This window comes from Pelosinus propionicus DSM 13327 (assembly GCF_900114615.1).
Classification (GTDB): Bacteria; Bacillota; Negativicutes; order DSM-13327; family DSM-13327; genus Pelosinus; species Pelosinus propionicus.
Window position 1 is genome coordinate 1 of sequence record NZ_FOTS01000019.1, and the last position, 57671, is coordinate 57671.

At 35.4% G+C, this 57671-nt stretch carries 73 protein-coding genes (1 of these 73 running past the window's edge); 2 read left to right on the forward strand and 71 right to left on the reverse strand.

Annotation, left to right across the window (positions count from 1 at the left end):
* Positions 1-90 precede the first annotated feature (90 nt).
* From BMZ99_RS11630 to BMZ99_RS11645, 4 genes are all read right to left on the reverse strand, one after another.
* Complete coding sequence (locus BMZ99_RS11630) at positions 91-1371, reverse strand: FAD-dependent oxidoreductase (RefSeq protein WP_090937050.1); 1281 nt, start codon at positions 1369-1371, stop codon at positions 91-93.
* A 147-nt stretch (positions 1372-1518) separates the two neighbouring features.
* Positions 1519-2055, reverse strand: coding sequence for a spore maturation protein (locus tag BMZ99_RS11635; RefSeq protein WP_090937052.1), 537 nt, complete (start codon positions 2053-2055; stop codon positions 1519-1521).
* 5 nt (positions 2056-2060) lie between these two features.
* Positions 2061-2654 (reverse strand): nucleoside recognition domain-containing protein, encoded by a 594-nt coding sequence (locus BMZ99_RS11640; RefSeq protein ID WP_090937055.1) that lies wholly within the window; start codon positions 2652-2654, stop codon positions 2061-2063.
* A 95-nt stretch (positions 2655-2749) separates the two neighbouring features.
* Positions 2750-3898 carry a D-alanyl-D-alanine carboxypeptidase family protein gene (locus BMZ99_RS11645; RefSeq protein WP_090937057.1) on the reverse strand — a complete coding sequence of 383 codons (1149 nt, stop codon included), beginning with the start codon at positions 3896-3898 and terminating at the stop codon, positions 2750-2752.
* A gap of 197 nt (positions 3899-4095) precedes the next feature.
* Here BMZ99_RS11645 and BMZ99_RS11650 point away from each other — a divergent pair, with 197 nt between their 5' ends.
* On the forward strand, positions 4096-4284 hold the full coding sequence (locus BMZ99_RS11650; RefSeq protein WP_090937059.1) for a rubrerythrin family protein: 189 nt from the start codon (positions 4096-4098) through the stop codon (positions 4282-4284).
* 106 nt (positions 4285-4390) lie between these two features.
* Here the strand turns inward: BMZ99_RS11650 and ytfJ are convergent, their stop codons facing one another.
* From ytfJ to BMZ99_RS11680, 6 genes are all read right to left on the reverse strand, one after another.
* Positions 4391-4837, reverse strand: a complete 447-nt coding sequence (gene ytfJ, locus BMZ99_RS11655; RefSeq protein WP_090937063.1) for a GerW family sporulation protein — start codon at positions 4835-4837, stop codon at positions 4391-4393.
* 17 nt (positions 4838-4854) lie between these two features.
* A complete protein-coding gene (locus tag BMZ99_RS11660) occupies positions 4855-5505 on the reverse strand; it encodes a DUF2953 domain-containing protein (RefSeq protein ID WP_090937066.1) in 651 nt (216 codons plus the stop codon).
* A gap of 99 nt (positions 5506-5604) precedes the next feature.
* The gene (gene scpB / locus BMZ99_RS11665; protein ID WP_090937069.1) at positions 5605-6120 is read right to left on the reverse strand and encodes an SMC-Scp complex subunit ScpB; all 516 of its coding nucleotides are present in this window, start codon (positions 6118-6120) and stop codon (positions 5605-5607) included.
* An 8-nt stretch (positions 6121-6128) separates the two neighbouring features.
* Entirely contained in the window at positions 6129-6836 is a 708-nt protein-coding gene (locus BMZ99_RS11670; protein WP_090937072.1) for a segregation and condensation protein A, read from the reverse strand.
* Between the two features lie 2 nt (positions 6837-6838).
* The gene (gene trpS / locus BMZ99_RS11675; RefSeq protein WP_090937075.1) at positions 6839-7828 is read right to left on the reverse strand and encodes a tryptophan--tRNA ligase; all 990 of its coding nucleotides are present in this window, start codon (positions 7826-7828) and stop codon (positions 6839-6841) included.
* Between the two features lie 18 nt (positions 7829-7846).
* A complete protein-coding gene (locus tag BMZ99_RS11680) occupies positions 7847-8467 on the reverse strand; it encodes a site-2 protease family protein (RefSeq protein ID WP_090937078.1) in 621 nt (206 codons plus the stop codon).
* A gap of 229 nt (positions 8468-8696) precedes the next feature.
* On the opposite strand from BMZ99_RS11680, the gene BMZ99_RS11685 reads away from it, so the two are divergent.
* On the forward strand, positions 8697-9440 hold the full coding sequence (locus BMZ99_RS11685; protein ID WP_090937081.1) for a DUF4363 family protein: 744 nt from the start codon (positions 8697-8699) through the stop codon (positions 9438-9440).
* 26 nt (positions 9441-9466) lie between these two features.
* On the opposite strand, the gene BMZ99_RS11690 is transcribed toward BMZ99_RS11685, so the two are convergent.
* The 61 genes from BMZ99_RS11690 to nifS form a co-directional block, all read right to left on the reverse strand.
* Positions 9467-10960: a spore germination protein gene (locus BMZ99_RS11690; protein WP_090937083.1), complete on the reverse strand. Its 1494-nt coding sequence runs from the start codon at positions 10958-10960 to the stop codon at positions 9467-9469.
* Entirely contained in the window at positions 10938-11534 is a 597-nt protein-coding gene (locus tag BMZ99_RS11695; protein ID WP_090937086.1) for a stage V sporulation protein AE, read from the reverse strand. The genes BMZ99_RS11690 and BMZ99_RS11695 overlap by 23 nt, the downstream gene beginning before the upstream one ends.
* 10 nt (positions 11535-11544) lie before the next feature.
* Positions 11545-12156 (reverse strand): hypothetical protein, encoded by a 612-nt coding sequence (locus BMZ99_RS11700; protein WP_245754938.1) that lies wholly within the window; start codon positions 12154-12156, stop codon positions 11545-11547.
* Positions 12157-12193: 37 nt separating this feature from the next.
* Positions 12194-12586, reverse strand: a complete 393-nt coding sequence (locus BMZ99_RS11705) for a hypothetical protein (RefSeq protein ID WP_090937093.1) — start codon at positions 12584-12586, stop codon at positions 12194-12196.
* Positions 12586-12933, reverse strand: coding sequence for a stage V sporulation protein AE (spoVAE, locus tag BMZ99_RS11710; protein WP_090937096.1), 348 nt, complete (start codon positions 12931-12933; stop codon positions 12586-12588). Before spoVAE ends, BMZ99_RS11705 begins: the two co-directional genes overlap by 1 nt.
* 169 nt (positions 12934-13102) lie before the next feature.
* The gene (gene spoVAD, locus BMZ99_RS11715; protein WP_090937099.1) at positions 13103-14110 is read right to left on the reverse strand and encodes a stage V sporulation protein AD; all 1008 of its coding nucleotides are present in this window, start codon (positions 14108-14110) and stop codon (positions 13103-13105) included.
* Between the two features lie 12 nt (positions 14111-14122).
* On the reverse strand, positions 14123-14641 hold the full coding sequence (gene spoVAC / locus BMZ99_RS11720) for a stage V sporulation protein AC (protein WP_245754939.1): 519 nt from the start codon (positions 14639-14641) through the stop codon (positions 14123-14125).
* Positions 14642-14755: 114 nt separating this feature from the next.
* Entirely contained in the window at positions 14756-14956 is a 201-nt protein-coding gene (locus tag BMZ99_RS11725; RefSeq protein ID WP_007934091.1) for a dodecin family protein, read from the reverse strand.
* Positions 14957-15285: 329 nt separating this feature from the next.
* On the reverse strand, positions 15286-16017 hold the full coding sequence (sigF, locus tag BMZ99_RS11730) for an RNA polymerase sporulation sigma factor SigF (protein WP_090937102.1): 732 nt from the start codon (positions 16015-16017) through the stop codon (positions 15286-15288).
* A 10-nt stretch (positions 16018-16027) separates the two neighbouring features.
* Positions 16028-16459, reverse strand: a complete 432-nt coding sequence (gene spoIIAB / locus BMZ99_RS11735) for an anti-sigma F factor (RefSeq protein ID WP_090937105.1) — start codon at positions 16457-16459, stop codon at positions 16028-16030.
* A 10-nt stretch (positions 16460-16469) separates the two neighbouring features.
* Positions 16470-16805, reverse strand: a complete 336-nt coding sequence (gene spoIIAA / locus BMZ99_RS11740; RefSeq protein ID WP_090937108.1) for an anti-sigma F factor antagonist — start codon at positions 16803-16805, stop codon at positions 16470-16472.
* A gap of 112 nt (positions 16806-16917) precedes the next feature.
* Complete coding sequence (locus tag BMZ99_RS11745) at positions 16918-18090, reverse strand: D-alanyl-D-alanine carboxypeptidase family protein (protein WP_090937111.1); 1173 nt, start codon at positions 18088-18090, stop codon at positions 16918-16920.
* 111 nt (positions 18091-18201) lie between these two features.
* On the reverse strand, positions 18202-19527 hold the full coding sequence (locus BMZ99_RS11750) for a pyrimidine-nucleoside phosphorylase (protein ID WP_090937114.1): 1326 nt from the start codon (positions 19525-19527) through the stop codon (positions 18202-18204).
* Between the two features lie 141 nt (positions 19528-19668).
* On the reverse strand, positions 19669-19794 hold the full coding sequence (locus BMZ99_RS27370; protein WP_281246789.1) for a hypothetical protein: 126 nt from the start codon (positions 19792-19794) through the stop codon (positions 19669-19671).
* 73 nt (positions 19795-19867) lie between these two features.
* Positions 19868-20755 (reverse strand): site-specific tyrosine recombinase XerD, encoded by an 888-nt coding sequence (gene xerD / locus BMZ99_RS11755; protein ID WP_007934077.1) that lies wholly within the window; start codon positions 20753-20755, stop codon positions 19868-19870.
* Between the two features lie 515 nt (positions 20756-21270).
* Positions 21271-21912, reverse strand: a complete 642-nt coding sequence (gene spoIIM, locus BMZ99_RS11765; protein WP_090937119.1) for a stage II sporulation protein M — start codon at positions 21910-21912, stop codon at positions 21271-21273.
* A gap of 203 nt (positions 21913-22115) precedes the next feature.
* Entirely contained in the window at positions 22116-22643 is a 528-nt protein-coding gene (locus tag BMZ99_RS11770) for an NUDIX hydrolase (protein WP_090937122.1), read from the reverse strand.
* Between the two features lie 275 nt (positions 22644-22918).
* Positions 22919-23689, reverse strand: coding sequence for a sporulation transcription factor Spo0A (gene spo0A, locus BMZ99_RS11775; RefSeq protein ID WP_007934073.1), 771 nt, complete (start codon positions 23687-23689; stop codon positions 22919-22921).
* A 304-nt stretch (positions 23690-23993) separates the two neighbouring features.
* Positions 23994-25343 (reverse strand): SpoIVB peptidase, encoded by a 1350-nt coding sequence (spoIVB, locus tag BMZ99_RS11780; RefSeq protein WP_090937125.1) that lies wholly within the window; start codon positions 25341-25343, stop codon positions 23994-23996.
* A gap of 237 nt (positions 25344-25580) precedes the next feature.
* Positions 25581-27296 (reverse strand): DNA repair protein RecN, encoded by a 1716-nt coding sequence (gene recN, locus BMZ99_RS11785; RefSeq protein ID WP_090937128.1) that lies wholly within the window; start codon positions 27294-27296, stop codon positions 25581-25583.
* 18 nt (positions 27297-27314) lie between these two features.
* Entirely contained in the window at positions 27315-27767 is a 453-nt protein-coding gene (argR, locus tag BMZ99_RS11790; RefSeq protein ID WP_090937131.1) for an arginine repressor, read from the reverse strand.
* Positions 27745-28338, reverse strand: a complete 594-nt coding sequence (locus BMZ99_RS11795) for a tRNA (mnm(5)s(2)U34)-methyltransferase (RefSeq protein WP_090937134.1) — start codon at positions 28336-28338, stop codon at positions 27745-27747. Before BMZ99_RS11795 ends, argR begins: the two co-directional genes overlap by 23 nt.
* Positions 28325-29194: an NAD(+)/NADH kinase gene (locus BMZ99_RS11800; RefSeq protein ID WP_090937137.1), complete on the reverse strand. Its 870-nt coding sequence runs from the start codon at positions 29192-29194 to the stop codon at positions 28325-28327. The genes BMZ99_RS11795 and BMZ99_RS11800 overlap by 14 nt, the downstream gene beginning before the upstream one ends.
* Before the next feature lie 118 nt (positions 29195-29312).
* Positions 29313-30125, reverse strand: a complete 813-nt coding sequence (locus BMZ99_RS11805; protein ID WP_090937140.1) for a TlyA family RNA methyltransferase — start codon at positions 30123-30125, stop codon at positions 29313-29315.
* Entirely contained in the window at positions 30118-32013 is a 1896-nt protein-coding gene (gene dxs, locus BMZ99_RS11810) for a 1-deoxy-D-xylulose-5-phosphate synthase (RefSeq protein WP_090937143.1), read from the reverse strand. The genes BMZ99_RS11805 and dxs overlap by 8 nt, the downstream gene beginning before the upstream one ends.
* A 41-nt stretch (positions 32014-32054) precedes the next feature.
* Complete coding sequence (locus BMZ99_RS11815; RefSeq protein ID WP_090937146.1) at positions 32055-32513, reverse strand: divergent PAP2 family protein; 459 nt, start codon at positions 32511-32513, stop codon at positions 32055-32057.
* A gap of 10 nt (positions 32514-32523) precedes the next feature.
* Complete coding sequence (locus tag BMZ99_RS11820; protein WP_090937148.1) at positions 32524-33402, reverse strand: polyprenyl synthetase family protein; 879 nt, start codon at positions 33400-33402, stop codon at positions 32524-32526.
* Entirely contained in the window at positions 33396-33662 is a 267-nt protein-coding gene (xseB, locus tag BMZ99_RS11825; RefSeq protein WP_090937150.1) for an exodeoxyribonuclease VII small subunit, read from the reverse strand. The genes BMZ99_RS11820 and xseB overlap by 7 nt, the downstream gene beginning before the upstream one ends.
* The gene (gene xseA, locus BMZ99_RS11830; protein WP_090937151.1) at positions 33649-34863 is read right to left on the reverse strand and encodes an exodeoxyribonuclease VII large subunit; all 1215 of its coding nucleotides are present in this window, start codon (positions 34861-34863) and stop codon (positions 33649-33651) included. The genes xseB and xseA overlap by 14 nt, the downstream gene beginning before the upstream one ends.
* 102 nt (positions 34864-34965) lie before the next feature.
* Positions 34966-35103, reverse strand: a complete 138-nt coding sequence (locus BMZ99_RS26330; RefSeq protein ID WP_175490537.1) for a hypothetical protein — start codon at positions 35101-35103, stop codon at positions 34966-34968.
* 109 nt (positions 35104-35212) lie between these two features.
* Positions 35213-35617, reverse strand: coding sequence for a transcription antitermination factor NusB (nusB, locus tag BMZ99_RS11835; RefSeq protein ID WP_090937154.1), 405 nt, complete (start codon positions 35615-35617; stop codon positions 35213-35215).
* A gap of 77 nt (positions 35618-35694) precedes the next feature.
* A complete protein-coding gene (locus tag BMZ99_RS11840; protein WP_090937158.1) occupies positions 35695-35925 on the reverse strand; it encodes a DUF2273 domain-containing protein in 231 nt (76 codons plus the stop codon).
* A gap of 36 nt (positions 35926-35961) precedes the next feature.
* Positions 35962-36501, reverse strand: coding sequence for an alkaline shock response membrane anchor protein AmaP (gene amaP, locus BMZ99_RS11845; protein WP_090937161.1), 540 nt, complete (start codon positions 36499-36501; stop codon positions 35962-35964).
* Between the two features lie 38 nt (positions 36502-36539).
* Positions 36540-36938 carry an Asp23/Gls24 family envelope stress response protein gene (locus BMZ99_RS11850; RefSeq protein WP_090937164.1) on the reverse strand — a complete coding sequence of 133 codons (399 nt, stop codon included), beginning with the start codon at positions 36936-36938 and terminating at the stop codon, positions 36540-36542.
* Between the two features lie 127 nt (positions 36939-37065).
* On the reverse strand, positions 37066-37596 hold the full coding sequence (locus tag BMZ99_RS11855) for a SpoIIIAH-like family protein (RefSeq protein ID WP_090937167.1): 531 nt from the start codon (positions 37594-37596) through the stop codon (positions 37066-37068).
* Between the two features lie 10 nt (positions 37597-37606).
* Positions 37607-38203, reverse strand: a complete 597-nt coding sequence (locus tag BMZ99_RS11860) for a hypothetical protein (protein ID WP_245754942.1) — start codon at positions 38201-38203, stop codon at positions 37607-37609.
* Between the two features lie 22 nt (positions 38204-38225).
* Entirely contained in the window at positions 38226-38819 is a 594-nt protein-coding gene (spoIIIAF, locus tag BMZ99_RS11865; RefSeq protein ID WP_245754940.1) for a stage III sporulation protein AF, read from the reverse strand.
* Between the two features lie 19 nt (positions 38820-38838).
* Complete coding sequence (spoIIIAE, locus tag BMZ99_RS11870) at positions 38839-39999, reverse strand: stage III sporulation protein AE (RefSeq protein WP_090937175.1); 1161 nt, start codon at positions 39997-39999, stop codon at positions 38839-38841.
* 12 nt (positions 40000-40011) lie between these two features.
* Positions 40012-40398 carry a stage III sporulation protein AD gene (gene spoIIIAD, locus BMZ99_RS11875; protein WP_090937179.1) on the reverse strand — a complete coding sequence of 129 codons (387 nt, stop codon included), beginning with the start codon at positions 40396-40398 and terminating at the stop codon, positions 40012-40014.
* Positions 40399-40410: 12 nt separating this feature from the next.
* Positions 40411-40608 (reverse strand): stage III sporulation protein AC, encoded by a 198-nt coding sequence (spoIIIAC, locus tag BMZ99_RS11880; RefSeq protein WP_007934040.1) that lies wholly within the window; start codon positions 40606-40608, stop codon positions 40411-40413.
* Positions 40609-40670: 62 nt separating this feature from the next.
* The gene (locus BMZ99_RS11885; RefSeq protein ID WP_090937182.1) at positions 40671-41189 is read right to left on the reverse strand and encodes a stage III sporulation protein AB; all 519 of its coding nucleotides are present in this window, start codon (positions 41187-41189) and stop codon (positions 40671-40673) included.
* On the reverse strand, positions 41170-42183 hold the full coding sequence (spoIIIAA, locus tag BMZ99_RS11890) for a stage III sporulation protein AA (RefSeq protein ID WP_090937185.1): 1014 nt from the start codon (positions 42181-42183) through the stop codon (positions 41170-41172). Before spoIIIAA ends, BMZ99_RS11885 begins: the two co-directional genes overlap by 20 nt.
* A gap of 168 nt (positions 42184-42351) precedes the next feature.
* Positions 42352-42792 (reverse strand): CD1247 N-terminal domain-containing protein, encoded by a 441-nt coding sequence (locus BMZ99_RS11895; protein ID WP_090937187.1) that lies wholly within the window; start codon positions 42790-42792, stop codon positions 42352-42354.
* 204 nt (positions 42793-42996) lie between these two features.
* Entirely contained in the window at positions 42997-43554 is a 558-nt protein-coding gene (gene efp / locus BMZ99_RS11900; protein ID WP_007952820.1) for an elongation factor P, read from the reverse strand.
* 39 nt (positions 43555-43593) lie between these two features.
* Positions 43594-44658 (reverse strand): M24 family metallopeptidase, encoded by a 1065-nt coding sequence (locus BMZ99_RS11905; RefSeq protein ID WP_090937190.1) that lies wholly within the window; start codon positions 44656-44658, stop codon positions 43594-43596.
* Between the two features lies 1 nt (position 44659).
* Positions 44660-44782, reverse strand: coding sequence for a hypothetical protein (locus BMZ99_RS27375; protein ID WP_281246790.1), 123 nt, complete (start codon positions 44780-44782; stop codon positions 44660-44662).
* A gap of 107 nt (positions 44783-44889) precedes the next feature.
* Entirely contained in the window at positions 44890-46545 is a 1656-nt protein-coding gene (locus BMZ99_RS11910) for a peptidoglycan D,D-transpeptidase FtsI family protein (protein WP_090937193.1), read from the reverse strand.
* 53 nt (positions 46546-46598) lie between these two features.
* Positions 46599-46799: a DUF4911 domain-containing protein gene (locus BMZ99_RS11915; RefSeq protein ID WP_090937197.1), complete on the reverse strand. Its 201-nt coding sequence runs from the start codon at positions 46797-46799 to the stop codon at positions 46599-46601.
* The gene (locus BMZ99_RS11920) at positions 46792-48021 is read right to left on the reverse strand and encodes a peptidase U32 family protein (protein ID WP_090937200.1); all 1230 of its coding nucleotides are present in this window, start codon (positions 48019-48021) and stop codon (positions 46792-46794) included. Before BMZ99_RS11920 ends, BMZ99_RS11915 begins: the two co-directional genes overlap by 8 nt.
* Positions 48018-48671, reverse strand: coding sequence for an O-methyltransferase (locus BMZ99_RS11925; protein WP_245754941.1), 654 nt, complete (start codon positions 48669-48671; stop codon positions 48018-48020). Before BMZ99_RS11925 ends, BMZ99_RS11920 begins: the two co-directional genes overlap by 4 nt.
* Entirely contained in the window at positions 48631-49635 is a 1005-nt protein-coding gene (mltG, locus tag BMZ99_RS11930; protein WP_090937209.1) for an endolytic transglycosylase MltG, read from the reverse strand. The genes BMZ99_RS11925 and mltG overlap by 41 nt, the downstream gene beginning before the upstream one ends.
* Before the next feature lie 172 nt (positions 49636-49807).
* Complete coding sequence (locus BMZ99_RS11935; RefSeq protein WP_007952829.1) at positions 49808-50149, reverse strand: DUF1292 domain-containing protein; 342 nt, start codon at positions 50147-50149, stop codon at positions 49808-49810.
* 69 nt (positions 50150-50218) lie between these two features.
* On the reverse strand, positions 50219-50635 hold the full coding sequence (ruvX, locus tag BMZ99_RS11940) for a Holliday junction resolvase RuvX (RefSeq protein WP_090937212.1): 417 nt from the start codon (positions 50633-50635) through the stop codon (positions 50219-50221).
* Between the two features lie 25 nt (positions 50636-50660).
* Positions 50661-50915, reverse strand: a complete 255-nt coding sequence (locus BMZ99_RS11945; protein WP_090937215.1) for an IreB family regulatory phosphoprotein — start codon at positions 50913-50915, stop codon at positions 50661-50663.
* A gap of 185 nt (positions 50916-51100) precedes the next feature.
* The gene (gene alaS, locus BMZ99_RS11950; protein WP_090937219.1) at positions 51101-53719 is read right to left on the reverse strand and encodes an alanine--tRNA ligase; all 2619 of its coding nucleotides are present in this window, start codon (positions 53717-53719) and stop codon (positions 51101-51103) included.
* Between the two features lie 83 nt (positions 53720-53802).
* Positions 53803-54828 (reverse strand): AI-2E family transporter, encoded by a 1026-nt coding sequence (locus BMZ99_RS11955; protein ID WP_090937222.1) that lies wholly within the window; start codon positions 54826-54828, stop codon positions 53803-53805.
* Between the two features lie 102 nt (positions 54829-54930).
* A complete protein-coding gene (locus tag BMZ99_RS11960; RefSeq protein ID WP_090937225.1) occupies positions 54931-55113 on the reverse strand; it encodes a hypothetical protein in 183 nt (60 codons plus the stop codon).
* Between the two features lie 42 nt (positions 55114-55155).
* On the reverse strand, positions 55156-55659 hold the full coding sequence (locus BMZ99_RS11965; protein WP_090937228.1) for a PRC-barrel domain-containing protein: 504 nt from the start codon (positions 55657-55659) through the stop codon (positions 55156-55158).
* A gap of 146 nt (positions 55660-55805) precedes the next feature.
* The gene (gene mnmA, locus BMZ99_RS11970) at positions 55806-56897 is read right to left on the reverse strand and encodes a tRNA 2-thiouridine(34) synthase MnmA (protein ID WP_090937231.1); all 1092 of its coding nucleotides are present in this window, start codon (positions 56895-56897) and stop codon (positions 55806-55808) included.
* Between the two features lie 8 nt (positions 56898-56905).
* A complete protein-coding gene (gene nifU / locus BMZ99_RS11975) occupies positions 56906-57277 on the reverse strand; it encodes a Fe-S cluster assembly scaffold protein NifU (RefSeq protein ID WP_007952835.1) in 372 nt (123 codons plus the stop codon).
* Between the two features lie 26 nt (positions 57278-57303).
* On the reverse strand, positions 57304-57671 hold the end of the coding sequence (nifS, locus tag BMZ99_RS11980; RefSeq protein WP_090937235.1) for a cysteine desulfurase NifS. Its footprint extends 838 nt past the window's final position; only the last 368 of its 1206 coding nucleotides appear in the window; its start codon lies beyond the right edge, outside the window; the stop codon is at positions 57304-57306.

Below are 57671 nucleotides of genomic sequence, written 5' to 3' on the forward strand. Positions count from 1 at the left end.
GCTTGAAGAAGAGGCTTGTTTAGTGCACCCATTTTTTGCGGATTACTTACAAAACTTATTTTTTATGGGCTTGACATATTACCAGATTGCTTATACTAGGCAAACACTATAAATGTCTTTAAAGCCCGCCTGAGTGACTCTTTCATGTATCTCATTTCGATTAGTAGAATATAAACCTAATGTTTTCATTCTCTCAAAATATACAGATCCAGAAAAGGTATAACGTATACTTAATCCTGCCTCTAATTTCATCTGCTCATGTACAAAAGCAATAAAATCACCTGAGGCTATTGAGGTTGGCAATTCTAAATATTTCATATCTAAGCAGTGTCGAACTGCATTATTTCCTGCAAGTAAGCCTGTTACTACTGCTTCTGTATGCCCTACAAGTATTGCTGATTTTTCACCGCAGCAAAATAGATTGTCCAAACCCTCAACCTTCAATGAATTCGTACATGGAGCAATCCCTAAATATCGTACAGAATTTCCCATACTACCAGCATAAGGGTCTTCATAGCGTGCTTTTTCTAAGCCCGGAATACTTCTTAAATCTTCTAATGGAAAGTATGGTGTCATTAACTTGGCATGCCCAGTATCTAAAAGTACTAAATTAACCGCATATTCATTCAAAGCATATTGAGTACAAGCCTTTTTCCCTAATGAACTACTTTTCTGCAATCTTTCTGGTAACGGTAATACTACTACACCATCACGATCTAAAGAGTCTCTGATTTCGATACTAAGGGACTCTTTACATAATTTACATGACCCACTCATTGCACCAAAAGATCCATCTGATTTCCTTCCCATTAGTTCCTTTATTTCTGCCTTAGCCGTAACGCTAACTCGAGGACCAAATGATGGGCAACGCATTACGCACATAGCGCATCCATTGCCATAAGTAAGACAATTTCCCATAGATCCCGCAGTACCAGTTGCATCTACAAATACATCACCCTTTATTTCAATCCCACCATCTATAATTAATGTATGTATTCTTTTTCCATGCTTTAGCACATCAACTACTCGCGTATTTGTTTTAATTTCGATTCCATAATTTTGCAGAATTTTTTTTACTAAAGGTTCCATCGTTGTTACATCGTAAGTGGAAGCATGATTATGGCCAGGAAATGAAATACCTTTATGTCTTGCATTTGCATCCATGGCAACAAAAATATCCCCGCCCCCCATTGCAATAGCTTCTTCTGCTGCAGTATGCCTTCCATTATTGCGAAATATACCTCCTACTAAACCAGTGCCCAGTAGTGAATCAGTGCGCTCTAATAACAGTACTTGTGCCCCAGCTTTCGATGCTGATAGCGCTGCGGCACAACCTGCCCAACCCCCTCCAACCACGACCACTTTTAGCATAAACATCCCTCCATATCATTCTGCTATCACACTACAGTCTATTCTCACTCTTACTAAGTGACACTCGATAGATAAATAAAAATAGGTGATTATAAAATCACCTATCTAATATCACTATATTGGTAGTAAGAATACTTTTTAGAAGAATTAATTAAATAATTTTGTGCAGATGTAGATAGATCCTACAAAACCAATTAAATCACCTAATAAACCAACAAATACCGAATAGCGGGGTTTCGTTATACCAATAGCCCCAAAATATACTGTTAAAATATAAAAAGTTGTATCTGTACTACCTAAGATAGTGGAAGCAATACGTCCAAGCATAGAATCTGGTCCATGAGTGTTTAATATTTCCGTGGTTATCCCTAAAGCTCCTGTACCTGATAAAGGGCGCATAATTCCTAATGGAATCAATTCTGCTGGTATTCCGTAAAGCTCTAATATCGGCTCTAGAACACCTACCCATACATCCATTGCTCCAGATAAGCGGAAGATGTTTATCGCAATCATCATTGCCACCAAAAATGGCATAATACGAATGGCAGTATGAAATCCTTCAGACGCTCCTTCGACAAAAGCTTCGTATACTTTAACACGACGAAAATAGCCAACGATAGGAACCAGAAGTAAAATGATAGGTATTACCCAAAGAGATAATTGTTCAGTAAGTAAGTTAAACACATTGTTTACCTCCTTACACGAAGCTGACAATATATACGACAAAGACGATCTGCGATAATCACACTTATTGTAGCACCTAAACTGACAATTAAGGTTGCGCCAACAATTTCCGCAGGGTTGATTGATCCAGCAGCTGAACGAATTGCAATAATAGTCGCAGGTACTAATGTAAATCCAGCTGTACATAACGCTAGCAGTGTACACATTGCATCAGAGGCTTTTTCTTTCTCTCTATTAATGCTTTGCAACTCTTGCATTGCTTTTATACCAAGGGGAGTTACTGCATTTCCTAATCCTAACATATTTGCGCTAAGGACCATGATGATTGCCCCCATAGCAGGATGCTTTTTAGGTACACTAGGAAATAAGAAACAAATTAGTGGACTTAACATTCTTGAAAAAAATCGTATAATACCTGCTAATTCAGCAATTTTCATTATTCCTAACCATAGGCACATAACTCCGATTAACTTAAAGGACAGGATTACGGCTCCTTCAGCAGCGCTAATCGCTCCTTGGGTTACCACTTCTATGCGACCCTGCCAACCGGCATAGAGTATACCCGTCACCATTAAAAATAACCAGATTAGATTAATCATATACACACCCCCTATGAGGGTATGTTGCATCTATTATCGCTAGAACAAATACATACTGCGTTTTAAAAAGAAAAAGTGAGAACTCAGTCTCACTTTTAAGCAAAATTTTTAAGAAAAAAGTTTACAATATTCCAAGCTGATGCAACCAATGTACCAAAAAAAGATTTTCGTTCAATACTCTCTTCTGCTACTAAATCAACCACAGCAACCTCAGTATTATTATAGAAAACTCTCGCTACGCCCAGTTTCTGTCCTTTGGTTATTGGTGCTTCTAAGATTGTTGGAGCATCAATAATTGTACTGAATTCATCTTTATCATTTTCTGAAACTGGAAGGATGATGCTTGTATTTGCAACTAATTTCAAAAGTTCAGATTTCCCATTTGCTATTCTTGTAGTTTTTAATATGTCACCTTGAGTAAATAGCGTTTTTGGTTTTAGTTGACTAAATGCAAAATCTAACAGAGTTTTGGAATCATCCCACATGGTTTCACTATCTAAAACTACCGCAATAAGTTGTATATTATCGCGTTTTGCACCTGAGACTAAACAACGGCCAGCGGCATCTGTATAACCTGTTTTTACACCATTGCCCCCTTCATAGAACCAGAGCATTTTATTTTCGTTATACAAATCTCGAATATCGCCCTTGACAGTGGGAGGAAGAATTTTATGTTCTGTACTCACAATTTGGGTAAACAATGGATTTTTGTAACCATATGCCGCAATTCTAGCTAAATCATGGGCAGTGGTGTAATGGTTTATATCAGGTAAACCACTAGAGTTAGTAAAATTGGTATCCTTAGCACCAATCGCATGTGCTTTTTCGGTCATTAATTCGGCAAATTTCTTTACACTTCCCGATACATGCTCAGCAACAGCTACAGTAGCATCGTTACCAGAGATAAGCATAATGCCATATAATAGATCGGTCATTGTCATCTGCTCTCCTTGTGTTAACCACAAAGAGGAGCCTTCTGTACTCGAAGCATTCTGACTTACAGTAATAACATCATCAAGGTTACCATGTTCTAGAGCTACAATCAAGCTCATCATTTTAGTTGTGCTCGCAGGATAACGCCGTTCTTCAGCTGCTTTACTGTAGATAACTTTCCCTGTAGCAGCATCCATTACAATCGCTGATTTCGCTGTGACATTTGGATAATTGGTCGCTGCAAAAACCGTATTTGTTGTTATAAAAAGCATTAAAACAACTATTGATATACCAATCTTCTTTTTAATCATGACTAATTATCCCTTTCTTAGGTGTGCTGGTTTTATAACAATACTTTTATATTATAACGATCTTCTGACAACTCGTCAAAATAAAGATACATTATTACAAGCTGTATCGGAAATAATATTACCTAGGGAGCATAGAAAACGTAGCATCAGGCTATGTTTTGCTTCTCATTATATTAAATATTAGGAGGTGAAGATGTATGGAATCACTAGATATAGCAACAACTTTGCGTAATACATTAACACACAAACAAGAGTTAGTACGAGATTATCAAAGTTTTGCGAAACAAATCAACAACGCTAACATCTCTAAAATGTACAGTCATTTTGCTGAAGCAGAAGCATTGCAAGCTACTCAAATAAAAGAACAATTAGACCAATTAAATTAAGTCGATATTACATTATATGTAAAAAGCCGCACAATTATGTGCGGCTTTTTACATATCAAGTAAATAGAGTACTTTCTTTTAGATAGCATCTCTATTATTTTAACAACTAGTGACTCTGAGTTTCAGCTGTTTTTGCCAGCTCATCCATATCATCACTTTGATCTTTTTTACTACCATCTAACATATCTTGAAGTTTACTTAGCACTTTAGGTACTAAATCTATTATTCTATCGTAAATTAAATTTCCCTCTACTGGCATGAAACGAACACCATGGACAGGCGAACATACTAAAAAACCTACGGGTTTGACACTCACACCTGCACCGCTGCCGCCACCAAAAGCATAATTCTTTTTGGACTGATCTTGAAGTATTTCATCAGGTTCGCAATTGCCTCCGCCTGCAGCAAAGCCGAAGGATACTCGAGAAATGGGCAGGATCACAGTACCATCAGGAGTTTCAACTGCATCTCCAACAATTGTATTTACATCTACCATATCTTTAATACTTTCCATAGCAGTTTTCATTAAACCTTGAATTGGATGGTCAGACACTTTCTATTTCCCCTTTACTATTTAATATTATATATACTTCTGAATGCTTTTATAACATTGCCAAGTCTTATACTGAATATACATTGAAACTCTATCTCAAGCTGGTCAGAACCAAAAAATGGATTGACCTCAATATCTAATGTACCAATGGAAAAAATTTTTCTCTTTAAGTGATTCGTTAACAATGTTTTAAAAAACCATAATACTCCGACGAAAGTACCTGTCAAAGCTGCATCTTCTGATCCAAATTTCGTTCTCCAACATAGTTTTTCACAAACTACCAATTTTAATAATTCTTCAATTATTTTACAGTAGTGTTTTGTATAATGATGAAACTTTTGAATAGTATGTCTTATTTTTTGAGGATGCTCCTTAACTAGCTGATCAGTTTTTTTTATCCTTTTTTCATCTCGAAGGGGATCGAGCTTTTCCTGAGAGACTGCAGTCCTTACGGTGGATTCCAACTTATACTCGCCTGATTTTTCTACAACTCTAAGTATAGGAACTTGCATCGTATAGAAGATTAACTTTTTCAATGCATAAACATTTACTGCTACATAATCGTTCTCGTTATTTCGTTTATATTCTACTTCTATATAAATTTTGCTCAAAGAAATTAGAAAAATGATTATTAACGTTGCTACGATAAACGTTAATCCAAATTCCATATTGCTGCCTCTTTTATTATTTATTCCTCTTACTATATTTTATTGTTAGCCTAATGCCCTTAATCTATGCAAAAAAAAAAGCAGCCCTAAGGCTGCATGTCATGGGAGAAGTTCAGCTAAAGGAGGTAAGTCCTGCAGACCATTCAGACCAAAACATTTTAAGAAATTTTCAGTTGTTCCATATAAAATTGGTCGCCCAATCGTCTCTTTTCGTCCAATTTCCTTAATCATTTGTCGTTCATTTAGTGTAGTAAGAACTCGATCAATTTTCACACCACGAATATTTTCAATTTCAATCTTTGTAATTGGCTGCTTAAAAGCAATAATCGATAATGTTTCCATGGCAGCAGCAGACAATTTATTATCCTGAACTTGTCCTAATTTTTCTAAAGTTGTTGATAAGTCAGGTTTAGTACATAACTGATAACCTGCAGCAACTTTTATAACAGTCAGTCCCCTATGCTCTGCAGCCATATCCTCAATCAGTTCCTCCATTAATGATAGAATATGATCTTCAGGTATCTCTAGGATTTGTGCTATTTTATGTATCGTAATTGGGTCACCGCTAACAAAAAGTAAAGCTTCTATGTGTTTCTTATACTTTAAATAAAACATTTTGCTATTCACTCTTTCAATGTAATATAAATCGTCGAAAACCGTTGTTGCTGAGAAACGAGCACTCTTTGCAATTTAACTAATTCTAATAATGCTAAGAAAGCCGCTATTACTTCAGATTTGGTGCCCTTGCGAATTAATGTCTGATGAAACTCAATAGTACCTTTATATTTATATAATAGATGAATAATATCATACATCTTATCTTGAATACTAAATTCTTCACGAGACACCAATTCGTAATCATCAATACTACTTTCCCATACGGCTGCAAAAGCTACTACTAAATCATTAATATTTAATCCCAATGGCAATGGAATTTTTATAGGAAATTCTTCTGGTAAACGAGTAAAAAAATGTTCTCTTTGCTTTAGCATCTCATCCATTACCATCGACATATCTTTAAATCTTCGATACTCTAAGAGCCTGTCAACTAATTCTTGACGAGGATCTTCTTCCTCTAGTAATTCTACAATTTGAGAAGGACGCGGTAACAACATGCGGGATTTTATCTGCAATAAAGTTGCTGCCATAAGTAAGAATTCACTAGCAATATCAATATTAAACTCCTCTAATGCTTTAAGATAGGTTAAATATTGTTCCGTTACCACTGCAATTGGTATATCATAGATATCAATTTGATTTTTTTCGATTAGGTGCATTAACAAATCCATTGGGCCTTCAAAAATTTCTAGTTTAATTTTATAATCTGTCATAACTAAGCAAGATTCATAGCTTGACGAACTTCGTCCATTGTCTTGGCTGCAACGGTTCTTGCTCTTTCACTGCCAAATACCAAAATTTCTTTAACCCGCCCTGGATTTTTCTCTAGTTCCTGACGTCGTATATGTATGTCTGCTAAGTTACTAACCATCTTCTCTGCTAAGCATTTCTTGCAATCGACGCAGCCAATAGTTGCCTGACGACAGGACTGAGAAATTTCACTAGAATGTTCTGCATTAAAGATTTTATGAAATGTATATACTGTACATACATCAGGATTTCCTAAATCTGTACGTTTTACGCGATTTGGATCCGTTATCATAAGACGAATTCTGGCTCGAAGTTCATCTGGACTTGCGGCAAAAGGGATCTCATTTCCATAAGATTTGCTCATTTTTCTGCCATCAATACCAGGTAATATAGCAGATTTACTTAAACTTGGTTTTGGTTCAGGAAATATAGGTTGGTAAAGATTATTAAACCGTCTAACAATTTCCCTTGATAATTCTAAATGTGGAAGTTGATCCTCCCCCACAGGGATAGTATCAGCTTTATATAAAATAATGTCAGCTGTCATTAACTCTGGATATCCTAAAAATCCATAAGTATTAATATCTTTGCCTTGAGTTCCTAATTGCTGCAATTTATCTTTATAGGTTGGTACACGCTCCAGCCAAGATAAAGGGGTCATCATTGACAGTAATAAATGTAACTCTGCATGTTCTTTAACGTGAGACTGTACAAAAATAACGTTCTTTTCAGGATCTAAACCTGCACTTAACCAATCTAATGCCATTTCATGAATACGTTCTGGAATTTTGCTAGTATCTTCATAAGAAGATGTAAGTGCATGCCAATCTACTATACTAAAAAAGCATTCATACTCATGCTGTAGTTTTACCCAATTTTCCAAGGCCCCCATATAATTTCCTAAATGAAATTTACCTGATGGCTGCATGCCGCTAAAAATTCGTCCTTTGGTCATTTTTAAATTTCCTCCTGATTAAAGAATTATCTTCACAATTTGATTAATAAAAAAACTAATAGCATTATAAAAAGGTGTTATAAAAACGTGAATTACATTAAGATAAACTAAAGCCAATAAAATAAAAGGCGCATACGGTTCAATTTTTTCTAACATGTATGCTTGACGTGCTGGCAATATATTCATTAAAACCTTGGAACCATCTAAGGGAGGCAATGGGATCATATTAAATACTGCAAAGATTATATTGTAACTGTATGTGAAATTGAGTACCATAGCTAATCCAGTGGATAATAGCTGCATCTTAGCTAAGATAGCATAAAGAATTGCTGCCATCAAGGCCATAATTACATTTGAAACTGGTCCTGCTATAGCAACTAATAAGGTTCCCTTTCGCCAATTATCAAAATTGTTAGGGTTTATCGGTACAGGCTTAGCCCAACCAAACTTAAATAACCATAACATAATTAAACCAAAAGGATCAAGATGAGAAATTGGATTTAGTGTTAATCGTCCCATCATTTTAGGAGTATTATCTCCCATCCAAACCGCAACTCTGGCATGAGCATATTCATGAATGGTTAATGCAATAAGCAATGCTGGAATTCTAAATATCATATTTTCATCAAAACCAAACACTTGTGTTCCTCCTTAACCTAATATCACTGACTATAAAACTGCAAATTGTAACCTCATTATACTAGAAAATTTTAGCTAAAGCAAAATATTAACCAACTGAAGAAGTTTTAACTAGATTGTATTTAAGTTTCTTGCGTCATTATATTAAAAAGTGAAGTGGTGTTTTATTATATTTCTAGAATAAATAAGATGTTACCAGCAGATGCTATTATCAAAAGGAGGAACTACATTGACATATTCAAAGTATTCAATTTTGAAGTTAGTTAGTATTATTGGTCTCACCTTCTTAGTAAGTGGTTGTAATATGTTTACTCCACTAAAAAAACCTGAAATAGGGCCTGCTGGCAGTCCTGTGGAAACAAAACCCAATCCACCTATCAGTCAACGATTTGAATCACCACCTAAAGAACTCTATGATTTGGAGGCTGCTGCTGGTGTAATTTTCCAAGGAATCAATAAAAAAGACTGGGTACAAGCAGAGCGCGGTATTGCGACATTACAAACCTTATGGCCGAAAATTAGGGATTTAACTGGCAATAAGAAAGGAATTAAAGATGCCGATGAAGCACTTGCAACATTAGAAACAGATATCAATAAACAGAGTAATAGCGCTTCTTATGAAAGTCTTATTAAATTTATGGCAAGTATTAGTGATGTAGGAAAATCATATAAATTATCACCCTTGTCAGATATTGTTGCGATTGGTAATACGATCCGAAATGTTAGCTTTTATGTACAAGAAAAAAACTGGGATAAAGCAAAAGCCAAAACGAAAGAACTAGAAGGAGCTTGGGGGCAGGCTAAACCGAGCATGGAAAAAGTCGGCATACTTGGTGAGATAACAAAAACTCATTCAGCTGTCAAACAATTGAAAGATGCTGTTGAAGCAGAAAATAAAGGAGCAGCCGAAGAACAAATAGCCAATATTAATGAAAGTATGGGGTTCATTAGAGAGTACTACCATGGTAAATAATAAATCCTCGCAAATGCGAGGATTTATTATTTACCATTTTTATTTTGTTCATCGTTATTGTCTAAGCGGTCTTTATCTTGTGGTTTTAACGCAGCAGGACGTAATATTTTGCTTGGTAAAGGCAACCGTAATAATACATCTTTCATACCCCCAAGATTAAAAGGAAGTAGAGGCCACAAATAAGGAATACCAAAAGATTTTGTAGAAGCCATAACAATTAAGATACTAGCTAAACCAATTAATAAGCCTGGCAATTTAAAAAAGATAACCAATAGTAATAATATCGCTCGGAAAAAACGTATTGCCATAGCAAATTCTATACTTGGTGTTGCGAAGGCACCTACAGCTGCTACAGCAGTGTAAAAGATGATTTCGTTACCAAATAACCCTACTTTAGTAGCAAATTCTCCGATCATAAAAGCACCTATAAAACCAAGAGCTGTAGACTGAGCTGATGGTACATGTACAGTAGCCATACGCACTAATTCTACCCCTAGTTCTGCTAAAATAAATTGAAATCCAAGAGGAATAATTCCTGGATCTTGAGGACCAAGGAAAGCCAAGGATTCAGGCAGTAAATGACGCTGCAATACCAATGCCAGCCATAATGGTGGCAACAATAAAGATAAAAAAACTCCTAGTAATCGCACCATTCGAAGATAGGAACCAATAACTACATGTTGATGAAACTCTTCTACGTGCTGTACATGATGCCAAAATGTGGTAGGTAAGATCATAATATTGGGTGAAGTGTCAATCACCAAACAGACATGACCTTCTAGTAAATGAACAGCTGCTACATCTGGACGCTCTGTATATCGTACTTTAGGTAGAGGATTCCATTTGCTTCCACCTACAATAAATTCTTCGATTGCTTTTTCTGCCATGGGTATGCCATCAATATTAATATTATTTAGCCGTTCTTTCACGATGTCAACTAATTTAGGATCCGTTACATCTTTAATATATGCAACTGCAATGTCACCTTGTGAGCGCGTTCCTATCTTAACAATTTCAAAACGCAATTGCGGATCACGCAAACGTCTTCGAATTAATGCTGTGTTAAAAACTAATGTTTCAACAAAGGAATCCCTTGAACCTCTTGTCACTTTTTCAATTGTGGATTCACTAGGCATTCTTGCGGGATATGAACGAGCGTCAATAATGATAATTTCTTCTTCGCCATCTACTAAAAATAATAATTCTCCCGATAATAAGCTCGTAACTGCATCATTCATGTTGCCCATTAATTTTACTTGTGAATGAGTCACTCTAGTATAAAATAGTTTCTGCAACGTATTAATTGTTAGTTCATCAGGGTGTAAGGTCAGCATATCCTGAAAAACATTCGTCAGTAGTACATCATTTGTCATTGCATTAATCGAAAAAGATGCTGCACGTTTGCGCCCTATTTTATATTCACGAAAAATGATATCAAAACTTTCTCCGACCCCTAAAAAATCTTTTAAATAATTAATATTGTCATCGATATCTTTTTCAATTTTCTGTTGTTCTTCCATATTCTATACCACTCCGTTTTAAGATCTCTTCAATTGCTTTACGTGTGATTGGAGCACCCCGCCCAATATCATCTGCTCTGTCCATTTTTCCAATATCTCCGACTCCGACAATAAAGGGTATATCTACATGATTTAGGACATCTACTGTATCACCAGTAATAATAGACTTTTTTTCATGTGACTTTTTGCATACACCATTTTTATCGACAGAATGATTTACAATATCACCACTACTAGTTATGCATTCATCAGCTGCAATTCCAGCTATACCCGTAGTATTGGATGCAACAGCAACTGCACCTAATACTTCAATATCAGGGTGAGAAGCAACATATTCCATTGCAACTTCTCCGTTGCCTTTGTGACGGCTTCCACGATCATCAAACATAACAAGTACAGGATCATGATGAACAGTTTTTAGTAATTTTACTATTTCTTTTCCACTAATTGGAGTAGGATTACCACCTGATGCTGAAATACAACGAAGACCTAAGGATATAGCAATATCCTCCACTACGTGTTGTGCAACTCTATCGCCATCTGTAATTAAGATTACCCTTATTTTTTCAGACAATATTTTCACCTCATGATTTCTTAATATTTTCTTTGCTTAATAAATGGCTAATATTCGTCGCCACCTTTTCGCTTTTACTAATGACTTCTTTAAGTTTTTGCAAACTAGTTTCTAGTTCGTTAGCCAATTCATATTGTGTTTGAGCTAATACCTGACTAACAGTCTGAACAGCCATAGAATCTTGTTGCTGCTGCTTCATATCAGACTTTTTAGTGTCATTATTCTGTGGCTTTGAAGAATTGTCCTCACTATCACTTTTGCCTTGCAACATTGTACTTACCAATGTTTTTAACTCTTTTAATAATTCTTTATCCCCTTGTTCACTGCCGCCTTGTAACGGTTGTTCAGATGCTTTTGCCTGAACGAGCCTTTTACTTGAAGAGTCATCTGAGTTCTTTTCAGTAGCAAAAGAACTATCTTTATTTGAACCTTTCATTTGTTCTAAGTTGCTATTTAGCTTTTCTAATAGTGAAATAATTTCTTTATTATCATCACTATCTGCTTTAGTTTGAGCTTGAATAAACCCTTGAGCCATATCAGCAATTAAGTTTTTTGAATCATTATGATTCGAAGAATCATCATCTTTTATCGGCCGCTCCTCATTTGTCCGTCCGTAATGCATAGAACGTCGCGCAGTTCTTCTCTCCATCTTTTGCACCTCACACAAAAATCTTCCATAAACTAATCAAACCTGCTAAAACACATAAACGAAAATTTACTACTGCAAAAGGATGCTTAAGAGCACTCAGCGGATTTAATAAGCGAGATGTGGGTTCAAAAGCAATACCTCCTGCAAGAGAGCTTGCAATAAAATTGGCTAAAGATCCGCTAAATAGCAACAAAGTCCCTATCAGACTTGAATTATAATTACTAACTGCCATTGTGCTGAAAGCGCCAGCTGCTATAATGGTATCGATTTGTCCATTGAAAACAACTGCCATTACAATTTCCCCTAATTCATGAAGACTAATCGCAAGTAGGACATGATGGGGGTAACGTATGCCAATTAGAACCGTTGTGGCTACTATGCCAATAAAATCGACAATTAACATTAGCCGCCCTTACCTTTAGGATTAAATAATACTGACATAAAAAAACCAAAAACTACGGCAGCCATGATTCCAGTTGCTGTTGCTTTTAAAGCACCACTGAAGATTCCTAGAAAACCAAAGCTATTAATATCTTCGATTGTTCCTGTAACTAAAGCATGACCAAAGCCTAATAAAGGAACTGTTGCCCCAGCACCAGCAATATCTACTAAAGGCTGATAGAGCCCTATACCGCTTAGTATTCCCCCTAATACTACAAATAAAACTAAAACATGAGCAGGAGTCAAGGGAGTTAGATCCATTAGTAATTGTCCAATCACGCATAAACCTCCCCCGACAATAAATACCATTATATACAAAGACGTGATAATCTCCTCCTTTTTACATACTCTTCCAAAAACATTCTATGAAATTATAAACAAGCAAAAAGTAAGCAGAACTAGCAAGTTAAAGCACAAGATCAGAGTGTTAGTTCTGCTATTCTTGCCATCTTGAACTTCGGAGAGAATACTAAGAATTTTAGGGCATTTCTATTGATACAGCATGGGCAATACAGGGAATCGATTCTTTTTGTTGATAAGAGGTTGTGCTATGTAAACTACCTGTCCCCAAGAAAAGTATTTTTTTCAATTTATCCTGTAGTATTTTTTTATAAATGTACCCACATAATACGATTGCGGAGCTAGCGCACCCACTAGCACCAGCATGAGCATCTTGATTCTCCTTATATACCATACAGCCACAATCTTGATAGTTAGTGGAAATATCTAAACCTTTTTCTTGCAGCAACTGTATGACCAAATCTCTTCCTACACTTCCTAGATCTCCAGTAAAGATCATGTCATAATACGCTGGCGTTCTACCAATATCCTGAAGATGTTGCCATATCGTATCAACTGCAGCTGGTGCCATAGCTGGTCCCATTGCGTTCGGATCTTTTATACCATAATCAACGATCTTACCAATTGTTCCTGTAGTAATACGAGGACCACTCCCCGTTTTGGAAATAACTACTGCTCCTGATCCTGTTACAGTCCATTGAGCTCCAGGTGGCCGTTGTACACCCATTTCATTAGGAAAACGATATTGTCTCTCAGCAGCATCATGATGGCTAGAAGCAGCTGCTACAATTTTATTAAAAAATCCTCCATCTAGTAATATAGCACTTAATAGCATGCCTTCTACCATAGTAGAGCATGCTCCATATAATCCTAAAAATGGTCTTTTTAAATTTTTCATTGCAAAATGAGTACTCATCAACTGATTCAATAAATCACCAGCAAAGACACAGTCAACTTCCTCCATTGTGCTATTTTCTTTTTCTATTGCTCTTTTTATGGCATATTCCATCAAGTATGATTCGCATTGTTCCCAACTAGCCAAACCATTTAGGTTATCCGGCATAATATAATCAAAGTATCCTTGTAATAGCCCTTTTCCTTCCATAGGGCCAACAATATTTGCTGTGCTTGTTATGATTGGAGGATTTGTAAAAACAACACTTTGCATACCTTGCTTTTTATTCATTTAATCTGCCTCCTATTGTCTGACCCAATAGATTAAGCCAATTATAAATGCAGTTACCATTCCATAAACTAATACTGGTCCGGCAATAACAAACATTTTAGCTCCAACACCAAATACATAGCCTTCACGTTTAAACTCCATAGCTGGCGCTACAATAGAGTTTGCAAATCCGGTTATAGGAACAATTGAACCTGCTCCAGCTCGCTTTCCTAAGTCATCATAAACACCAATCCCTGTGAAGAATGCTCCCAAAAAGACTAATACAGCTGTCGCACAAGCAGATGCTTCTTTTTTAGCTAAACCTAGCCCCGAAAAGTAATCTGTAACGAATTGACCTAAAGAACAGATTAATCCACCAACGATAAAGGCCCAGCAGAGATTCTTAAGTAACGGGGGTTTGGGTGTAACATTATCTACCTTACTTTGATATTTTTGTTGCTGCATTTTTTCTTTATTATCTTGTTGTTTATTTTTCTTTTCATTAGGCATATTGTCACCCTTTGCAAAATTATAATCACTTAAGCAATACATATCGTAGCCTTTTCTTATTTTGACCACTCAAATCTGAAATATGCATTTTTCCAAAAGAAAACTTTATTCATGAAAAAGAGCACCACACAGGGTACTCTTTTTTACGGTCATAGTCTAATGATTCACTTTAAATGCAACTTTTACATCAGCTTTGTATTCTGCAATATGTCCATTGTCGATATTAGCAGTAAAGTTAGTTACTTCGACGCCTAGTATATCATCAATCGATCTAGAAGCTTCCATTACCGCATTGTCTACCGCATCTGTCCAGTTATGGCTAGATGTGCCAACTAACTCAATTACTTTTACAACCATGCCATTACCTCCTTGATTTATAATAGGATTCTCCAATAGTTTGTACATAACAATTGGTATTATACTCATCGAGTAGCAACTACTTCATACTTTTCAATAGAAATTTTATCAATTATGTTGAATGAAAAGACTCTATTTTATTTAAATGAAAAACTTGCTTTGCTCCCATTGGCGATCGTTGGGGAAAGTTACTATAAAGAAATAGCCAAGTAAATATGCTGCTACTCAGAGCAACAATTACAGCCCAAATAATATATTTTCTCTTGTCAGACATAAATTCCACCTCTTTATCTTATTATGCCTATTTTATAAAAAAATAAGACCTCTTTTTATGAGGTCTGCAGAAATTCTTTCATGAGTTTTAAAGCTTGTTTTTCAATTCTAGATATTTGTACTTGGGATAATCCAATTATTTGGGCTACTTCTGCTTGGGTTTTATCAGCAAAGAAACGTAAATGAATTACAAGACGCTCTTTTTCTGGTAGACGTAATACAATTTCCTTTAATGCTAATTTTTCAAAGTAGGCGCTATCTTCTTCCTCACAATACTTCATTTGATCCAACAGTAATATTGGGTCACCATCATCATGAAAGACATTAGCATATAAGGATGTCGGTGTCTGGATTGCTTCTAAAGCAGCCACGACCTCTTGTGGTGCCAGGCTCAGCTCCTTTGCAATTTCCGTTATGGTTGGATCTCGTCCAAGTACTCCTTGTAATCTTTCCTGAGTGCGGTGTACCTTATATGCTAATTCTTTTACTGGGCGGCTAACTTTCACTGGATTATCATCTCGGATAAATCGTCGGATTTCCCCAATAATCATTGGCACTGCATAAGTTGAAAATTTAACACTAAATTTTGTGTCAAAACGTTCAATTGCTTTGACCAAGCCGATACAGCCTAATTGAAATAAATCGTCCCATTCATAACCTCGATTTGTAAAACGATGCACCACACTTCGTACCAAATTGATATTATTCTCTAAAATATATTCCTTAGCAATTTGATCACCAGCTTGTGCTTTATATAATAAATTTTTAATTTCTTCATCTTCAAGCATGGTATCCCACCTAATGCTCTGTCTTAAGCAAAGTTTTTTTCACCATTCTAACCAGTGTTCCTTTATTAACTTCAGACTCAATATAAAGTTCATCCATGAAAGATTCCATAAAAGCAAATCCCAGGCCCATACGTTCCGGATCACTAGAATAGGACGGCTGACGTGCTAATGCAATATCAGCGATACCTTTGCCATGATCTATAATAACATATTCTAATTTGTCCTCATATAAAGTCATCTTGATTTGAATTTCCCCATCTTGGTATTCATATCCATGTATGACAGCATTGGAAACGGCTTCTGATACAGCGACCTTTATTTCTTCGATTTCATTTAAAGTAAAATCCACCTGAGCTGCAAAAGCAGCAGTACTCACCCTGGCAATACCAACGTTTTCGCTAAGACTTCGAATACTCATAGTAATCTGATTTTTTATTGCCATGATGCCCTCCTCATAAACATTCTAGTGCTTCTTTTTCAGAATGGTATAGTTTAATAATTTTCAAAAGTCCAGATAATTCGAAAATCTGTAATACTTGCGGCTGAATCTGAGTGGCAGACATAATACCACCTAAACCGCTAATTTTTTTGTAACGTCCTAATAAAACGCCCAAACCAGAACTATCAATAAAATTTACTGCTTCTAAATTAAACAAAACGTGTTTTACCCCGCTCAATTCTAATGCATGATCTACAGTTTCTCTAAACTCATTAGCTACATGCATATCTAACTCGCCTTCGACTTGTACTAATAAAACACCTCGTTTCAATGAAGTGACTATATTCAATATATTTTCCTCCTCTTTTTGACTCTGTTACTAATATTCTTCAATAGGAAATATTTTCCTGCCTAAAAATAAAAAAAGCGGAATATTTTCCGCTTTTTATTTTTAATCTGAATTATGTTATAGAAAATAAATTACTAAACATATTTTGTAATGTTTTAATCAAACTTGCTTTTTCAACACTTTTTTCTGCCACTAAATCTACTTTACCAATTTCTTTACCATCTCGCAATACTAATAATTCCCCACATTTTTGCCCCTGTACAATTGGAGCTGATATAGCCGAATCAGCAACTACTTGTTTTTGTAAATTCTTATTTTCCCCTTTGCTTAATAATAATGTTAAATCTTCAGCAGCTACTAATTGGAGTTCCTTTTCCATTCCTTTACTTACTTTTACTCGTTCCACTACTGCACCTGAGTTGATAATTGGCATTGCTGCAAAATTTGAAAATCCCCAATCTAGTAACTTCATACTCTCTCTTAAATGTGATCTTGGATCAGGTGTAGCAAAAACTACAGAAATCAATCGTAATCCATCACGTTTCGCTGTACCGGCAAAACAATATTGAGCTTCTTGCGTCCAGCCTGTCTTTAATCCGTCTGCACCTTTATACCACCATAATAATTTGTTGGTATTAACCAACCAATTTTTTCCATCGCGCAACCAATACTCTTTGATACTACATAACTCCATATAGAAAGGATGCTTTACTGCTTCTTTAGCAATCAATGCTGTATCAAAGGCACTCATATAATGATCTGGGGTTGGCAAGCCATTTACATTTGCAAAATGAGTATCTTTCAGTCCTAAAGCAGTACTGCGCTGATTCATAGCTTCTACAGCAGCTGCTTGACTACCAAAAATGTGTTCCATAACAGCAACAGCAGCATCATTAGCACTAACTACAGCCATGGCAATCATTAATTCATGCAAAGTCATTTGTTCACCAGGTTCTAACCATATTTGTGATCCACCTTGATGCCAGGCATTTTCCGTGATTGTTACTTGGTCTGTTAAATTCACCCTTCCTTGCTCAACAGCTTCTACTGCTAATAACAGCGTCATTGATTTTGTCACACTTGCTGGAGGTAAACGCTTATGTGAATCTTTTTCAAATAATACAGTCCCATTACCATCCATTAAAACAGCTGATTGCGCAATTGTTTCTAACCCTGTAACTGATAATTTCTTGTCAGCTGCTTGTAAAATAGGATTACAAGTACTTAATAACACCAATAGGCACATAAGAATCATTACTATTTTAGAGTGGATGCATCGAAACATATTTAAAACACTCCTTTCATCTTTTTTTTAGCTTCTCCAAGATAAAAAGCAATTACACTGGAAAATAAAAAAAGACTAGTTGAACTAGTCTTTTAGATATTTTAAGTAAACTCATATAGTTTTAAAGCCATCATGATCAACTACGCCTAAAATTAAATTTGTTTTTGGTACTGGTTTATTATTAATTTTTATTGCATCAAGCAATAATGAATGTACTTCTTTAATTTTTGCTTCATTATTGGCATAAATTGTACAAATGATTTGCCCTTTTTCAATACGATCGCCTATGCGTTTTCCCAGCAAGATACCAGCAGATAAATCAATTTCTTGTCCTTTATATTCACGGCCTGCTCCTAATCTCATAGCACAATAGCCAAGTTTTGCAGCATCAATTTTTTGTATGTAGCCTTCTTCAGAGCAGATCACCTTAGTTTCTATTTTTGCTTGTGGCAATGCTTTTGGATTACAGATAACATCAGCATCTCCACCTTGGGCAATTACAAATTCTTTAAATTTATGTAGTGCGGCTTTATTTTTTATTAACCCATTTAATGTTTCATAACCAATTTTTACATCTGATTCAATGCCAGCCATATTCAGCATCTGCGCCCCTAGAAATAAGCATACATGCCTTAACGCTTGCTCACCACGCCCATCTAAGATTGCAATAGCTTCTTCGACTTCCAAGCTATTCCCAATAGCTTGTCCTAATGGTTCTTCCATACTACTTAGCACTGCTCTAGTTTCCCGCCCTACGAGTTGACCAATATGTACCATTGTTTCAGCTAACCTCACGGCATCTTTCATACTTTTCATAAAGGCACCATTGCCAACTTTTACATCCAGTAGAATTTTATCAGCACCAGCAGCAATTTTCTTACTCATGATTGAAGAGGCAATAAGGGGGATACTTTCAATTGTTGCAGTAACATCTCTTAGTGCATATATTTTACCATCAGCTGGTGCAATATCAGCACTTTGTCCAATTATAGCCACATTGTGATTTTGCAAATTATGAATAAATTCATCCGGCTTTAAGGCTGATTTAAATCCAGCAATAGCATCTAATTTATCAATCGTTCCACCTGTAAAACCCAATCCCCGTCCAGACATTTTTGCAACAGGGACTCCAGCGGCAGCCACTAAAGGAGCTAAAACTAAGGTCGTAGTATCGGCAACGCCACCGGTACTATGCTTATCAACTTTAATGCCAGATACAGCACTTAAATCAATCATAGTACCTGACATAGCCATAGCCATCGTTAAGGATGCTGTTTCCTCCATAGTCATTCCTTTAAAAAAGATTGCCATTAGCCATGCTGCCATCTGATAGTCTGGTATTTCATTATTGGTGTAGGCATGGATCAAATACTTAATTTCTAAATCTGTAAGCACAAGGCCATCACGCTTTTTAGTAATGACATCTAATACTCTCATTTAATTTCTCCTCTATTTTCTTGAAAAACAGCGTATAACAGTAAAATAACTCTTACCAAATATTCAAATACTAAATTCATTCATCTGGACAAACAGGAAAAGGGATAGCTAGATATTTGGGCATTGAAAAAAACTTTTACTTCAAAATGAATTTAACGGATCGGTCCCTAATCCTATTTTCCATAGAAATGAATGAATTCCTTCACGGCCAGTAATTGTTACTGACGTATCTGCATCAAAAGTCCTATAGTAAGTTGCACTAAACAAGGCACCAACTCCTACAGTCAATTCCTATAACAATCATCTATTGAACATGATCAAATCATTTGCTTGCCAACTATTATGCACGTGGATGTGTTTTATCATACACTTCTTTTAAACGATTTTTAGTAACATGAGTATAAATTTGTGTAGTGGAAATATCGGCATGGCCAAGCATTTCCTGTACTGATCGTAAATCCGCACCGTTTTCCAATAAATGTGTTGCAAAAGAATGGCGCAGCGTATGAGGAGTAATTGCTTTATTAATATCAGCTTCTTGCGCGTATTTTTTTATAATTTTCCAAAAACCCTGTCTTGTGAGCCGATTGCCATGATGATTGACAAAGAGAGCAGCTTCTTCATATGTACGTATTAATTTTGAACGTCCTTTACCAATATAATCTTGCACACATTTTGCAGCTATAGATCCTAAAGGTACGATTCGCTCTTTTGCACCTTTACCATAACATTTTATATATCCCATGTCTAAATTAACATCTGAAATATTTAACGATATTAACTCCGATACTCGAATACCAGTTGCATATAAGAGTTCTAACATTGCTTTATCCCTTAGACCCGTGGGTAAAAAACCACTCGGTTGTTTAAGAAGTTCTTCAACCTCTGTAATACTAAGGACTTTAGGCAACTTCTTTTCTAGCTTAGGCGATTCAAGATTAGCAGCAGGATCTTTTTCTAAATAGCGCTCACGTACTAAATATTGATAAAAAGATTTTATGGCAGCCAGGTTACGTGAGATTGTTGAAACCGCCCGACCTTTTGATTGAAGACTACTTAAATAACTGAGGATGGTAGTGCGATTTGAGTCCTTCAAAATTTCCATGTTACCGTTTTGTAAATACATTTGGAATTGATGTAAATCACGCCCATATGATTCTAGCGTATTTTGCGCTAAACCTCGTTCAACTGCAAGATAGTTAATAAACTCATTAACATAACCTTCCATTTTTACCACCCTTTTTTTACTTTTGCAATAATACTCACGAAAATCTTTTTTGCTTTCTAAGTTCTTTATTCCACATAATATTTACTTTTCCTGTCTAATATTAACAAAATCCATCTATTGGAATATATTTTTTTGTCAACTCTTGTTACATTGATTTTATGATGTCCTCACTAACCCTCATCGGTTTTTCAATTAGATGTTCTTGTCGTATTTTTTCTTCTGGAGGAATCAGATACCATAAAATACTTAATAACTTAGGTAAAATATAGAAAACTATAATTAATAAAATTATGATTTTAGTATATAATTTACATTTTTTCATTATGTTCTGCCCTGAAAAGTTAATTACCATTTTGCTACCACCTCCTAATTAGCTTAACTTAATATTATGCTTATTCACTATCTATCTGGTTTATTCAACTATAAATAAAATGAGGACTGTAAATTTTACAGTCCTCATTTTATAGAAACTAAACTGCCGATTTACGAATGAGTCTGCTTCTTTCACTCAGCGATTAGTGCTTTGTCAGGAATGTTGCAGCTAATTTCATAAATACTGGTGATATATATACTTCTAATAAAGCAGAAACTAACATGACAGCCAATATCATTATGCAAACCATTGAATATCGCACTGCTTCATACCAGATATTAATCTTATCATAAGTCTTTCGCCGCACCAGCATAAGTGAAAATGTTGTGGCAGATACCCCCAAGACTAGCATAGCTGGAACTGCGAAAAGATTATGGGGTAATATAGAAGCTAAAGCAAACAATAATCCTTTCATAACATACTCATTAATTAAAAATCCTACTGTAAATCCAATAATGAAACCTCGCGTAAATAAAATAAACAATACAAAAGGAATACCAATGATGGTAAATCCTAGTATCCACATCAATATAACGGTTTTCACATTATTAAACATAACCATACCAATCATATTATTAGAAGAGGCATCATCATTTCCTTGAGTTAATCCGTTAAAAAACATATGAAGATAATTAATAAGTTCACCTTTTTGCTCTTCTGGAAGTATTTTCACAGCTAATGCTCCTATTACTATCCCAATGACCAATATAAGGATCATAAAGAAATACGCAACAATATTTGCTTTTAAATAAGCACTAAAATTTTGACGAAAATAAGCTAACATGTAACCGTCCTCCCTGTCTGTTCTGTTATGATATATGATGGGGCAGCAAACTTTATACCATATTTGTCCACCTACTTTGTTGTATTGTTATGCCAATGTTATATAGAAAAAATAATCTTTGTTCCTAATAGCAAAAAAAGACTAAAATTCAGTTAAGTTTAAAAAACTGATTTTTAGTCTTTTTTAAATTTGTAAAAATTTAATTAGATTCCCGCTAATAATAATGCGAGCATGCTTTTCGCATCATTGATTCTTCCATCAGCAATCATCTCTTTTATTTCTTCTTTGGTATAAGTCTCTACATCTAAAAATTCATCTTCATCTGGAGATGGTTTAGAAAATATCAAGTCTTCAGCACGATAAAGATGTATTATTTCGTCAGTAAAGCCAGGAGTGGTGTAAATAGATGCCATCTTCTTCAAATTATTAGCCACATAACCCGTTTCTTCCTCTAACTCTCGCAGTGCACATTTATCTGGCAGTTCATCTTTATCTAATTTACCAGCAGGTACTTCCAATAACACTTTTCCAATGGGATAACGGTATTGTCTAACTAATACAATATTCCCTTCTTTTGTAATTGGCACAATTGCAACTGCTCCTGGATGTTTAATATATTCTCGAGATGCTTTTTTACCATTTGGCAATTCGACTTGATCCGAAAACACGTTAAGTAAATTGCCATTAAAAACGATTTTTGAAGCTAAGGGTTTCTCTACTAAGTCACTCATAATTATTCCCCCAATAAATTGACATAGCTTAGTGCTGCTTATCATATATCTGTACTAAGCAAGAATTTTTACATATAGCGTTAATATTCAAATCATTCAACAGAACTCTTAACATATTTATTCAGGTTTATTTGCAAAAATCCTGCATATTGATAAAATTGTTCATTGAGTTATATTTTTTTGCAAAAAAGCTCTATAAAACTAGTTTAGCCAGTTTTATAGAGCTTTACAGTTGCAAACTGTAAAAATTTAATTTTCAGATATCTTAAAAGAACTTAAACCCGCATCTCCATTCTCAGCTTATCAGCAATCATCGCCATAAATTCAGAATTTGTTGGCTTTCCTTTTTCAAGTTTGACCGTATAGCCAAATAAACGGTTGATCATGTCCATATTACCACGACTCCATGCTACTTCAATGGCATGCCTAATGGCTCTTTCTACCCGGCTAGGCGTAGTAGCATATTTCTCGGCAATCATAGGATAAAGTACTTTGGTTACAGCGCCCAATAAATCAATTTCCGTTATTATCATCATGATTGCATCACGTAAATATTGATAACCTTTAATATGGGCGGGAATACCAATCTCACGAATGATATTAGTGACCTCTACGTCTATGGGCCGAGCCTTTATAGCTTGAGCTACCACTGGACGCTGTGCCGTGATTGTAGTAGCTAATTGTCTAATTCTACTGGCCAGTACATCCATGTTAAACGGTTTTAATATATAATAATCAGCGCCCAGCTCTACTACACGCTGAGTGATACTTTCCTGACCAAATGCGGTAAGCATAATTATTTTAGGACGTTTAGCTGATAATGTATTAAGACGCTCTAATACACCGATACCATCAAGATGCGGCATTATAATATCTAAAATTACCACATCAGGACTTTTCTCCTCAATTATTGATAAGATTTGTTCTCCATTATATGCTATGCCAACCAATTGAAAATCCACCTGTTGAGTAAGATATTCCTGAACAATACCAACAAACTCTCGGTTGTCATCAGCAATAGCTACTTTAATTGTTTCTTTAATCACGTTATAATCCTCTCCCTGCTATTTTCTATAATAATAACTGTTCGACAAAGCTATATAAATCCCTTCCTCTTTTGGAAAAAAAATACATTTATATTTTATTATTTATTGATAGAAAATTACAATTATTTATTAAAAATTACAGAAGAAATCAAGATATAGCAAAATATATTGAATATCAAGATTAATTTTCGAAAAAAATTTATAAATATCGAAGAAACAAAAAATTATTAAATAACTATTTATAAAGTAGGTAGTACATTTTTCTAAATTTGATTATTGCATATTTCTTCAGAAAACCTATAGTTTACATTATAAAAGAAAAACCAGAAAACGTAAAAAGTTTTCTGGCTGATTGTTTCTCTGCTTTAGGTACAATTCCACTTTCTATCAACATCCATTCAATAAAACATCCATATCCTCTCGTAGGATCATGGACAAAAACATGAGTAACTGCGCCTATTAATTTGCCATTTTGGATAATTGGACTGCCGCTCATTCCTTGCACGATTCCACCTGTTTTTTCTAGCAATATAGGATCGGTAACCTTAATAACAAGTCCTTTACCTTCTGGAGCTTCCTGTAAGTTCACTTTCTGAATATCGATACTAAAACGTTTAATGGCTTGTCCATCTACCACAGTTAATATTTCTGCATAACCTGTTTGGATTTGATTCATCGAAGCTACAGGTATTGCTTGAGAATAAAGCTCATTTGGAACTTCATCAACTAATTTTCCATATATTCCGAATTTAGTATTCTTATCAATATTGCCCAATAAATGATCTTCATTTATAAAGACACCAATCTTTTCTCCTGGTTGGCCACGTTTACTATGTTGAATTCCCGATACTGATGCAGATACAATTTTTCCTTGTTCACAGTCAATAGGCTGATTCGTATCACTATCTGTAATGATGTGTCCTAATGCACCATAAGAACGGGATTTAGGATCATAAAAGGATAATGTACCAACTCCAGCTGCACTATCACGGACAAATAAGCCAATTCTATATCTTTTGGTATCATTACATAATATTGGTGCTAAGTTAACGTGAATTTGCTCTTCTCCTCTTTTTAACAAGATATCAAGTTGTGTTTTCTCCTTACCACTGTTATCAATAATTTCGGCAACTTGGCTATCACTTTGAACGGAAATACCATTAATACTCACAATAACATCACCAATATTAATACCAGCATCCTTAGCTGGAGTTACATATTCGTCGTTACCAATTGGAACTGGAGAAAGTCCAACGATAATAACACCGCGAGAATGTAATACAACCCCTATCGAATGTCCTCCAGGCACTAATTCAACAGGTGGTAGTACATCCACTTGTACGGTTCGTATTGGTATTAACCCTAAAAGTTTAAACTCAACAGTGGATTTTCCTAGCTTAAGACTTTCTAAAAAAACTGATCGTGATAATGCATACTTAGATAAAGGAGATTCTTCTTTAATATTTTTTTCTAAAGTTGGATGAATTGTCAAAGTTAAGGGAAAATTAACATTAAATAACGCGACTTCTCCTTCAATAATACGCATATGAGGTGGTAAACCATAAATAGTGCGAAATTGTGGTGAAAAGCTAAATGCAATAATTAACGCTGCAATGCATATTCCCATGAAGGAACGAAACTTACTATTCCTCATGTCTTTACATTCCCCCTTTTCATCTAGTGCTAATTTATACATAAGAAATTAAATCTTTTTTCTAGTTACGCATCTTGAAAAGGTCTGGAATTTACAGCAAATTATCAAATTAAAAATTATTACTCTCTCTTCTAACTTTAAACATTCCCGTTTTTTTAAACGATTATTCTCAATTATCAGCGTATAATCTCTTGAAATTTGATTTTCGGTTAATTTAGCAAAAAATAAAGCCCAAGCTTACGCTTGCGCTTTATTTTTCCATTTTTCTTTTTTTATCAATGCAGATTTAAATATTTGATTCGCATTCTCTAATGCAATCGGTGTAATCTCATTTCCTGAAATCATTCGTGTTAATTCTAATAATTGCTCTTCTTTTGTGAGAACCGTAACAATTGTATTTGTCCTCTCACCTTCAATTTGTTTCTTTATATACACATGGCGATCAGCCATACAAGCAATCTGAGGTAAATGAGTAATGCATAATACTTGTCTGGCACAAGCTACGTTTGCTACCTTTTCAGCTATCATATGTCCAGCCTGTCCACCAATTCCTGCATCAATTTCATCAAAAACCATAATACCAACAGCATCACGATAAGCACAAACTGTTTTTATCGCTAGAGCAATACGGGAAAGTTCTCCACCGGATGCAATTTTATATAACGGTTTTGTTTGCTCACCAAGATTGGCGGAAAATAAGAAACTTACTTCATCAGTACCATGAATAGTAAAATCTGGCCGAGATATGACTGCAATATCAAATGTTGCATTTGCCATTCCTAAATCTGTTAAATGTTTACCAATTTGCTCTGATAACCTTTTAGATGATTGCATTCGTAGAGTATGAAGTCTTTCACAATGGAAATTTAATTTTTCTTCTAATGTTTTTTGTTGTTGGCTAAATTTTGCTATTGTTTGATCATAATTATGTATATCTTCAAGTTCGGCAAGCGATTTCTCGTAATATTGCAATATTTCTGTAATAGTAGTTCCATATTTTTTCTTCAATTTATAAATTACATCCATACGTTCCTGCAATGTAGCTAATTTATGAGGATCAAAATCAATTTCATCACCATATAGACGTAAATCAGTGCAGCTTTCTTCTAATTGATATAATGCATCACTTATTGAAGCTAGTTGTTCCTGGATGCGATTATCATAACGTGCAATCATTTCTAATTCATGCTTCACTTCAGCTAAAGCTGGTATAATACCTTGTATTCCATCAGTACCTTGCTCCAATAAAATATAAGATCGATTTACTGCAGTTGTTATTTTCTCAACGTTTGATAATACAGGGATCTGCTGCTCAATCTCCTCCTCTTCACCGGGTTTTAATTGGGCTAACGCTATTTCTTTAGTTTGCCAACTTAACATATCAATACGTTGAGCCCTCTCACGAGAGTTTTGCGCAAGAACCTCTTGCTGCTTTATTACTTCAACCCACTTTTGATGTAGTTGACGATACTGTTCCAATTCTATTTTTATGTTTTTATCAAAAGCATCTAATAGGGCTAAATAAGATTCTGGACGTAATAAGGCTTGATTTTCATGTTGACCGTGCATATCAACAAGTTTTTCACCAATTTGCCGCAACGTATTTACGGTAACATGACAGCCATTAATTAAAATGCTATTTTTACCTTGTCTAGAGAAACGGCGACTAACAATTACTACTGCATCATCTTCAAGAGTAATACCTTGTTCGTCGATTATTTTATAAATAGAAGTTAACTTGGAAATATCAAACACTGCCTCAACTCTAAAAAAATCACAGCCAGTTCGAATAGAATCAACAGAAGCGCGATTTCCTAAAATGATACTTAAAGCATCGATTAGGATTGATTTTCCTGCGCCTGTTTCTCCAGTTAGTATATTTAAACCTTCATCAAACTCGACCACGGCCTGTTCAATTAATGCAAAATTAGTAACAGTCAATGATTTTAACACATTAAATCGCTCCTAACACTACTGTGATAATGTTTGCAATTTTGCAATTACCTTAGGTACAGCATCAGTTGGTTTAACAACGACCAAAATATTATCATCACCAGCTACTGTACCAATAATATCAGGCCATTTTGTATTATCAATAGCTGCAGCAACTGCTTGAGCTGTTCCAGGTAAGGTTTTTATAACAATAATATTTTCACTATAGTCGATATCAACAACAGAATCCTGAAAAATACGTTCCATACGAGGTTGCAAAAATGCAGCATTTTGTTCTACAGGAAAAGCATAGCGATAACGACCATCACCTGCAGGTACTTTAATAAGCATTAATTCTTTAATATCTCTCGACACCGTAGCCTGAGTAACTTCAATTTCTTGTTTTCGTAATGCAACAGCTAATTCTTCTTGGGTTTCGATCACATTATCCTCAATAATTTCTTTAATTTTAGTGTGGCGTCGCACTTTCATATGCTTCCCCCCTCATTTTTTCTACTATATATAATATTGGCGGGTTATTACTATGATTTATCATTGACCAACAGCCAACCGTAAAAATATTTGAAGGCAATGATCTAAGTCTTTCTTGTACTGCTTTATTTTCCAGATATCCTTCCTGATGACCAGAATAAGCTATAATGGAGATTACCCCTCCTATAGAGAGTGATCCTAATATCTTTTGTAAAGCTGCTATTGTTGATTGATATTGTGTTGTAATCTGATGTTGCGCATTTGGTAAATACCCTAAATTAAACATAGCTACATCAATTTTTCCATTAATATGCTGATCTATATTTTCATGACTATCTATTATTAATTTAACTTTATCATCTAAACTATATTTCGACAATAATTCTTTTGTATTTAAAATTGCTGTCTGTTGAACATCAAAACTCCAAATGATCGCATCTATCGGTGAGTTTTGTGCTAGAAATAAAGAATCTTTTCCATTACCAGCTGTAGCATCTACTAAAATTTTTGCTTTATTTACTTTAGCAAATAATAACTGTTGTGCCAATTTTATAGTATTAAAGGTTTGCATTCTTCTCACTCCGCCACAATTTCACCCGTAAAGTCTCATAATAACTTCTGTTATTCAAGCGTATAAATTGAGCACAAAAAGGGGATTGCTTTATTAGTACGGTATCATTTGCAATTAAACTATATACAGTTTGGCCGTCAATTGTCAGAACAACATCTTCCTGATTTCCAGTCATTTCAACTTTAATTTCCTCATTTTCAGAAATAACTAAAGGTCTAACATGTAAAGTGTGAGAACAAATAGGTGTTAGTACCATAACTTTTAATAAAGGATTAATAATGGGACCACCAGCAGATAAAGAGTACCCTGTAGATCCAGTAGCAGTAGCAATAATCAATCCATCAGCAGCATAATTTGTTGTTAGTACATTATCTAAAAATACATTAAATTTGATCATACGTGAAACACCGCTTTTACTTATAACAACGTCATTAAGAGCAGATGATACATGAATGAGTCTATTTTGACGAAGAATCATTGCATCTAACATTAAGTGCTCCTCAATTTTATACTCTCCAGCAATAAGCTTATCTAGAGAAGTATATAAATCAGAAAGTTCTATCTCTGTCAAGAATCCAAGCCTGCCCATATTAACTCCACAAAGAGGTATACCCATAGCAGAGATTTCTCTTGCAGTATTTAATAATGTTCCATCTCCACCTATCGTTAAGCCTACAGTTATCTTTTTTACGATGTCTTGCTGGCTACAGCCTAAGTCTGGATAGCCAATTTTATCCGCAATATCTTTTAGCAATACAATCTGCACACTACGCTTTTGTAAATACTGTACCACTTCAATCAGTACGGTGACAACACTTTGTTTATCAATATTAGGAAATAGACCTACTGTCAACACAAGCAATCCCCCATTATTTAAGTACACCACAGGCAGGAGATATAAAATCCCCTGCCTTAATGTATCTCTATATAGAATCCACCATAACTAGTCAATTCCTCTGTTTTATTTTATATTTTTACACTGCATTAGCGTGTGCTTCTTTTACAACCTCTACAATCGTCTCAATTGTAACGTTTATATCTGCCGGATAATTCGCTAAGTAAACAAGATATTCGATGTTCCCTTCAGGTCCCTTTACAGGAGAGTAAGTGAGGCCAATCGGCGTAAAACCAACAGTATGTGCATGCTCAATAATATTTAGAATAACTTCCTTATGCACTAAGGGGTCTTTTACGACTCCTTTTTTGCCGACTTTTTCACGTCCAGCTTCAAACTGTGGCTTAATCAAAGCTACAACAACTCCATCTGGAGACATCAATGTTTTAATAACCGGCAATACTTTATTTAATGATATAAATGCTACATCAATTGAAACAAAGTCTAAGGTTTCTCCTAGCTGTTCTAAGGTCACATTACGAATATTAGTACGCTCCATATTAATGACTCGACTATCCGTTCGAAGTGACCAGGCTAATTGCCCATAACCAACATCGACAGCATATACCTTATGAATACCATTCTTCAAGGCACAGTCTGTAAATCCGCCCGTAGATGCACCAATATCAGCCATAATCTTGCCTTCAAGACTTATATTGAAAAACTCCAACGCTTTAGCAAGCTTCAAGCCACCTCGGCTAACATAACCAATATTATCACCTGTAATCAGTATCGTGCTTTCAACAGGTACTAAAGTACCTGCTTTATCTATTTTTTGTCCATCAACAAAAACTAAGCCTGCCATAATACAAGATTTAGCTCTTTCCCGACTGGAAACTAAGCCTTTATGTAGCAATAAAACATCTAACCGTTCTTTATTGATTTTACCCATTAACATCACACCTTAATTTTTGGACATATGATTTTACAGTAGAAGCAATGCCGGCTGCATGTAACCCATATTTTAATAAAATTTGTTTGCGTGAACCTTGTTCAATAAACTGATCTGAGAATCCTAATCGCAAAACATTTACATGATCAATATTTTGATCATGTAAATACTCCAATACGCTAGAGCCAAAACCACCAGCTAAAACATTTTCTTCAACAGTAATGATGATTCCAATATCTTTACACACTTTTCTTATCATCTGCTCATCTAGCGGCTTTATAAATCTTGCATTAATAACACTTGCCAATATGCCTTCTGAGGCTAAAATTTCGCTTGCTTCCATACAAGTCTCAACCATTGAACCAATCGCTACAAAAGCTACATTTTTTCCGCTCTTTACTACTTCTGCAACTCCAATCGTAAGTTGCTGCAATGCTTGATCGATAGGCACTCCTAATCCATTTCCCCTTGGATAGCGAATCGCTACGGGGCCATTCGTATTAAATGCGGTGAATACCATATGCCGTAACTCATTTTCATCTTTAGGTGCCATAATTGTTAAATTAGGAATATGTCGTAGATAGCTATAATCAAATAATCCATGGTGTGTCGGCCCATCCTCACCTACGATCCCAGCACGATCCAATGCAAATAATACAGGAAGCTTCTGTAAGCAAATATCATGTAAGATTTGATCATATGCCCTTTGAGCAAAGGTAGAATATAAGGCTACAACTGGCTTCATTCCTTTGGTAGCCATACCTGCTGCCATAGTAACAGCATTTTGTTCTGCAATACCTACATCAAAGAAACGTTTGGGAAAATTAGCTGCGAATTTCTTAAGCCCTGTTCCTTCTGGCATTGCAGCTGTAATTGCAACAATTCGCTTATCTTGTTTGGCTAAATGAAGTAGTGTTTCGCCAAAAATAGCAGTATAGGTTGGCGTATTTCCATTTTTTATAACTTCGCCAGACTCAATGCAATAGGGACCAACACCATGAAATTTATCTGGGTTACATTCGGCAGGTTTATATCCCTTTCCTTTGCAAGTAAGAACATGAATGAGTATTGGTCCTTGCATTTTTTTAGCTTTTTCTAATACTTCACTTAGTAATTCAAAATTATGTCCATCAATAGGGCCGATATAATTAAACCCTAACTCTTCAAAAAGAACACCAGGTACTAATAGATAGCGTAAACTATCTTTAACACGTTCTACAGTTTTTGCAACACTTTCACCAATTGCAGGAATGCGGCGCAATAAGAATTCTATATCTTGCTTTATTTTGGTATATTTAGGCTCTGTTCGTATTTTGGACAAATACTCTGACATAGCGCCCACATTTTTAGCAATTGACATTTCATTGTCATTAAGAATAACAATCATCTTAGTCCCTGTGTGACCAGCATGGTTCAAGGCCTCATATGCCTGTCCTCCTGTTAGTGAACCATCGCCGATAACGGCCAGTATCTGTTCTTTATCACCTGCAATATCTCTGGCAAGCGCCATTCCCAAAGCAGCAGATATAGAAGTACTTGAATGTCCTGTACCAAAGAAATCATGTTCACTTTCACTAATTTTCGGAAAGCCACTAATGCCGCCAAATTGGCGTAACGTCGCGAATCCCTCTCGCCTGCCGGTTAATAACTTATGTACATAGGACTGATGCCCAACATCCCAGACGATCTTGTCAATTGGGCTGTTAAATACTTTATGTATGGCAAGAGTTAATTCCACTACACCTAAATTTGGTGCTAAATGTCCTCCTGTTTTGGAAACAGAACAGATTAAAAATTGGCGTATTTCCTCTGCCAGCAGCTTAATCTGTTCATTTGATAATTTTTTTAAATCTTGGGGCTTGTCAATAGCCTCAAGTAATGTCTTCAAATGTAACAACCCCCTCGTTCCCCATAATCCACAATCTATAATTAACCTACAAAATTCTTAAAACCGTAGGCAATTGAAATTCCTAATATAGCACCTGCTAATACTTCTAGTGGAGTATGTCCTAATAATTCTTTTAACCGAATATCACGAATCGTATGCTCTGCTCGCAATTCACGTACTAATTTATTTATCACTTTGGCTTGTTTTCCTGCAGCCCTACGTACTCCAGCAGCATCATACATTACAATACTTGCTAATACAATGGTTACCGCAAATAGAGAAGATGCAAAGCCATCATGAAGTCCTACAGCCCAGGCCAAACTCATAACCAATGCTGTGTGAGAACTAGGCATTCCACCAGCTCCAACTAAACGTTCAAAATTTAAGGCACCATGTTTCCAATAAGAAGTTAAAGTCTTAAGTATTTGGGCGCAAAACCAAGCAGACAAGGCGGTGGCCAATATAATATTTTGTCCAAGAATAACAACGAACTCTGCCAAAACAAACACCTCAATTATCGCGTGTTAATAAAGCCCTTACCATTTCTCTTAGAATATCTGCTTCCTTGCCAAACCGTTTTAATGCTTGTAGAGCATTGGTTACAGCTTGATTTGCCATATCTTGAGCCTCACCTAAAGAATATAAAGTAACATAGGTAGCTTTATGATTTTTAACGTCACTTCCAACAGGTTTACCAATTTTCTCTTGTGTTCCTGTCACATCCAAAATATCATCTGTAATCTGAAACGCCAGACCATACTGCTTCGCATATTCTGTTAATGATGCAACCTGCCACTCTTCCCCTCCGGCTAATTGCGCTCCGGCTCTTACAGCCGCTTTAAATAACGCTCCTGTTTTCGCTTGGTGCATATAACTAAGAGTGTCAATATCAATTTTTTCTCCCTCGGAAGATAAATCGATTACTTGTCCCCCAATCATTCCTAAAGCACCAGCGGCATTACTAATTTCTCCAACTACTTTTATTAGCACATCTGCTTGAATTCCAGGTTGAGCAAGCATAACTGTAAAAGCTGCAGTTAATAATCCGTCACCAGCTAAAATTGCCATGCCTTCACCAAAAACTTTATGGCTGGTCAACTTTCCTCGCCGATAATCATCATCATCCATTGCTGGTAAATCATCGTGAATTAAAGAATACGTATGAATCATTTCTAAGCCGCAAGCTACATTTAGAAAGTCACTACCTTTTCCACCTATGGAATCAGCAGCAGCCATAAGAAGAATGGGACGTAAGCGTTTTCCACCGGCAAATAAACTGTAGCGCATCGCTTCAAAAATCTTTGGTGGATATACATTTTCACTAGGAACAAATGCAGCCAATGCATGATCAACAATCTTACCTTTTTCTTGACAGTATTGTTTTAACATGAACCGTCCTCCTGTAATTTTAGAGGCCTTTCTATTATTTTCCCCTTTTCTTCAGATAAAATTTTATCAATTTGCTCTTCCGCATAATTTAATTTCTGCAAACAATTTTTGGATAAGTTTATACCTTCAGCAAAATGTTCTAAAGACTCATTTAAAGGTAATTCACCTTTTTCTAATTGCTTAACAATAGCTTCTAGTTTTTCTAAAGCTTGTTCAAAGCTAATTTCATGCTGTTCTTCCTTTTTCTTAGTTCTTACCATGATGTTCCTCCTGTATATGAATTATCTCTGCATCTACCCTTCCTCGATTTAATACAATCTCAATCTTTTGACCAGATTGCAACGCAGTAGTGTTTTTAACCACCTGACCATCTATAGTATGTACAATACTATAACCTCTCGCTAATACAGCCAGAGGATTGAGCATCGCTAATTTTTCTGCAGTAATTGTAAATATATGTTTTTTGTCCCGGACAACGGTCTTTATTGCCTGCTCTAAACGTTGCATACAATTGTCTAAGACTTGCTGCCGATCTGCTAACAATTCATAAGGATAGGTAAAGACTCTATTCAGAGTAGATTGTTCAAGCCGTCTAAAATGATGCTGTAATACATGACGTATATTACTTTCTAACATATTATGCAAGGTTGATACATATTTATACAATTCTCTAACATCTGGTACAACAAATTCTGCTGCCTGGGATGGAGTAGCTGCTCTGCGATCAGCAGCGAAATCTGCCAAGGTATAATCCGTTTCATGACCTACAGCTGATACAATGGGAATATTTGAAGCAACAATAGCTCGTACTACTCTTTCATCATTAAATGCCCATAACTCTTCAATAGAGCCACCTCCACGCCCAACAATAATAACTTCTACATTATCCAGCTCATTAAAGACTTCAATTCCATGTACAATCTGCATAGGCGCCTCAGGGCCTTGTACTTGGACAGGATAAAGCTTTAACACTATTCCAGGATGCCGCCTTTTTGCTACTATCATAATATCCTTTATTACGGCGCCTGTAGCTGATGTAAGAATACCTACGACTTTAGGCAATACAGGTAAGTCCTTTTTTAGCGCATCATCGAATAAACCTTCATTTTCTAGTTTTTCTTTAAGCTGGGCAAAAGCTAAACTCAATTCTCCAATACCGTCAGGTATCAATTGATTCGCATAAAGCTGATATTGACCATCACGCTCAAATACTGTTATTTGTCCCCCAACAATTATTTTCATACCATCTTTAGGTTCGAATTTTAAAAATTGAGCACGACCTTTAAACATTACGGCTTTAATTGTGGCATGGTTATCTTTTAACGTAAAATAGCAGTGACCAGAGTAATGTTTTTTAAAGTTTGATATTTCTCCACGTATAAATACAGAACTAACTTTAGAATCATATTCAAAAAGTTGTTTTATATATTTTGTAATTTCACTTACACTATAGATATTCATAAATCACCTTGTTCGAAAATGTAATATATTACTTAAATTAAGTCTTCTTTATCATATAACAAGAGTACAAAAAAAACCAGACAAAAGTCTGGGTAGTCTCCTTCAATATCGGCGCTGATCAATATATGGACGTGCTATATATCCACTAGCTGCACCTAATATAAACCAGAAAAAGCTCCCTGGAGGGATGAGATAGCCTATCGCTGCACCAATTGTTGCGCCAAATAATATATACCCCAAAATAAAAGCCTCCCTTCACATATGATCTTTTTATGTATCATATGCAAAGGAATATAGAAGGGTACCAATAGCTGAAGGACAATAGAACATTATATGTAAGCCACATTTCTTACTGTTTTTTTATTAAAGCCCCTAAGATGCCATTAACAAAGCGGCTAGATTCTTCTGTACCAAACACTTTGGCTAATTCAACGGCCTCATTAATAACTACATTAGGTGGTAGTGTTTCATTACCAAAACGCATTTCATAAATGGCTATTCTAGCAATATTTCGATCAATTCCAGGCATACGATCGATTTTCCATTCATTTGATATTTCACCAATAAGATTATCAATTTCGGCTAGATGTGTGTGCGTACCACTAACGAGATTTGCTGCATATTTTTTGGTATTTTCAGCAATATTACTATATTCACTTAATACAATTTCCAAGGCTTCATCTTTACTCTTACTATTATAATCTAATTGAAATAAAGTCTGAAGTGCCATTTCTCGGGCTTTTCTACGACTCATAAAATACCTCTTTTCTAATGCTTCACTTTAAGTATTACTATTATTTATGTTATGTGATTCAATTTGATGGATATAGTCTATTGTCGATGATATCCAGGAGGTAATAACCTTCCTAGTATATCCATAATATCTTCCTTCTCATCAATCCGTTTACCAACAATATAACCAGCCATCACGCATAGCATTACAAATATAGTATTGAAAAAACCAAATACAAGAATAAATATGCCCATTAACAATCCTATAGACATTCCTGTGATCTTACCACTATGATGCTGCCATATTTCTGTTAGTAATTCGGTTTTCATATGCTTGCTCCTTTACCTTACTAAAATATAATAATATTATTCCACACGCTGTTTACTTTTAAAATCATTTGATATATTTTCAACTATGATTTGGACATCAACAAGTTGAACTCCAACTGTGTTTTTTATATATTCATGTACTTTTTTTTGCAACTCTTCAGAAACATTCGGTACATTATTTTCTGGACTAATTACAACTTTTAAGACTACCTTCAATCCCTGTCCATCATGGTTAACGCGAACTTTTACTCCACGCACACCACGCGTGTGTCTAGATGTTTTTTCAACCAAGTTCTTTATGGCCTCAAGAGATATATGTACATCACCCATATCTGTATGATGTACAATCGTATCTTTCACACGGCGAGTACGAATTCCTGCTAATAATAATCGAAGACTCACCAAGAAAAACACCATCCCCAGTAAACCGGCTTCCCATCGGCCGTTAATATGTAAAATGCCTGTCCAAACCCATTCCAAAGAAATAAGGCGTACAGATAGCAACACTACGCCCAATGATAAAAGTGCCAATAACAATGTGTAAATAGATAAGATAATACGATCAAAAATTCCCATACCCTACTCCTTTCTAGGCGGCTGCTATAGCATATTGTTTAACGCACACGAAGATCTTCTTCTTTACCTTCTTGACCAAACCCGACACCCTGAACATGAACATTTACTTCTACAACATCTAGGCCTGTCATAGATTCAATACCGCGTTTTACATTTTCCTGCACTCTTAATGCTATATCAGGTATACGTACACCATATTCTACAATTATGTATAAATCCACTGCAGCTTCTCGCTCGCCAACCTCTACTTTAACACCTTTTGCCAAATTCTTTTTACCAAGCATTTCTGCAATGCCGCCAACTAAACCAGCGCTCATTCCAGCTACACCGGAAACTTCAGTAGCTGCCATGCCAGCAATGATACCTACAACTTCATCGGCAATTCGAATTGATCCAACATCATTACTTTCTAACTTTTCATTATCTCGCTTATCCACTAACAACCCCCCCATTTCAAAAATTTATAATTCTATATGACAAGGTAATAACTTTTCTATAACTACATTATTATAACAAATATTTTCCTTCTTTACAATTTAGGACTAAATAAATTTCAAACTTGTATTAAGGTTTTGCACTAATTGATATATTTTCGGCTTTTACACCTGATGTGCGTGTAATCACATCAGCTATTTGAATAACTTCTTCATGAGAAAGTGATGTAGTTTTTATAACTGCGCTTACTGAATTTTCTCTTATGAACACCAAGGCATCTGCAAAACCACGAGATTTGATTAAACTTTCCATTTCTGCTTCTTTTTGTTTTTCAGCAATCATTTTCAAGACCGAATCTTGTGCTTGGTTTCTGCTATCATCTGTTTTGGCATTTTTGATACTTTCTCGCAATAAGTCTGAACGTTCACTACGAATCTTATCTCTTTCTAATCGATATTCGATAAAAAAATCTGGACTGCTAGCTGGTATGAGAGGTTCAGCGACACTCATAGTTGCTACTTGCATAGCATTCGAATGATTAACCTTTGATTGCAGCATTGATTCAATATTAGCTATAAGAATCATTATAACTATACTAACCATTAATAAAGCAGCAAATACAACGGATCTATTTTTTTTGTGAAAGGTAAATATTTTCATAATATGTTCCTCACTTTTTTTGCGCTAATACGGTAATTTTGTAAGATGGTATCCCTAAGCCTGCTTCAACTGCCTTTGTTAAAACTGCCTTTATATTAGAATCATATGCACCATCAGCAATAACCAGCACTCCTTTTATCATTGGCTTAATTTCTTTAACAAGAACTGGATGGTCCATATTGTTTTCTTTACTGACTAAAATTTGCGTACTTTCTTTTGTCTCAGTCGTACTGCGGACCCCTCCCGCAGTATCTTTTTCTTGAATGATTTTGCTTTCCTTGGTTATATTCCTGGCATGCTCTTGAGTGGAACTGTTTTCCCAAGTTATATTTACAACAACGGTACCAGCTCCCTTTACCTGAGACAGTGTATGTGTTAACTTTCCCTCTATAGCCTCTTCATAACTAAGATTAACCGGTACAGCGACTTTTAAAGGTTCATTGCTAACCTTTGGACTTGGACTTACAGTTTGACGATCAATCACTCCTCCCATCACCAATAAGATTATTCCTAGCAAACCTAACCAAATTAAACGCGTGTTTATAACTCCATCTTTTAATAATTGCTGCGGCCAAATTTTTTTAGCATAAGTGAGAAAGCTTTCCATTCCACTCACAGTCAACACTCCTTTATGAATATAGCATTTTTATATCTACCTTTTCTTTTGGGATCTGATATAGCTCCAAGATTATATCTGCAATTCTTTGTTTTAAATCGTTGTGTGTTTCCTCTGATTTATTAACTTCTTTATCAATTTTAACCTTTGCTATACTTACTATTTTTTCACCCTTTGCAGATATACCAGGTTTAACATACACAATAATACTATTAATCCCAATAGCTGTACTTGCATTGCCCTTCTTAATCTCTACCACTACATTTGCATCAGCCACGCCATCCACTGCCATAACTAAAATTCTAATTTGTTGACTTAATTCTTTTTTATATAGCTCAAGTGATAAAGCGTTATGATCTTTAGTAACATGGTTTGCTTCATTTTCTATTACATTCAAGTCTCTCAAATTCGCAGCAAAAGCAGGAACTTGATCTTTAGAGGTTAAGTGCTGTACTGTACCAATGATTGGATTCAATATTGCCAGCATTATAAATAGCCCCATGATAACTCTTACAAAACGTCGCATGTTACTGCTTGGTAATAGCAACTCAAGAAACGAAGCAAACAATACAACAAAAATAATATTTTTTATCCAATCCGTTAACATTATAAGCAATAAAACTCACCTACCTTAACATCATAGCTGCACTACCTGCAGCAATAATCATAGTAATTGCTAAAAAGAACATTAGGGCAACTGTTAAAACTGCACCAAATACCAGTAACAAATTATTCCCCATTGCATCAAGACATTTTGCCATTTTTTCATCACCTAAAGGTTGTACTAATGCACCGGAAATTTTTATAACTAAGATTAGTGATAATAATTTTATAATAGGAAAAACACAAATCAGAAAGACTGCAATAACACCAAAAATTCCAACAGCATTTTTTAATAGTAAAGACGCACCCATAACCAGTTCAACTGTATCAGCAAACATTTTTCCTACAACAGGAATAAAAGTTGCTGTTGCAAATTTAGCCGTACGAAGGGCAAGTCCATCAGCAATGCTGCCAGCTGCACCTTGAATGGTAATAATTCCAATAAAAACCACCATAGAAAAGCCTAAAACAACCATACTTATCTGCTTTAAAACACCGGATAGGTTACTTAGGCGGTATGTATCGGATAAATAATTTAAGCATTCAAGCGCAGCTGTTAGAAATAACAATGGTAAAACAATGTCTTTTACAATTACACTCATACTACTTATGACAAATAACATTAGCGGTGTAAACAAACTTGCAGAAGTCAAAGCTCCTACGCCTGCCAATAAAGAAATCAATAAAGGCAATAAGGCTTCCATGAAACCAACCATATATTCTACTGTTTGGCTAGCTAATTTTAAAGCATTATAAAATGCGGTAAGTGCAATCGATGACATAAAAATAAAACAAACGCTATACGATAATATAGAGATACTTGACTGTTCAAATGAACTTTGTAAATTTTTTAACACAGCACACAGTACAGCCAAAAATAATAATTTCCCCATCAAATGAATATTTAACGTAACTTCATGAAATAAATTCTGGATCAGTGCTTGCCACATGTTTTGCCAACTCACATGCATACCATTTGTGGCTATTTTGTGAATAGTGTCACTTGTCAATAACGGTAGGTCGCCATTGAGCTCTTGATTCACTTTATTAATAAATTGATTCACATGATCAGTGGATATGGTTTCAAGTAATTGTTGCTCAATTTCAGAATTACTTAGAGGAACAGCCATAACAGGTATGGTATTAACCAGCAACAGCATTAGGATAAATACGCAGATTTTCATTTATATACCACCTTATGGAATCAATCTCACAATAGTATCCATTACTAAAGCAATAATAGGAATAGCCATTACCATTACCATTACTTTACCGGCAAATTCAATCTTGCCTGCTACGGCCCCTTCCCCCGCATCACGACAAACTTGAGCACCAAATTCTGTAATATAAGCAATGCCAATAATTTTTAGGATAGTATTTAAATACATTTGACTAATATTAGCTTTTTCCGCCATATCACGAAACAAATTTAGTACTACTGTTATTTTAGTAAGTATTAGCAGAAAAATGATACTTGCTAAGGTTAAACTTAACTGCACAGCAATTTCGGGTTTTTCTTTCTTAATGATTAAAATAAGTAAAGTTACAATAAAGCCTAATCCAACAATTTGAATAATTTCCACAACTTGCACCCCTTAAAATAGCTTAAAAACATCCTGTACAGTGTTGAATAATTTGCCCAATAATTGCACAACCCAAAGCAATACAACAGTAAACCCAGCTAAAGTACATAAATGTGCCATATCTTCTTTACCGGCTTGCTTTAGCGCCGTATGAAAAACAGAAACTAGAATTCCAACACCAGCAATTTTGAATAATATATCCAGGCCCATTTTTTTCCTCCCTTACACTTGCTACATAAATAAATTGTAAAACTTTTGATAGGAACATTTATTCAAACTAGTATTATTACAATTGCTAATCCTCCGCATATACCTAAATATCTGTACATTTTTGTATTGAGATCTCGCAGCCGTGTTGCTTCATTTTCAAACCGTTCTAATTGCTCAATGACTAAAGACAAATAATTCTCTTGTTCCTCGCAGTTCATTGCACCTAAATTTCCTCCTAAAACATAAAGCACTTCAATTTCTGGATTTTTTAAAATTAAACATCCTTCCATGTCACTTAACACTTTTTTGATAATTTCTTGAGGCGTAAGGGAAGGATTTTTTTCTAATAAACTGGCAACCTGTTGAAAAAATTCTGCTACTGGTCCATATATACCATTAGTAGAGTTTTTAATGGCTTCATGTAAAGGCAAACAGGAATAATTTATATGAGATCTCAGTGAGCCAATACAAGTTATGAGTTGCCTAAGTTGACGAGGTCGCTCTTGGCAACAGGATGCCATTTTAAATCCTATATATGAGCTAACCAACAAGACTAAAAGACTACCTATTAATTTCAACATTTTTAGCTCCTTCCCATAAGATTTTATTATTACTACTATCTATAATTTTTTTTATTGTACCAATACGAGGACTATCACTTAATAGAATATATCGATGGAAGTATTTACTTTCTACTAGTTCCCTAACATTAGGTCTGTGTAATAGCTCACTAAGGTCTTTGCTATGGACTGTTGTTATTACACTTACACCAGCGTTTAAAGCTTCGCGTACCGCAAGTATGTCCTCGGCTCGCCCTAATTCATCAGTTGCAATAACCGCAGGTGACATAGAGCGAATCAACATAAGCATCCCCATTGCCTTAGGACAGCTGTCAAGCACATCTGTTCTGATGCCCAGGTCAACAGTACTAATACCACTTTTACAGGCTGCTATTTCCGAACGTTCATCAACAACTCCTACTGGTAAACCTTTATTCATCTTGGATCCCATGCTAATTTGCCGAATTAAATCTCGTAGAATAGTTGTCTTGCCGCAACGAGGCGGTGAAACAATTAAAGTATTTAAAACCTGTCCTTCTTTTGTAATAATATAAGGTATGATTTGATCAGCACAGCCTTTTACTTCTCGAGCTAAACGAATATTAAGTCCATTTATACTTTTTAATGTCTTGACCTTCTCAGCATCGATAATTGCTTGTCCTGTCAATCCGATTCTATGTCCACCATCAATTGTTAAGAAACCTAATTTTAGTTGATGCTCAAAGGCATATAATGAATTTTTACTCATAAGCTGCAATGTTCTTTGTATATCATCTTGGCTACATAAATATGCTTCATTATATTCCAACACAACTTTCCCCAAGGGATTTATTATAATATCTTGATTTCCTAAAACAAGCATTAAAGGTTGATTAATTCGTAAACGGATTTCGGTCAAATCTTTCAGTCGTTCTAAAGGTACTGCATTAATCATGGTAATTATCTGTACAGGTAAAACTGGATAAATTGATTCTTCCAATATCTTTTTAAGTAAAATAATTTTATTATCAATCATATCTACTACTTCCTTTCTTAACATAGATATGGTGCAAAAAGAAAATTATACCAATAATAAAAAAACTCGACATCGAATTTTTTTATTATTGGTATAATTTAAAATAAACAGCAAGAAGTTTTAGTCCTCTTCTTGCTGTTACATCGTGAAAATGATATTAACCTTTTGTCAAATTCCTGGATGGATACCATATCTAAAATCAGAATTAACTTGTCCATTCCCCATGTCACTAACTTCAATTTCTAAAGTACTATCATACACGATGTCACCGCAATGTGGACATGAAACTTCCAGATCATCATCCGATTCTAATAAACTAGATTCAAAGCTGACAGTTTCATGGCAAGAGGGGCATTGAACTTCTACTAATTCTTCGCTAGCAATATCTTCGTAGACTTCTTCTTCTAAATCAGTTAAATCATCATCCATACTTTCTACATATGTTTCTAGATCCTCTTGAACCATTTGAATATTATTAAATTCTTCAGCCATATCATCAAGTACATCTATAATATTTATCAACAACTTCCCTTCAGCCGAACGCTCATTGACATTAAGTCCTTGTGTTAATCCTTGTAAATAAGCTACTCGTTCTTTAATATTTCCCATAGACATAAAGCCCCCTCTAAAGTATAGTTATTACGATATTGTCATTATACCCATTTTTTAAATAGTTCATTCTTACTGTTTTAAACAATCATATTGCTTCTTCGATTTATTTTTTCAAATATTTATAATAAAAAAACTGTATTCTTCATTAACTAAGAATACAGTTTCCTTTTAAAATTAATTAAAAATCATCCTAATATATATCTATGCTCTTTCTAGATATTCTCCAGTGCGAGTATCTACTCTTAAAACATCTCCAATATTAATAAATAAAGGCACCCGCACTACACAGCCAGATTCCATTTTTGCAGGTTTCGTACCGCCAGTAGCTGTATCTCCACGAATACCAGGATCGGTTTCAACAACTGTTAGCTCAACTGCAACAGGTAATTCAACACCAATGACTGTTCCTTGAAAAAACATGATACTAATATTCATATTTTCTTTAAGATACTTTACAGCATCACCTAACTGTTCAGATGTTAACTCACTCTGCTCATAATTTTCATTATCCATAAAATTATAATTGCCATCGCTTTCATACAAATATTGCATCTCACGACGATCCACATGAGCCTTAGGAAATTTTTCTCCTGGATTAAAGGTACGCTCAACTACCGCACCAGTACGTACATTTTTCATTTTTGTACGTACAAAAGCAGCACCTTTACCAGGCTTTACATGCTGAAAATCAACTATTTGCCAAACATTATTATCAATTTCAATTGTTGCTCCTGTACGAAAATCACTACTTGATATCATTTTATTACCTCCATAGTCCCATTTAATTAAAAGTAAATATTAATATAACTCTATTAACTGTTTACTACTAGCAGTTAATATTTGACACCCTTCATCACTAACTAAAACAGTGTCTTCAATACGCACTCCGCCCCAATCAGGCAGGTAAATTCCTGGTTCAACTGTTACTACCATATTTTTCAATAAGACAGTATGTATATTAGCAGGAGAAAGCCTCGGTTCCTCATGGATGTTAAGACCTAGCCCATGCCCTAATCCATGCCCGAAAAATTCACCAAAACCAGCGTCTATAATAATATTTCTGGCTACAGCATCAACATCTTTGCCAATTTTTCCAGCAGTAACAGCCTGCACTCCTGCCAATTGAGCAGCCAAAACGACTTCATAAATTTCTTTTTGCTTTGCTGTAGCTTTTCCCATACAAACGGTGCGAGTAATGTCCGAATGGTATCCTTTATATACTGCGCCAAAATCCATTGTTACAAAATCACCAAGTTCAATTATTTTATCAGAAGCTCTTCCATGAGGCAACGCTCCACGTTTGCCAGAGGCCATAATAGTATCAAAAGCTGGCTTTTCTGCTCCTAACTGTCGCATATAATATTCTAATTCTAAAGCTACTTCTTGCTCAGTCATACCTGGCTTTAAAAATGACATAATTCTAGAAAAAGCATCATCAGCAATTTTAACCGCTTTTTTTATCAATGCAATTTCACTCTCATCTTTTACCATACGCAAAGCATCCAACTGGACAGGAATTAGATTTACAGAATGCAAGTAATTAATTAGTTCTTGATGTCCATCATAAGTAACAAAGTCGCTTTCAAAACCGATTTGAAAGACTCCAAGTTTGTTAATCATTTCTGTCAAAGTTTTACCGACAGTATGATAACGCACAATTTCATATTGCGCAGCTTGCATAGTGGCTTGTTCAATATAACGAAAATCGGTTAATAAGAGATTTTCGTTATTAGAAATCAGTAATATACCCGCTGAACCACTGAATCCGCTGAAATAGTGTCTATTCTCTGGCTTATGAATTAGCATGCAATCTAACTGATGTTCTTTCATAAACTTACGAAGTTTAATTAATCTTTTTTCCATATTAACTCACGCTGCTAATTTTATCAGCAACTGCCTCCAATGCCAAAAGATAATCGTATCTAGACCATAAGCAGAAACGATTCGGTTCGTGAATAGGCAAATCACAAATTCCTTTGTCTCTCATCTTATCACAGCCTTAGCATAAGAATTCATTATCTTTTATATTTTATCATAGATTTAAATTATTGCCTAGTTCTTTGTATGGAATTAACATTACATAATCTATATGTATCATGGCTTGGTAATCTCTTTTATGATTTCATAAAAGAGAGGTGCAGCAATATCACTACCAGACATTCCTTCCTCAACGAAAACTACTACCGCATATTGAGGGATTTTTATAGGTGCGTACCCTGCAAACCAAGCATGGTTGATGCTTTGCCCATTTGAGTTTTTTCGCCCGGTTTCGGCGGATCCAGTTTTGCCCGCCGATCCTATTCCTTCAACATAAGCCGCTTGACCAGTACCATAGCGAGTGACACCCATCATCATATCCTGAATTTGCAAAGCTGTTTTTGAAGACAAGACTCGAATACCTGGGGGCGTATCGTATGTTTTTATAACTATACCATCAGCATTTGTCAGTTTACTAATGACATAAGGCGCTACTTTTATACCATCATTCGCAATGGTAGCTACTAAGGACGCGATCTGTAGAGGCGTTGCCTCTAGTGTACCTTGTCCAATAGCTAAATTAGCAAGTTCACCGGAATAAAGGTTATCAGATGGTGGCAAATACCCTTCTGCCTCATCGTTAAAATCTCCACTCGTCTTATGACCAAAGCCAAATTTTTGTGCATAAGAAAGTAAGGATTCTGCACCTATTTTTAAGCCCACTTCAATAAAAATAGGATTACTCGAATAGGCTAATGCTTCCTTAAACGTTATCTGCCCCCGGCCCCCCTTATCGTAATCCCATCCATTAAAGCGTAGATGATCAACTTCAATATACCCTGGATCAAAAAATAAATCATCTGGCTGTATATTCTCTTTTTCTAATGCTGCAGCAGCTGTTACTAACTTAAATACAGACCCAGGCTGATAGGGGGATATCGCTCGATTTAGCAAAGGTGCACTACTTTGATTTAAATACTCCTCAAGATGATTGGCATTGAAATTAGGTCTTGAAGCCATGGCCAATATTTCGCCAGTAGTAGGACGCAATACTACTACTGCTCCCTTAACACCATGCTTATCTACTATATTCTCTATTGTTTTTTGAATTTGTTTATCTATAGTTAATACCACATTACTTGGACCTGAGTGGGTGGATAAACGTAATCGTTTATAGCCAAGTCCTGGAATAATTTGTTGTCCAGCATCTACTAACGCAACTGCATATTCTGGTTGATTGCCTCTTAAAATATCATCATACATTCCTTCAATACCACTAACTCCCTGATTATCAGCAAGATTAATATAGCCTTTAACATGTGCAGCCATTGGATTTCCATATCTAATCTTTTCAGACACTACCACAACACCTGGAATTAATGCCCTGTTAATTTGTTCTCCCATAGCTGCATCAATTTTACTTTTTATTTTAAATGGTCGATGATTTTCTGTAATTTGTGATAAGAGATTCGATACTGAGATTCCTGTTAATTCAGACAATTGTTCAGCAACCATTTCTACATTTTGAATTTGTCCGGGAAAAATAGCAATCTTATAGTGCTGCGCCGTATTTGTTAATGGTAATCCATTCCGATCTACAATTTCTCCTCGGGCAACCTCAATAGGTACTTCCTGAACACGCATACTCAAACTCTGCAGTACGAAGTTATCATTTTCTATAACTTGCAAATAAAACAAACGTATAATCAATAAACTACCAAAAAGCAAAAAGAAACTTAACAATTTATAAATACGTAAAATTTGCAATGCCATACGATCACCTCAATGATAGTATGGCATTGCTTAGCAAAATTATTATTATTAATCTATACATAATCAAAATCAATCGGAAGATTTGCTAAAATCTCCTGCACCTCTTTACAGGTATCAGGTGTAACGCGAATTCGCAATACTCCTGTCGAATCCTTTACGGTGGTCACTACCCCAAAATATTCATATCCTTCCATAATTCGATTTAGATAATTAATATGTTTTACATCAAGACGAATTAAAATTTCCTCACACATTCTTTGGTACCTCACGTCGTAACATAGCGTATTCTGCTACTTCTTGGCGCATTCGCATCTTAAAAACTTGTTGAGGGTGAGGCGCAGCACCAATACAATTATTATCTAAATCAAACATCTCAGTTATTACCTGAGTGAAATTAGGTTTTCCCGGCTGCATAATTTCTATTTCCTGCCCCACTTTGATATTGTTACGTTGTTCAATTGTAGCCATTTTGGTTATTGGGTCATAACTTTTGACTAAACCAATAAAATCAAAGGTTTGTTCATAAGACGAAGATCCATAGATTTGATCATTTTGAGTTGTCTTGTTGAAATAAAATCCACTAGTATAAGCACGGTGAGAAATCTTTTGTAACTCTTCAAGCCATTCATCTTTAACACTATAGTGTTCAGGATTGTTTACATAGGCATCAATAGCCTCTCTATAGACTTTAATTACAGTAGCAGCATAGTGTACACTTTTCATACGACCTTCTACCTTGAGGCTATTTAGTCCACTATTGATTAATTCAGGAATATGAGGGAGTAAGCATAGGTCTTTTGAGTTAAAGATATAGGTCCCTCGTTCATCTTCTATAACAGGATAATACTCTCCTGGACGTTTTTCTTCCACTAAATTAAATTTCCAACGACAGGGTTGGGCGCATTGGCCTCGATTTGCATCACGATCTGTAAAATAATTACTCATCAAACAACGTCCAGAATATGAAATACACATAGCTCCATGAACAAACGCTTCTAATTCAATCTTAACTTTATCTCGAATGATAGTAATATCTTCCAAAGATAATTCTCTAGCTAATACCACCCGACTAACTCCTAATTCCTGCCAAAATAGAACAGATGACCAATTAGTATTATTTGCTTGAGTACTGATATGTATGGGCAGATTAGGTGCAACTTCTTTGATAATACGGTATACTCCTAAATCTGCGATTATAACCGCGTCAACATTACAATCTGATAAAAATCGGATATAATCGGGCAAAGCTGGTAGATCTTCATTATGAGGAAATATATTTACCGTTACATAAGCTTTCTTTTGCAGACTATGAGCAAATTCAACTCCTTCTTTAAGTTCTTCTTCTGTAAAATTGCCACTAAAAGCTCGTAATCCAAAAGACTTTCCTGCCAAAAAAACTGCATCTGCACCATACAAAAGAGCCATTTTAAGTTTCTCGAGATTACCTGCTGGTGCTAAAAGTTCGATCTTTTTCACTTTTTGTTCGCTCCTTGATAATAAGAAATAGCTACTCCGTCACCCTCAAAATGAAGCGTAGTAGAAAATCTCGGATCTGTATTTACAAATTGTAAATATTCTTTTAGACGCTTAACAATTGTTTTATAACGCCGTAGTGGAGGATCATCGCTCAGAACCATCCCTCGAAACAGCACATTATCTGCTATCACAACGGCACCAATAGCAAGTTTATCTATAATTTTGCACAAATAATCAAGATACTGTGCTTTAGCTGCATCAATAAATACCATATCAAATGTTCCCTCAAGCTGTAATAAAATTGTGCTTGCGTCTCCATCTAGAAGTTGAATCTGTTCGCTCTTACCAGCTCTAGCAATATAATCATAGGCAATATCAATACGAGCAGCATCTTGCTCTATTGTAATAATTTTGCTATCTAAAGGCATATAATGAGCCATAAGCAAAGCAGAATAACCAATTGCAGTACCTATTTCTAAAATTGATTTTGGTTTATTCTGTTTTACGATCTCAATTAATCTGTTACTGCTTTTCTTATTAATAATTGGCACATTATATTCGGCAGCATAATCTTCAATTTCTTTAAATAAGTTCAATGTATCACTCCTATTATTTACGAACCTCTTCAATTGCCGCAAGATGCTCGTCATATGTTTTACTAAAATGATGTGCACCTTCTTGATCAGCCACAAAATATACAAATTGTGTTTCTTTAGGATATAAAACAGCATTAATAGCTGCTATTCCAGGATTTGCAATAGGTCCGGGAGGTAAACCCATATGTTGGTAGGTATTATAAGATGATGGAATTTCAGTATCTTGTACTGATAGCTCTGCTTTAGGATAACCTAAAATATATTGAATCGTAGCACAAGACTGCAAAGGCATTCCTAATTTTAAACGATTTATAAATACTCCAGCGATAATTGGACGATCAGCTTCTATTTGCGCTTCTTTTTCCACTAAAGAGGCTAATATAATAACATCCTTGATTGAAAAGCCCATTTGCTTTGCCCTTGACCGCATACTCTCATTAAATTCTTTATCAAATTGAGATATCATCATGCTAAGCAACTGTTCCTCAGTAGTTCCTTTATTAATTTGATACGTATCAGGGAAAATAAAACCTTCAGCCTTATATACTACATTAGGATTCTGATTAGCCATATAAGTAAAGGGAGTTGCTCTTTGTGCCAACTGTTGAAATTTTTCAGCACTACCTAGTTGTTTTTCCTGTATTAGTTTAGCAATTTGTTCAACAGTATATCCCTCTGGTATGGTAATTTGTTGATATAACCTTTGCCCTTTTGCCAACATGGCAACAATTTGCTGTACTGTCATGTCCTTAGTTAAAACGTATTCACCAGCCTGTAGGGAATTTGCTAAACCTTGAGATTTGGCAACAACATGAAATACAAAAACACTTTTTATAGCACCTTGCTCTTTTAAAAGCTCCCCAATCTCATTAGCTGCCATTCCAGGTTTAACAGAAATGACAAATGTTTCTCCTGCAGGCGAAGTAACAGGTTGTGTTAACTTATATATAATACTTCCCAAACATAGACAAATTAACACCAATACAATATGCCATTTAAACTGCTTCAATCTATACATGGGTACCTCACCTCTGTTTGCATCTTTATATATTTAACTGTTAATGCAATTACTCTAAAAGACTTCTTTATTATACACAAAAAGACAAAAAAAGACTAGGCTTCCGCCAAGTCTTAGACTTAGGCAAAAGCCTTAGCTTTCAACCATTATATCAACTGAAAAAAGATGAAGCCTATTCGGCTTCATCTTCTACCATTAGTTCTTCATAAGCTTTACGAACTTCTTCAAACTCTTCATCGGTAGGATCGACATATATTTCCTCGCCATTTTCATCAGTATCAATGCGCGCAATATATACATCAACTTCATCTTCAGAACAACCGCATCCAGCGTTACATCCGCAATCTTCTTCCTCTTCGCCATCTTCAATAGGAATCAAAATCGCATACTGCTTATCACCAACTGGAACAATCATTTCCTCACGATAATAATATTCATTACCCTCTTCATCAGTCATAACGACTACGAGCTCTTCATCCAATTCTTCGAGGTCATCTTTTTCAATATCAGCCATTCATTTCACCTCTTCCTTTTAATGTACATGTAATTTTATCTTAGAAAAGTTATCCTGTCAAGGAAGTTATTAACAAGACAGGCTATCTAGATACCCCTGTAAAATAAATACTGCCGCCATCTTATCAATCACTTTTTTACGCTTTGCGCGACTTACATCTGCAGCAATAAGTGCCTTTTGCGCCCCTACAGTAGATAAACGCTCATCCCATAAAACAACTTTTATTGTAGGAAATGTTTCAGCTACCTGATTCGCAAATGTTTGCATTAATTCACCTCTAGGGCCAATGGACCCATTCATATTTTTAGGCAAACCAATAAGAATTGTCCCGACCTCAAGCTCAGTAATAATTTCATCTAAACGACTAAGATCTCTTTCTAAAGAGGTACGGCGAATCACCTCAATCCCCTGTGCTGTTAATAATAACAGGTCACTTGCTGCCACACCAATTGTTTTATCACCAACATCAAGAGCTAGTATGCGCATTTATCCTCCCACTATACCAAACATATTATTTATCTTTGAGATATGCTCTTACCAACTCTTCGAGAAGCTCATCCCGTTCTAATTTTCGTATTAACCCACGAGCATTATTATAGCTGGTAATGTATGTAGGATCTCCAGATAGTAGATACCCGACTAATTGATTAATTGGATTATATCCTTTGGTAATTAATGACTGATATACAGCATTAATTACCATGGCTGCATTATTTTCTTCATTATCCACACGAAACATCATAGTATCTTCTGATATATTAGGCATTGAGCATCCTCCTCTCTTATATTATCTCCGCCTCTAACCATTATATTCTACCTTGACTAGTTATTTCCTCTAGAAAAATAAAAATACTTATCTTTCTAAACTTCGCAAAAAAATGCTTTATATTTATTTTTTCAAAAAGTAAAGTGTACTTAGAGTGTAAAACTCCCTCTAAGTACACTTTCGAGTTATTTAACTTGTTTTTTAATAACTTCTAAAGCAAACTGCAACGCATCCGAAATCTTATCTGGTTGTTTACCACCTGCTTGGGCCATATCAGGACGGCCGCCGCCGCCACCGCCAGTAATTTTAGAAACTTCTTTTACAATATTACCAGCATGAATACCTTTATTAATTGCTTCTTTCGTCGCCATAGCAACAAAATTCACTTTATCAGTATGAATAGATCCAAGAGTTACAACACCACATTTTAAGTGATCACGCACCATATCAGCAACCGTGCGCAACCCCTCTATATCACTGATACTTACCTGGCCAACAACAACTTGTACACCATTAACCTCTTGCACTTTCGATAATAAATCCATTACTTCACTATGCGCTAATTTACTAGTAAGAGCAGCTAATTCATTTTCTAATTCTTTAACGCGATTCATAACACTGTCTACTTTTACAATAAGTTCTTCAGGACGTGATTTCAATTTTAACGCTGTGCTTAATAACACTTGATCTCGTTCATTAATGTACTCAATAGCCCCGCTACCTGTTACTGCTTCAATCCTTCGTATGCCTGAACCAATTCCCGCTTCACTAACAATCTTAAACATGCATATTTCAGACGTATTCATAACATGACTGCCACCACATAATTCCTTACTAATACTGCCAACAGAAACAACTCTAACTGTTTCACCATATTTTTCACCAAATAATGCTACTGCACCCATTTCCTTGGCTTTATCCTGTTTAGTTTCTACGATAGTAACAGAAATATTTTCTAAAATTGCATGATTTACTAATTTCTCTATTTCTAGGAGTTGTTCTGAAGTTACTTGAGAAAAGTGTGAAAAATCAAAACGTAATCTTTCGGAGCTGACTAGAGACCCTGATTGATTTACATGGGTACCTAATACCTGTTTTAAAGCTGCATGCAACAAATGAGTAGCAGTATGATTACGAGCAATTTTACGACGTCTGTTTTCATCAACTTTAAGTTTGACAACATCTCCGACTCTAAATAAACCTTCAGTAACATTTCCAATATGATAGGTTGTACCATTTACTAATTTTTTAGTAGACGTAATTTTCATCTTTCCTAAAGGTCCTTCAAGAAAACCAGTATCACCAACTTGTCCACCGCCTTCAGCATGAAAAGAAGTTACATCTAGAATAAATGCTACATCTTCACCATCATGAACTTCATCAGCCAGAATACCATTTTTCCAAGCAAGTATAATGTTTCCTTTTTCAGCGTGTTCATCAACAATAAGCTTTTCTGTTTCCAGATGAGATAAATCTGGAATAATCAACTGGTTTTCATGGTCTTGGCGAGCAGAGCGTGCTCGCTCACGCTGTTCTTTCATTGCAGAATCAAAGTTTTGTTTATCTAACTGCATATCATGTTCTTCTAATATTTCTAAAGTCAGCTCCCAAGGAAAACCAAATGTATCGTACAATTTGAATGCAGTAGCACCATCAAGTACAGAAATATTTGATCCCTTTAACTTTTGAATATGTCCATTCAATAATTCCATGCCTTGTACTAATGTTGTTTGAAATCGTTCTTCTTCTAACTGAATCACTTTTTTGATATAGGATTGCTTTTCTACTAAATCGGGATATGCTTCAGCAAAAATGGTATTGACGATATCAACCATCGGAACCAAGAATATCTTTTCAATTCCCAATAAACGGGCATGGCGAACAGCTCTACGCAAAATACGACGCAGTACATATCCTCTACCTTCATTTGAAGGCAATATACCATCACCAATCATTACTGTCATGCTACGAATATGATCGGCAATTACTTTTAATGAAATATCGGTCTTATTATTAAAGCCATATTGAACATTTGCAACTTTTGCTGCATGTTCAATGAGCGGAAACAATAAATCTGTTTCAAAATTTGATCTTTTATTCTGTAAGACAGAAGCAATACGTTCAAGTCCTGCCCCTGTATCAATATTTTTCTTTGCTAAAGGAGTATAATTACCAGCCTCATCACGGTCATATTGTGTAAATACCAAATTCCAGATTTCTAGAAAGCGATCACAATCACAACCTACTGCACAATCTGGTTTATTACAGCCTCTTTCTTCACCTAAATCAAAATAAATTTCTGAGCATGGTCCGCATGGTCCAGGACCGATCTCCCAAAAATTATCTGCCATTCTAATGATTCGATCGGCCGGTATATGTATATCGTTCTGCCATATGGCAAATGCTTCATCATCTTCAGTATGAATCGTTATCCACAACTTATCTTTAGGCATTTCTAAATGCTCAGTAATAAATTCCCAAGCCCAAGCAATTGCTTCTTTTTTAAAATAATCACCAAAAGAAAAGTTACCTAGCATCTCAAAAAAAGTATGATGGCGAGCAGTACGTCCAACATTTTCGATATCACCTGTACGCACACATTTCTGACTCGTGCTAATACGTGGATGGGGCGGATTCATTTTACCAGTAAAAAAAGGCTTAAATGGTGCCATTCCTGCACCAACTAATAATAATGTGGGATCATTTTCAGGAATTAATGGATAGCTTTGTAAAATCAAATGATCTTTACTTTTGAAAAAATCTAAGAATTTCTTACGTAGTTCATTTCCACTTATATAATTCAAGTTTCTCAACCTCCAGATAAGTTAGGCATACTCTCGTTCGACATTATACATAAATTATTGCATAATGTCAATTAATGGCTACCTTAAAGCAACACTTTTACAATATGGCGGATCAATACTTTTCCAATTGCTGCGACTGGAACACCAAGCAACATCCCAATAATTCCAGCTACTTCACCACCAACAAAAACAACAAAAATTACAGTTAACGGATGAAGGCCTATGTTTTCGCCAATAATCTTAGGATGAATGATGTTTCCTTCAATTTGCTGAATAATAAAAAAGAGTAAGATAACCTTCATCGTCAGCCAAGGCGATTCCAAAATAGCCAGCATGACTGCTGGCGAAGCTCCTATAATAGGACCAAAATATGGAATTACATCGAATAAGGCTGCTAAGATACCAATAATTATAGCAAACTTAACCTGCAGAAAATACAATCCAATCGTTACAAACACACCAATTATACAAGCTACCAATAATTGACCGCGAATAATCCCTCCCAAGACTGTATCGGCATCTCGAAAAAATAAGATTAACTCTGTTCGCCAGCTGCTTGGCACAAATGACAAAAGTTCACTTTTGATTTTATACCAGTCATGTAAAAGATAAAAAGCTAAAATAGGGCTAATGGCTAAACCAATAGAATGACTAATAATTTTAATAATGAAATTTACCACTTGCCCTATAAAATCCTGCATTTCATTTTCTAATAGCAATAAATTATCGTCAATTGCTATCCGCAAATAATATGGTAGTGCAGAATTTTGATACTGGGACTGCATTTGTATTAATAGTTTATTAATATTTTCTATCATAATTGGCAAATCCAGTGCAAAAGATTGTAGCTCTTTAATAAATAGAGCAAGCAACTTACTTCCTCCAATGATGACAACACTAAATAAAATAATATATATAATAATAATTGCCCATAATCTTCCGATATTTTTTCTTTCTAAATAGCATACTGCAGGATTTAATAAATAAGTTAAAAATAAGCCAATAATAAAAGGATATAATGCATTACGAACCATCCAAAAAAAATATAAAAAAACAATAAGAATAACAATAATAAGAGTAATTCTAACCGTTGATTTGCTTACTAACATAAATTCACCCCCTTATAATATCATCATATACTCTGGTGAGTAAACAAAAGGGAGACCATTAGGTCTCCACTTTATCTAAAGATGTATCCCATTTCATACATTTCACTGTGCAGCTGTTTCCAATGGATCTAAATAAAGTGTTAATGTACCATCTGGCTGAACACTAAAAATTTTAATGTCATCGCCACGTATGATAAACTCTATGCAGCAATCCCAGCAATAATATTGTGCTGCTCCCACTTTACCAATTGCCCGATTACTATTACATACAGGGCAAGCTGTCATACTTATACACCTCTCATAATCGAATAATAGCTTTTATTCTTCTTACTCTTCTTTATGCAATAATTTTTCCATCTCACCTGGAACAATTACTGTATCTTTACCAACGATTTGTAGTTTGGGCAGCGGCATTACTCTACGGCCATATAGTAAATCACTTACGATACTATCTGATACTTGATACCATTTCAATTCGCCAGTACTAGCATCAAAAAAAACGTCCACTAACATACCCAATCGCAAGCCATCATCTGTAATAATTTCTTTCTTAAATAAATCTTTTACATAGTAATTGATTGTTATCTCAAAGATAGAGGCACATTGATGTACGACAGAATGATTCCGAATCATAACAGCATCACGACCAACACTTAAAAGATCTACATAAGCAATCCCCATTTCAAAGGAGCTCTGTTTTTCTTCATCAAGTGTTACACCCTGCACCTTTGCATCTTCGATATGTAGGACTACATCTTTTATTTGGCCAATTTGTGTACCTGTTTCTGTTTCCAATAATGGCAATCCAAGTAAATCTTGCAACCTGTGCATAAAAAAATGGCCTCCGTAATGTAGATTGTAATCTTAGTATTACCAAAATCCCTTATTTTTATAATCTATGAAATTCATCGTAATTCTGAAAAAAAGGACTTGGCATAATGCCAAGTCCTTAAAATAAAGCCTGTCCTTCGATATTTTTAAATAGAATTTTTAATAATACCTCCACCAATAACCATGTCCCCATCGTAAAAGACTACTGACTGCCCCGGCGTAATGGCGCGCTGCGGTTCACGAAATTTTACATGTACACGACCTTCAGGCAAAGGAGATACTACAGCAACTCCTTCACGAGAGCCATATCGAATTTTAGCCGAAACTGTAATTGGTGCTTCCAAATGATCGATTGCAATAAAATTTAAATCTTCAGCAATGAGTTCAGAGGAAAATACATCTTCATTAGAGCCAACAATAATTTGATTATTGTCGAAATCTAATTTTACTACATATAGCGGCTGTCCTGTTGCAAGACCTAACCCTTTACGTTGACCAACTGTGTATAGTGGCAATCCCTGATGTTGCCCTACTATTTTTCCATGTATATCAATTATATTACCTGGACGCAAAGAATCTGGCGATTTGTCCGCCAAAAATCCCTTATAATCATCATCTGGCACAAAACAGATTTCTTGACTTTCAGGTTTATTAGCAACTGACAATCCAAATTCAGCTGCTAATTCTCTTGTTCTTACTTTTGTATAATCACCTAAAGGCATCAAAAAATGTTTTAGTGTATTTTGATTCAGATGGTATAGAGCGTAGGATTGATCTTTAGTATGATCAATACCTTTACTCAATGTATGCCTACCTAAATGATCATCATATCCTATACGGGCATAATGACCAGTAGCAACATACTCAGCACCTAAAGCTAATGCTTTTTGCAATAAACCTTCAAATTTAACGTAACGATTACAAGCAATGCAAGGATTAGGAGTCTTTCCAGCTCCATATTCTGCTACAAAATAGTCAATAACAGTAGATTCAAACATTTCGCGAAAGTTTAAAACATAATAAGGTATACCTATTTTATCTGCAACTCTGCGGGCATCATCAACTGCACTTAGTGAACAGCATCCACGATTTTCAGCATCATTTTCTGGCACATCTTTATCCCATATTTGCATAGTTGCACCAATGACATCATATCCTTGCTGCACCAAAAGGGCGGCAGTTAAAGAACTGTCCACCCCTCCACTCATCGCTACAAGAACTCTTGGCTTTGTACTCATGAATTAAATCACTTTCCTTTTTTGCTGATATAGTCTTTAATCGCTTCATGCAATGCATCAGCTGCTAAATTGGAACAGTGCATTTTAGCGGGTGGAAGACCATCTAGAGCTTCAGCTACTGCATCATTTGAAATTTTTAAAGCTTCATCAAGGGTTTTTCCCATTACTAACTCTGTTACCATACTGCTAGTCGCAATGGCAGCACCACAGCCAAAAGTTTTAAATTTTACGTCTTTAATAATATCATCTTGAACATCTAAATAAATTCTCATTATGTCTCCGCATTTGGCATTGCCAACTTCTCCAACACCATTAGCGTTTTCTATTTCACCCACATTGCGAGGATTTGTAAAATGATCCATTACTTTTTCAGTATACATAAAATTGTCCCCTTTCAATAATTAAATTAATGATGATCGCATTGACTACAAGGATTATTCGCTGCTAATTTGGAATTGGCATTTAATGGTGACATACTACGCAATCTCTCAAGAATTTGTGGTAATACTTCTAAGCAATAATTGACATCAGCTTCTGTGTTTCCACGACCTAAAGAGAGTCGAAGTGATCCATGTGCGACTTCATGTGTGAGCCCCATCGCTAATAAAACATGAGATGGGTCGAGAGATCCTGAAGTGCATGCTGAACCACTTGATGCGGCAATACCTTTCAAATCTAGATTTAAAAGAAGAGACTCTCCTTCCACATAGAAGAAACTAATATTTACATTACCAGGTAACCTAATTTCTTTATGACCGTTCAGCTTAATATCAG

Excerpts from the sequence above, each read along its gene's own strand:
- BMZ99_RS11630 (WP_090937050.1), bottom strand. The coding sequence starts at position 1,371 with ATGCTAAAAGTGGTCGTGGTTGGAGGGGGTTGGGCAGGTTGTGCCGCA.
- BMZ99_RS11640 (WP_090937055.1), bottom strand. The coding sequence starts at position 2,654 with ATGATTAATCTAATCTGGTTATTTTTAATGGTGACGGGTATACTCTAT.
- BMZ99_RS11645 (WP_090937057.1), bottom strand. The coding sequence starts at position 3,898 with ATGATTAAAAAGAAGATTGGTATATCAATAGTTGTTTTAATGCTTTTT.
- BMZ99_RS11650 (WP_090937059.1), top strand. The coding sequence starts at position 4,096 with ATGGAATCACTAGATATAGCAACAACTTTGCGTAATACATTAACACAC.
- BMZ99_RS11660 (WP_090937066.1), bottom strand. The coding sequence starts at position 5,505 with ATGGAATTTGGATTAACGTTTATCGTAGCAACGTTAATAATCATTTTT.
- scpB (WP_090937069.1), bottom strand. The coding sequence starts at position 6,120 with ATGTTTTATTTAAAGTATAAGAAACACATAGAAGCTTTACTTTTTGTT.
- BMZ99_RS11670 (WP_090937072.1), bottom strand. The coding sequence starts at position 6,836 with ATGACAGATTATAAAATTAAACTAGAAATTTTTGAAGGCCCAATGGAT.
- trpS (WP_090937075.1), bottom strand. The coding sequence starts at position 7,828 with ATGACCAAAGGACGAATTTTTAGCGGCATGCAGCCATCAGGTAAATTT.
- BMZ99_RS11690 (WP_090937083.1), bottom strand. The coding sequence starts at position 10,960 with ATGGAAGAACAACAGAAAATTGAAAAAGATATCGATGACAATATTAAT.
- BMZ99_RS11700 (WP_245754938.1), bottom strand. The coding sequence starts at position 12,156 with ATGCATTACGGACGGACAAATGAGGAGCGGCCGATAAAAGATGATGAT.
- BMZ99_RS11705 (WP_090937093.1), bottom strand. The coding sequence starts at position 12,586 with ATGTTAATTGTCGATTTTATTGGCATAGTAGCCACAACGGTTCTAATT.
- spoVAE (WP_090937096.1), bottom strand. The coding sequence starts at position 12,933 with ATGGTATTTATTGTCGGGGGAGGTTTATGCGTGATTGGACAATTACTA.
- spoVAD (WP_090937099.1), bottom strand. The coding sequence starts at position 14,110 with ATGAATAAAAAGCAAGGTATGCAAAGTGTTGTTTTTACAAATCCTCCA.
- spoVAC (WP_245754939.1), bottom strand. The coding sequence starts at position 14,641 with ATGTATTGCTTAAGTGATTATAATTTTGCAAAGGGTGACAATATGCCT.
- BMZ99_RS11725 (WP_007934091.1), bottom strand. The coding sequence starts at position 14,956 with ATGGTTGTAAAAGTAATTGAGTTAGTTGGCACATCTAGCCATAACTGG.
- sigF (WP_090937102.1), bottom strand. The coding sequence starts at position 16,017 with ATGCTTGAAGATGAAGAAATTAAAAATTTATTATATAAAGCACAAGCT.
- spoIIAB (WP_090937105.1), bottom strand. The coding sequence starts at position 16,459 with ATGGCAATAAAAAATCAGATTACTATGAGTATTCGAAGTCTTAGCGAA.
- BMZ99_RS11745 (WP_090937111.1), bottom strand. The coding sequence starts at position 18,090 with ATGTTTCGATGCATCCACTCTAAAATAGTAATGATTCTTATGTGCCTA.
- BMZ99_RS11750 (WP_090937114.1), bottom strand. The coding sequence starts at position 19,527 with ATGAGAGTATTAGATGTCATTACTAAAAAGCGTGATGGCCTTGTGCTT.
- xerD (WP_007934077.1), bottom strand. The coding sequence starts at position 20,755 with ATGGAAGGTTATGTTAATGAGTTTATTAACTATCTTGCAGTTGAACGA.
- spoIIM (WP_090937119.1), bottom strand. The coding sequence starts at position 21,912 with ATGTTAGCTTATTTTCGTCAAAATTTTAGTGCTTATTTAAAAGCAAAT.
- BMZ99_RS11770 (WP_090937122.1), bottom strand. The coding sequence starts at position 22,643 with ATGAGTGACTTAGTAGAGAAACCCTTAGCTTCAAAAATCGTTTTTAAT.
- spoIVB (WP_090937125.1), bottom strand. The coding sequence starts at position 25,343 with ATGAGGAATAGTAAGTTTCGTTCCTTCATGGGAATATGCATTGCAGCG.
- argR (WP_090937131.1), bottom strand. The coding sequence starts at position 27,767 with ATGAAAGTGCGACGCCACACTAAAATTAAAGAAATTATTGAGGATAAT.
- BMZ99_RS11795 (WP_090937134.1), bottom strand. The coding sequence starts at position 28,338 with ATGCAAACCTTTAATACTATAAAATTGGCACAACAGTTATTATTTGCT.
- BMZ99_RS11805 (WP_090937140.1), bottom strand. The coding sequence starts at position 30,125 with ATGGGTAAAATCAATAAAGAACGGTTAGATGTTTTATTGCTACATAAA.
- BMZ99_RS11820 (WP_090937148.1), bottom strand. The coding sequence starts at position 33,402 with ATGTTAAAACAATACTGTCAAGAAAAAGGTAAGATTGTTGATCATGCA.
- xseB (WP_090937150.1), bottom strand. The coding sequence starts at position 33,662 with ATGGTAAGAACTAAGAAAAAGGAAGAACAGCATGAAATTAGCTTTGAA.
- xseA (WP_090937151.1), bottom strand. The coding sequence starts at position 34,863 with ATGAATATCTATAGTGTAAGTGAAATTACAAAATATATAAAACAACTT.
- nusB (WP_090937154.1), bottom strand. The coding sequence starts at position 35,617 with ATGAGTCGTAGAAAAGCCCGAGAAATGGCACTTCAGACTTTATTTCAA.
- BMZ99_RS11840 (WP_090937158.1), bottom strand. The coding sequence starts at position 35,925 with ATGAAAACCGAATTACTAACAGAAATATGGCAGCATCATAGTGGTAAG.
- amaP (WP_090937161.1), bottom strand. The coding sequence starts at position 36,501 with ATGGGAATTTTTGATCGTATTATCTTATCTATTTACACATTGTTATTG.
- BMZ99_RS11855 (WP_090937167.1), bottom strand. The coding sequence starts at position 37,596 with ATGAAAATATTTACCTTTCACAAAAAAAATAGATCCGTTGTATTTGCT.
- BMZ99_RS11860 (WP_245754942.1), bottom strand. The coding sequence starts at position 38,203 with ATGGAAAGCTTTCTCACTTATGCTAAAAAAATTTGGCCGCAGCAATTA.
- spoIIIAF (WP_245754940.1), bottom strand. The coding sequence starts at position 38,819 with ATGTTAACGGATTGGATAAAAAATATTATTTTTGTTGTATTGTTTGCT.
- spoIIIAE (WP_090937175.1), bottom strand. The coding sequence starts at position 39,999 with ATGAAAATCTGCGTATTTATCCTAATGCTGTTGCTGGTTAATACCATA.
- spoIIIAC (WP_007934040.1), bottom strand. The coding sequence starts at position 40,608 with ATGGGCCTGGATATATTATTCAAAATTGCTGGTGTTGGAATTCTAGTT.
- BMZ99_RS11885 (WP_090937182.1), bottom strand. The coding sequence starts at position 41,189 with ATGTTGAAATTAATAGGTAGTCTTTTAGTCTTGTTGGTTAGCTCATAT.
- spoIIIAA (WP_090937185.1), bottom strand. The coding sequence starts at position 42,183 with ATGATTGATAATAAAATTATTTTACTTAAAAAGATATTGGAAGAATCA.
- BMZ99_RS11895 (WP_090937187.1), bottom strand. The coding sequence starts at position 42,792 with ATGGGAAATATTAAAGAACGAGTAGCTTATTTACAAGGATTAACACAA.
- efp (WP_007952820.1), bottom strand. The coding sequence starts at position 43,554 with ATGATATCAAGTAGTGATTTTCGTACAGGAGCAACAATTGAAATTGAT.
- BMZ99_RS11905 (WP_090937190.1), bottom strand. The coding sequence starts at position 44,658 with ATGGAAAAAAGATTAATTAAACTTCGTAAGTTTATGAAAGAACATCAG.
- BMZ99_RS27375 (WP_281246790.1), bottom strand. The coding sequence starts at position 44,782 with ATGAGAGACAAAGGAATTTGTGATTTGCCTATTCACGAACCGAATCGT.
- BMZ99_RS11910 (WP_090937193.1), bottom strand. The coding sequence starts at position 46,545 with ATGGCATTGCAAATTTTACGTATTTATAAATTGTTAAGTTTCTTTTTG.
- BMZ99_RS11915 (WP_090937197.1), bottom strand. The coding sequence starts at position 46,799 with ATGTGTGAGGAAATTTTAATTCGTCTTGATGTAAAACATATTAATTAT.
- BMZ99_RS11925 (WP_245754941.1), bottom strand. The coding sequence starts at position 48,671 with ATGACGAGCATCTTGCGGCAATTGAAGAGGTTCGTAAATAATAGGAGT.
- mltG (WP_090937209.1), bottom strand. The coding sequence starts at position 49,635 with ATGTATAGATTGAAGCAGTTTAAATGGCATATTGTATTGGTGTTAATT.
- BMZ99_RS11935 (WP_007952829.1), bottom strand. The coding sequence starts at position 50,149 with ATGGCTGATATTGAAAAAGATGACCTCGAAGAATTGGATGAAGAGCTC.
- ruvX (WP_090937212.1), bottom strand. The coding sequence starts at position 50,635 with ATGCGCATACTAGCTCTTGATGTTGGTGATAAAACAATTGGTGTGGCA.
- BMZ99_RS11945 (WP_090937215.1), bottom strand. The coding sequence starts at position 50,915 with ATGCCTAATATATCAGAAGATACTATGATGTTTCGTGTGGATAATGAA.
- BMZ99_RS11955 (WP_090937222.1), bottom strand. The coding sequence starts at position 54,828 with ATGTTAGTAAGCAAATCAACGGTTAGAATTACTCTTATTATTGTTATT.
- BMZ99_RS11960 (WP_090937225.1), bottom strand. The coding sequence starts at position 55,113 with ATGACAGCTTGCCCTGTATGTAATAGTAATCGGGCAATTGGTAAAGTG.
- BMZ99_RS11965 (WP_090937228.1), bottom strand. The coding sequence starts at position 55,659 with ATGCACAGGTTGCAAGATTTACTTGGATTGCCATTATTGGAAACAGAA.
- mnmA (WP_090937231.1), bottom strand. The coding sequence starts at position 56,897 with ATGAGTACAAAGCCAAGAGTTCTTGTAGCGATGAGTGGAGGGGTGGAC.
- nifU (WP_007952835.1), bottom strand. The coding sequence starts at position 57,277 with ATGTATACTGAAAAAGTAATGGATCATTTTACAAATCCTCGCAATGTG.